Source organism: Clostridium moniliforme, assembly GCF_017873235.1.
Lineage (GTDB): Bacteria > Bacillota > Clostridia > Clostridiales > Clostridiaceae > Clostridium > Clostridium moniliforme.
Window position 1 is genome coordinate 576717 of the sequence record NZ_JAGGJZ010000001.1, and the last position, 57671, is coordinate 634387.

Below are 57671 nucleotides of genomic sequence, written 5' to 3' on the forward strand. Positions count from 1 at the left end.
CTTATTGATTTTCTATCTTTTAAAGCTGATGCCTTTGATACCGCTGGTAATACTATAGTAGTAAGAGCAGTTACAATAATAAGAGGTACTCCTATTAATACTTTATAATTATTTAAAAGTCCATAAAATATCTCTGATTGAGAATTTGTAAAACCTGCATGTATTAATCTACGGCTAACATTCATCATATCAACCATACCGCCAAAATTTTGTATCCCTGCACTTAATGTTATTGGAAAGGCATATCTAACTAATTTTCTAAGTATTGCCTTTGAAGTAATTCTTCTACCTGTTTTTGAAGAATTCAAAGCTTCTTCTTCAAATTTTCTCTTATCATATATGTACACAAGATAAAATATTGCAAATACAGCTCCAACAGAAGTACCTATTGTACCTCCTGCTGCACCCATTGGGGGGCTTATATGATAAAGAAGAAAAGCAAATAACAAACTAACAAAAACATTTAGTAATTGTTCTAATATTTGTGATATTGCTATTCCAGACATTTCATTCTTACCTTGGAAATAACCTCTATAAGCAGATAATATAGCAGTTAATAGTATGCTTGGTGCTAAAAACATTATTGCAAAAGTAGAATTTTGTATTTCACCTATTTTAGCAATTGGGTAAGCAAAAAGTAAAAGTATTATAGTTAATGATCCCCCAATTAATCCATAAACTTTTCTTGAAATTTTTAAAGCTTTAATAGTATCTCTTTCATTTCCTAGAGCCTTAAGTTCAGCTACAACCTTTGCTACTGCTGGTTGACATCCCATACTTGTTATTGCATAAACAAACATGAAGATATCATAGCTTCTAGCATACATTCCTACGCCTTCTACACCAATAATTCTATTTAATAAAGGAACATAAAAGGCTGATAGGACCTTTGCAAATATACCAGCAAAAGATAGTATCATAAACCCTCTAGTAGATGATGACTCTTCCCTCATTTTTAATCCCCTATCCTATAATCTGATTTTAAATATATCTTTCTTAATCTTTTTAAATATAGGTGGTAACGTTACTGTTATAACTTTGTTTTTTAAATAAGCAAGTTTTCCATCTATGTTTTTAAAATTTAATTTATATGCATATAAATATTGAAATTCTAAACCGTATTTATTTACAAAATATGAATTTAATTGTCTATCACCATATTTCTCATCACCTATAATAGGATTACCTAAATGAGATAAATGGGCTCTTATTTGGTGGCTTCTTCCTGTTATTAAATCAATTTCTAAAAATGAAAAAGCACCATCTGTTTGTATAGTTTTAACTTCCATAGAAATTTCTTTTGAGTCTTTAACCTTCTTATCATAAACTTTTGATACATTATTTTCTTCATTTTTTAATATGTAACCTTTATAAAGTCCATCTTTGATTTTTCCTTTAACCAATGTATTATAATATTTTTTAACTTTACCTTCTCTAATTATTTCATTAAGTTCTCTTAATCCTTCAAAGTTTTTTCCAAAAATAACTACTCCTGAAGTATTTCTATCAAGTCTATTACATGGTGCTGGAGTAAAGGTGATTTCCTTTTCTGGAAGATAGTCACCTTTTCCATTTAAGTATGATAATACAAAATCAGTAAGTGAAGGTATTTTTTTATTACTATCTGGATGCACTAAAATCCCTGGCCATTTTTCAACAACTAATAGATTTTCATCTTCATAGGCAACTTTTAATGATCTTGGATCAACCTTTATAAAATTCTCCTTCTTTTCAGTCATTTTTTGACTTTGTATATATCTTATTTCAACTTCATCATTTATTTCTAATGTATATTTTTCTTTTTGCTTTTTACCATTTACTCTAATATCCCCTTTTCTAAGGGCTTTAAATATAGCACTTAGCGGGACATCTTTTAATAATTTTCTTAGAAATTTATCTAGCCTTTGCCCTGCCTCATTAGCTCCTATTTCTATTTTCACTCTATAATCACTCCTAATACTCAAACTTCTTTCGTGAATCTTTTTCTACATTTTTATAGGTTAATATTTATTTACTCCATTGTCAAATAATCAAAAGCTGCTTGACATTGAATTGCAACTCCTAATGGTATTGCATCTTCATCTATATCAAATAAACTACTGTGTGCAGCTTTTCCTGTTCCTTTAGCTGCATTTGAAGTTCCTAAGAAGTAAAAGGCAGCATCTCTTTCCATTGCAAAGTATGCAAAACTTTCAACTCCCATACTTGGTGCTTTTTGTTCTAATACATTTTCTCTTCCAAGTATTTTTATAGCAGATTCTTTAAGTAAATCCACACACTCATCATTATTTATAAGACATGGATAACTTTCTTCAATAGTTACTTCTGCACTTCCCCTTGAAGTAGTTGCAATTCCTTCTGCTATTTCACAAAGTCTTTTGCAAGCATACTTTCTATCATCTGGTGTCATAGTTCTTATTATTCCTGAAATTTCCGCTTCTTCTGGAATTATATTTTGAGCAGTTCCAGCATGAAAACTTCCAACAGTTACAACTGATGGGTTTACAGGTGAGATTTCTCTACTTACTATTGTTTGTAGAGTTGAAACCATATTAGCTCCAATAACGATAGGGTCTATTGTTGTATTTGGTGCTGCACCATGTCCACCACTACCTTTTACCCTTATTGTATAAGGATTAGAAGCTGCATTTACAACGCCCTTCTTAATTTTAATTGTGCCACATTCAGTATCTTCTGATACATGAAGTCCAATTACTCTATCAACTTTTGGATTTTCAAGAACTCCTTCTTCTATCATTAATCTTGCTCCACCAGTTGTTTCCTCTGCTGGTTCAAATAACAATTTTACATTTCCACTAAATAAATGTTTGTTTGCATTTAATATTCTAGATGCACCTAAAAGAATTGTTGTGTGAGCATCATGACCACAAGCATGCATCTTTCCTGGAACCTTTGAACTATATTCACATACTTTTTTATCTTGAATTGGAAGAGCATCCATATCAGCTCTTAAAGCAATAGTTTTATTACTTGTTCCTTCCTTTGTTCCTTTAATTAAAGCACATACACCAGTTCCAGCAACTTCTCTATATTCTATGCCTTCTCTTTTTAAAAACTCTTTTATTAAAGTAGATGTTCTAAACTCTTCAAAACCTACTTCTGGGTGCATATGAATATCTCTTCTTATATCTATTAAATCTTTCTTAAGTTTATTTGCTTCATCTTTAAAATTAATCATCTTATCCCTCCAATAACTATATAATTATATCTATCACGTAATAAACTATATTTCCGCATTAATTTATACCATATATAAGTATACCATTTTTTACTCTATTATCATAAGAAGATTTCTCTCTAAAAGAATCTTTATTGAAAAACTTCTAATTATTCCATCTTTAAATAATATATTAATCCTATCTCCTTTGCAATAATCAACTATTCCTTCTTCTTTTCTTCCATTATGATATACAACTGTGCCTTTTTTTAAATCATGAGATTCTTCCTCTTCATTTTTAAATTCAGTTTCTTTAATAAACCTGGAAGCTTCTTTAAACTTTCCACCCTTTGTTTTAGGTGCTGTTATATAAAGATTATCTATAGCCCTTGTTATTCCAACATAAAATAATCTTCTCTCCTCTTCTATATTTTCATCTCCAGCTGATATATGAGGAATAGTATCTTCATTACAATTTACAAGAAATACATTTTTAAATTCCATTCCTTTTACTCTATGAATAGTACTTAATAACACCCTATCTTCATCAATTTTATTTTTTGACATTTCAATCTCTTCTTTAATGTTTTCAATATGAGTGAAAAATTCTATTATAGTTTTAAATCCACTTGCAGATATTTTAAATTCTTCTAGTATCTCTTCTAAATCATCTAAACTTTGATTGAATTTTTCACAGTAGGTTTTTAAATAATCTAAATATCCTAAGTCACTTATTATAAATTGTATTGCACTGCTTAAAGATAATTTAGATAAATATTGTATATCTTTTCTAAGATCATCTAATTTTTTTATTTGAAAAGGAGGAGTATCTTTCTTTTCCATTAATATTTCAAAAGGATCTTTATACTCATTGAAATTTCTAACATAAGCTAAATTACTTTTACTTACGTATCTAAAAGGCTTATTTATAATCTTTAAAAAAGCTTCTTTATCAAAAGGGTCTAATGACAATTTTAAATAAGTTAATATATCTTTACATATAAAATGTTCAAAGAAGTTATATTCCTTATCTAATAATGTAAAAGGAATCTTTTTTCTAGTAAAAACATCTATAAAATTCATAGCCTCTATATTGGTTCTATACAAAATAATATTATCTTTATAAGTATATTTATTATCTTTAATTAAAGCCTTTATTCTATCGACTATTTCTTCCCCTTGAATTTTTTCATCATATGGAAAAGAAATTTTTATTATTCCATCATCTTCTTTATTTGCTATTATTTCTTTTTTATTTCTTTCTTTATTGTATTCTATTACCTTCTTAGCACCATCTATTATGTTTTTCGAACTTCTATAATTCTTTGATAAATAATACTTTTTTCCACCTTTAAATATATTATTAAAGATTACCATATACTCTGGTTTTGAACCTCTAAATGAATATATACATTGGTCCTCATCTCCTACTGCAAAAAGTGAGTTTTTATCCCCTTCATTCATCATTTTTAAAAATTCTATCTGAAGTTCATCGCAGTCTTGAAATTCATCTACTAATATATATTTAAAAAGTTCTCTATACCCATTTCTAAGTTCTTTATTTTCCTTTAAAAGTTCTAATACCTTTAATGCTAAGTCATCAAAATCCCAAAGATTATTTTTCTTTTTATAACTACTATAAGCTTCATAGCACTCTTGAAAAATTTCTTTTGTTAGTGACGGTTTAAACTCATTTAAATTAGATCTAGAATTTTTGAATAAAGAAATATTATTTATAACCTCTTTAATTTTATCCTCATTTATATCATCAAAGTATTTTTTTAATACTCCTTCTATTAATTTATGTGTCTTATAAGATTCAATTATTTCTATTTTATAATTTTCTCTAATTAACATTTTATAAAATAATCCATGAAATGTTCCAAAAAAAGGAGCTCTTTCAAGGTTAAAGCTCTTAATATATCTGTCCTTCATATTTAAAGCTGCAGATTTAGTAAATGTTATAACTATAATATTTTTATTGTATATTTTTAGTTTATTCACAAGATAATTTATTCTATTTATTATAACTGTAGTTTTGCCAGAACCTGGTGCTGCAACAACTAGTACATTTCTTTCTTTTGCATTAACTGCATCCTGTTGAAATAAATCTAAATTCACTAAAATTCCCTCCTTTACTATTGATTATTGCCACGTTTTATGGGGAATAACTATATTGTAATAATTCTCTTTAAGTTGTACAATAGTTTTAAATACTTTTTTAGAGGAGTTAACTTATGAATAATACTAAAACTTTTAACGTTAAAGATAATAGAAATCTAACGATGTTAGTAGATTTCTATGAATTAACTATGGGAAATGGTTATTTTGAAAAAAATCTTCAAAATAAAATTGCCTACTTTGATATGTATTTCAGGAAAATACCAGACAATGGTGGATACTGTATAATGGCTGGTGTTAAGCAAATAACTGAGTATTTAAGTTCCCTAAAGTTTACAAAAGATGATATAGAATATTTAAAATCTAAAAATATATTCTCAGAAGATTTTTTAGAATACCTTGAAAATTTCAAATTTTCATGTGATGTTTGGGCAATTCCTGAAGGAAATCCTGTATTTCCAAATCAGCCTCTAGTTACTGTTAGAGGACCTGTTATTCAAGCTCAATTTATAGAAACAATGATTCTCCTAACTGTAAATCATCAAACTCTTATAGCTACAAAAGCAAATAGAATATGTAGAGCAGCTGAAGGTAGAACAGTTATGGAGTTCGGTTCAAGACGTGCTCAAGGATATGATGGTGCTATATACGGTGCAAGAGCTTCTATAATTGGTGGATGCCACTCAACAGCATGTACAATAGCTGATCAACGTTTTGATATTCCAGCAGTTGGTACAATGGCTCATAGCTGGATTCAATTATTTGATAATGAATTTACAGCCTTTAAAACTTGGGCAGAAGTTTATCCTGACAATTGCCTACTTCTTATAGATACTTATAACGTTTTAAAATCAGGTCTTCCAAATGCAATAAAAGTATTTGATGAAATTTTAAAACCTCAAGGAAAAAGACCTGTTGGTATAAGAATAGATTCAGGAGACATAACTTATTTAACTAAAAAATGCAGACAAATTCTTGATGAAGCAGGATATGAAGATTGCAAAATTGTTGTTTCTAATTCTCTTGATGAACATATTATTAGAGATGTATTAGATCAAGGTGCTTGTATAGATTCTTTTGGAGTTGGAGAAAGACTTATAACTGCAAAATCTGAACCTGTTTTTGGAGGAGTTTATAAATTAGTTGCCGTTGAAGAAAATGGAGAAATAATTCCTAAAATTAAAATTAGTGAAAATAATGAAAAAATAACTAATCCAGGTTTTAAGAAAACAGTTAGAATTTTTGATAAAACTACCCATAAAGCTATTGCTGATTTAATAATGCTTCATGATGAAAATATAGATGAGAGTTTACCTCTTACAATATTCCATCCAATACATACATGGAAAAAGAAGAAAATTAAAAATTACTATACAAAAGATTTAATGGTAAAAATTTTCGATAAAGGAAATTTAGTATATGATTCTCCTGCCGTTATGGATATTAGAGAATTTTCTTTACTAGAAACTGAAAAACTTTGGCCTGAAGTTTTAAGATTTGAAAATCCTCATACATATTATGTTGATTTATCTGATAAACTTTGGAACCTAAAACAAAACTTATTACACTCAACAATAGAAAATTATTCAGAATAAACTTTTATAAAAATTCACCAAAAAGCAACATTGACATTTTAGTGACAATGTTGCTTTTTATCTTTTTTAAGCTTCAATTTTTTCAAACTTTTCTTCATCAATATCAAGCATGCTATCATAAATTAAATGATTATAATTAAAATCCACATTATCTAAATAAGTTTCAAATATACATTCTTCTCCTTCATTTTCGAAATTATACATAGGACATTCATTGTTGCATGCTACTTTTTTACTAGCTACTGACCAAAACGGACAAATTCTCATAATTACCCCCACCTTGTAAACGAAACCAATATTTAGTTAGATTATATTATATATACAATTAAAAATAAAGAGTTTTTTACATTTTTTTGATTAATTGTAAAAAAAGTAATCATATAATTTAAATTATATGATTACTTTTCTATATATTATATTTATCTTATACAACCTGTATTTTTACCAACTGAAATATCAATTATTTCATTTTGGAAAGCTTTTAATAAAGCTTTTTCAAGAACTTTTTGCTTATCAAAATTTGCAATATCCTTACATACAGCAAAAACTCTATTAGTTTCCCCATTTATATTTCTATATGTAAGTGTAACATTAGGCTTATCATATTCAACATTGATTACTTTAATTCCCCATGAAATTTGTGCAAAATCCTCTTCATCAATAGATAAAGTAGTTAGTTCCTTAAGTTTTTCCTTTTCCTCAGTAGGATCATTTACTATTATTAATTCATCTCCAACCTTATATTTAGACATTACAATTCCTCCTTAACAAATTATGTTTAATAGTAATATAGTAGCACTTTGAAATATTACTTTCAACTAAATGCTTTTTTAGTCATTATAAATTAACCCATTTTAAATAAAATTTTAAATATATTTGAAATTTTATAAAAAAAAAGATAGAATAACATTGGTTACTCTATCAAAATAAAATGAACACGGAATTTGTTAATCAATTAACAACTTTGTTTATATTTTAACATTGTTTTTTTATTTTATCAAGGGAAACTTTTAAAATAATTTAATTTTATAACTAATATCTATTATCTACAAAGTATAATAATTTATTAATAATTATTGACTTAGTTTTTTTTAAAAGTTATAATATTATTATTCCAAGTTAAGGAGGGTAGAATATGAATAATATTTCTTCTGTTTTCAAAGAAAAAAAACTTAAATTAACACCTCAAAGACTTGCTGTTTATAAATATCTTATGAGTACTAAAGAGCATCCGTCAGCTGAAGTTATATACAAATCTATTCAGCCGGATTTTCCTACAATGAGTTTAGCCACTGTTTATAAAGCTTTAAAAACTCTTGTTGAGGTTGGCTTAGTTCAAGAGTTAAATGTGGGTGAAGGAAATTTTAGATATGATGGTAATGTAGTTTCTCATCCACATATACAATGTATAAATTGTGGAAGAGTAGATGATTTAATGAACTTTTCTTTTGATAACCTAAATTCTGAGGTTGAAAAAAATTCAGATTATAAAGTTTTATCAAATCAAACTTATTTTTATGGTCTTTGCAAAGATTGTCAATAAAAGTTTTTATTAAAAGCAAATCTAATATTGATTTGCTTTTATTTTTTTATATTTCTTTATATTTTATTTTCCTAAAACCCTACTCCATTCCTTTCCATCATATTTTCCACTTAATACTTTTTTACATTCTTTATTTATCTTTTCAATATTTTCATTAGATATTACATTAAAGTAAGGCATATTTATGTCATCTGCTCCAACTATAGAGTTTGCCATTTTAATTTGAACTCCTTTTAAATTGCTATCTGCTTTTCTATTTCCAGTAATACAATTTTTTTTGGATAATGATTCAAAAACATCACTATGAATAATGTACCTAAAAAAATTATCTAAATCATCAACATTAGACTTTCCTGATGATGAGCATATAATACAGTCCATTACTACTGCTGAATTTACACTTTTATTATTTATAGGCATTTTATTAATTGTTCCAATACCTCTTTTATCTGTTATACTATCTGATACTAATGTTGTTGTAAGTAATACTGGTATCTTTTCTTCATTAAATTTTTTAATTAATTCCTCTCCACCATCTTGAAACATATCTTCCCTTATTATGTTTTTTATATATAAATCATGTAAAGTATCAAATATTTTTTGACCATTCTCTATATGTTTAATCTTGTCTTCAATAACATTTACATCCTCAACCTTATGTAAATTATAAGCTATAGTATCATTTGCAACTAATGAACTAAATAATACTTCTTTTGTATATTCACTTTTTATGTATGTAGGTATCTTAATATTTTTTTCATTTAATTTCTTTAGTGCTTCTATATAATTATTCTCCTCAATTTCTATTCCTCTATTTTTTAATAATTCCTCATTATAAACAAGTTCTAAATTAAATGGTGTTATGCCAAGACCATAGTATTTTCCCTCATATATACCATACAAATTATTTATATTTGCAAATTTCTCTCTATTTTCTTTTTCCTTAAACAAATAACTTATATCTCTTAAATAATTTTTATTATTAAAATCTATAAATGAATATCCATCTAATAATAATAATGCAGCTTCTTTATCATCTCCTATTTTCTTTTCTATTTCTTCTTCACTATTAACTGGAATAAGACTAATCTTTTTTCCTTCCTCTTCCTCATATTTTTTTATGAGTTCAACAATACAATTTATAGATTTTACTGTATTATTATTGTAATATAATTTTACTACACTATTTTCCTTACTTTTTCCTTTTCCACACCCTATAATAGTTAAAGATAGTAAAATTAAAATTCCATAAAATTTCCAATTAAACTTCATTATAACGCCTCCTAATATAATATTTAAAATAATTATTAGTAAAATAAAAGGCCGCTTAATGCGGCCTAAAAGGGGGATGGGGGGTATTATATTAAAATCCAATAATTTTAATATAACTTGTAGGAGATCTATTCTCCGATACAATTATATTATTAACTTTAATTACATATTTTATTCAAAAAATTTAATCTAAATCTCCTTTTTTATAAATACCTATTATTTTATCAACAAATTCAACTCTATCAGCTGAAACAGAATTTCTTAAAGCTAAAAGCATATCCATATTAGGATCTCCAGTATTATAATTATTTTTCTTTTTTGAATTCATATTATTATTTTTATTACAATTGCCACTATTCATTCTAGCAAGTTGACTTATAATAGAAATTGGATTCATATTATTCATTCCACCCATATTATTAGCCCAATTATTTCCATTATTATTTATATTGTTATTATTCATATTACTATTTCCGCTATTAAGTTCATTTATAGGAGGAAATGAACTTAAATCAATTCCCTCTTTTTCCATGGAAGCCATTATGTTATTTAATTTATTCTGATCTACATTTCCTAACATACTCATTAATTGATTTGGATCTATCCCAAAAGGATTATTTGCTAAATTATTGTTAAATAAAGCTTTTGCATCTTCTCTTGAATTACTCTTGCTTTTATGTTTCTTCTTTGACATTTAAACTCCTCCCAAAATAACTATTTTATTTACATTCTATGTATGTTAATCTATTTTTGTTATTATTTTTAAGCATTTTTTTGGAGGGTCTTAAAAACCCTCCAACAATTATCAATTATATTTAATTGATTAATTTATTAAAATCTGTTATATCCGCATCCACCACAGCAGAATAGTAATATTATTATTATCCACCAACAATTTCCGAATCCATTAAAATTATCATTGCAGCCATCATTACAACCACAATTATTATTTCCAGATCCACAACAGAATATTAGTAATATTATTATCCACCACCAGCAACCATAACCTCCACCATGTCCACCATATGGTACTTGACCTTGAGGTGAAACTATAACTGTTTTATCGCAACAACATTTTTTGTGTGACATTATACGCGCCTCCTATATCTTAAACTTTATTTAGCAGTTATTACATCCGCAATTTCCAAATCCATTATTTCCACAACAACAAATTAATAGTATTATTATTATCCACCAGCAGCTATCTCCGCCAAAACCGAAACCATCATTTCCACTACCATATCCAGGATAATTATTATATCCGCCCATTAATCCACAATTATTTTCTGGTACATAAACTGTTTGTTTACATTTTTTAAATTTAGGTTTTTCACAACAACAACAGCAACAACAACAATCATTAAATCCATATCCCATATTACCATATCCCCCATATCCGCCACTGTATCCATTATTTCTACTACAGCAAGCTAATAATAAAATTAATAAAAGCCAGGAGTTGTTTCCGCATCCATCGAATCCATTACAGCCACAATTATTGTTAGAGAATCCACAAAGGTTATCTTCACAATCACAGTTGTTATCATCTGAACAATCATTAAAGCCATTTAGGATATCATTAATTTCCATAAACTATACAAACCTCCTTAATTCTTATTTCTATTTAACTTTTATACTATATACTATTCCCTATAAAATAAATTGACACTAATTTTTAGAAATATTATATTTTTCTACAAATAAAAAAAAGGTTCTAGAAAAAGTTTATATAACTTTTTCTAGAACCTTATATTAATATGATTTTATTCAGTATCTTCTGCTAAATCTTCAAAAAGATTGTCAATTAACTGTTCAGTTCCTTTTTTATTAAGTGATGAATAAAAATATAATTTATCATCTTTTGTTAATTTTAATGTTTCTCTTATTATTTTTTCACTCTTTTTTAAACTATTATTTGATAACTTATCACTTTTGGTAGCAACTACTGTTACATCATAACCATAGTGCATTATCCATTCATGCATCATTATATCATCTGCAGTTGGCTTATGTCTTGAATCAACTAATAGAACAACCCTCTTTAATTCTTCTCTACCATTTAGGTATCTTTCTATAGTTTGTCCCCAGCTAGCTTTTTCACTCTTAGATACTTTTGCATATCCATATCCAGGTAAATCAACAAGATAAAAATCATTATTAATTAAAAAGAAATTTATAAGTCTTGTCTTTCCAGGAGTTTGACTAACCTTAGCTAATTTTTTTCTATTTGTTAATGCGTTTATTATTGAACTCTTTCCAACATTAGATCTTCCAACAAAGGCAATTTCTACTCTATTATCCTTTGGATATTGCTCTTTTTTTACTGCTGATATAATAAACTCTGCTTGTTTTATCCTCATAGGTATCATCTCCAATTATTGCATTATTGCATTATCTATCACTGTGTCAATTTGCTCTGCTGTCACTATTTTTAAACCTTTTTTTATTGAAGCTGGTATCTTTTCTGTATCTTTTTCATTTTCTTTAGGAATTATAATTGTATCAATTCCAGCTCTAACTGCTGCAAGAGATTTTTCTTTTAAACCTCCTATAGGAAGAACTCTTCCTGTTAAAGTAATTTCTCCAGTCATAGCCACATTATGTCTTACTTTTTTATTTGATAAAGCTGAAACTAATGCTGTAACCATAGTTACTCCTGCTGAAGGTCCATCTTTTGGCACTGCCCCCTCTGGAACATGTATATGAACATCTTTATTTTTATAAAAATCCATATCTATTCCATACTTAGATGCATTAGCTCTTACATATGTAAAAGCAGCCTTAGCAGATTCTTGCATTACATCTCCTAATTGTCCTGTTAATTGAAGTTTTCCTGAACCTTCCATAACCATAGCTTCTACTGGTAGTGTATCTCCACCATAAGCTGTCCATGCCATACCAGTAACAACTCCAATTTTATCATCCTTATCTATTCTCTCATAATTAAATACTTTTTTACCTAATAGACTTTCCACTTTTTTAGAATTTATACTTACTTTTTCTTTATTCTTTTTAAGCATCTCTGTAATTGCTTTTCTAATTATTGAAGCTATTACTCTATTTAAGCTTCTTACTCCTGATTCTAAAGTATATCCTTCTATAATTTCTTTAATTGCAGAATCGCTTATTTTTATACTTTCCTCTGAAACATTATGTTCCTTTAAAGCCTTAGGAACTAAATATCTTTTTGCTATTTGAAATTTTTCTTCGTAAGTATATCCTGAAACCTCAATTACTTCCATTCTATCAAGTAAAGCCCTTGGAATTGTATCTAAACTATTTGCTGTTGCTATAAAGAATACATTTGACAAATCTAAAGGTAACTCTAAATAATTATCTCTAAAATTAAAATTTTGCTCACTATCCAAAACTTCTAATAAAGCATCAGATGGATCACCTTTATAGTTTGAACTAATTTTATCAATTTCATCAAATAATATAAGGGGATTATTTGTTTGAGTTTCTTTTAATGCATAAGCTATTCTTCCTGGTATAGCTCCAACATAAGTTTTTCTATGCCCTCTAATTTCAGATTCATCTTTCATTCCACCTAATGCAATTCTTGAATATTTTCTATTCATAGCTTCTGCTATTGATTTTGCAATTGATGTTTTACCAACTCCAGGTGGACCTACTAAACAAAGAATTGATCCCTTCATACTGTTACTCATTTGCTTTACAGCAAGATATTCTACAATTCTTTCCTTAACATCATTTAAACCATAATGATCTCTTTGTAATACTTTCTCAGCATTTTTTATATTTATAGTATCCTTACTACTCTTATTCCAAGGCATGTCCAGTATCCAATCTAAATATGTCTTTATAACAGCTTCTTCTGAACTTGAAGCAGAAGAACCTTTTAATCTATTAAGTTCATATTCTGCTTTTTCTAAAACTTCCTTAGGAAGTTTTAGTTCTTTAATCTTTTCTTCATATTTATTTATTTCTTTTTTAGCATCATCATCTTCTCCAAGTTCTTCTTGAATTGCTTTAAGCTGCTCTCTTAGAAAATATTCTTTTTGATTCTTATCTGTTTTTTCTTTTACTTTATTAGCGATCTTTTTTTGAATTTTAATAATTTGAATTTCTTCTTCAATCATTACTAAAAGTCTTTGAATTCTTTTTTTAAAATTAACAATTTCTAATAATTCTTGTCTATAATCTTCTCTTGTAATAGCTACAGCACTTACCATATCTACAAATTCATAAACTTTATCATCAAATTCAACAGCTTTTACAACCTCTTTTGAATTTTCTCCAGTAAGTTTCATAAATTTTATAAACATTTCTTTTAAGGATTTTATGTAAGCACTTATCTCAATATTATCTATTTCTTCTTCTTTAATTCTCTCTAATTCAACTTCTAAATAAGATTTTTTAGCCTGATATTTTTTTATTTTAGCTCTCTCTTTACCTTCAACTAAAACTCTTATTATATTATCAGGTAATTTAATTATTTGCTTTATATCACAGATTGTTCCAATCTTACTTATATCACTTTTTTTTGGATCATCTATTTCTACATTTTTTTGTGGTGCAAGAAAAATCTTTTCTCCATTTTTCATTGCAGTTTCTACTGCTATCTTTGACTTTTCTCTTCCAACATCGAAGTGAGTAACCATATTTGGGAAAATGGTTATTCCTCTTAGAGGAATTAAAGGAAGAATATTTTCATTTGTCATACCTATCTTCCCCCAATCTTTATAATTATTTTTATTAGACTTAATAAGTATACCATAACCATAAGTTTTTTCAATAATTGTAATATATAAATAAAAAACACTCTTTTAAAGAGTGTTTTTTATAGTATTTTATCTAAGCTGTTTCTGTATCTTCTTTAGTTTTTGATGATTTATCAATAAGCATTGGCCTTACTTCACCTTCTGGTAATCTTTCTACCTCTGGTTTAGCTCCATTTTTTATTGTATCTTCTGTTATTACTACCTTAGTTATTCTCTCATCTGATGGTATTTCAAACATAATATCCATCATCATTTCTTCTATTATTGCTCTTAACCCTCTAGCTCCTGTACTTCTACTAATAGCTTCTTCAGCTATTGTTTCTAGAGATTTTTCCGTAAATTCAAGATCTACATTATCAAGTTCAAACAATTTTTTATATTGTTTAATTAAAGCATTTTTAGGTTCACATAATATTTTAACTAAAGCATTTTTATCAAGTGATTCTAAAGTAACCAATATAGGAAGTCTTCCTACAAATTCTGGAATTAATCCAAATTTCAAAAGATCACCAGGCATTATTTCTTTAAATAATGTTCCTAAATCTTTTTCTTTCTTTGATTGAATATCTGCTCCAAAACCAATTGAACTCTTTCTTGTTCTTTTTTCAATTATTTTGTCTATTCCATCAAAAGCTCCTCCACAAATAAATAATATGTTTGAAGTATTTATTTGAAGTAGTTCTTGATGAGGATGTTTTCTACCTCCTTGTGGTGGAACTGAAGCTGTTGTTCCTTCTAATATTTTTAGAAGTGCTTGTTGAACTCCTTCTCCAGAAACATCCCTTGTAATTGATGGATTTTCTGATTTTCTTGCAATCTTATCTATTTCATCTATATAAATAATACCTTTTTCTGCTCTTTCTATGTCATAATCAGCATTTTGTATTAATTTTAATAGAATGTTCTCTACATCTTCTCCAACATATCCAGCCTCTGTTAATGTTGTTGCATCTGCAATTGCAAATGGAACATTTAAAACTTTCGCTAATGTTTGAGCAAGTAAAGTCTTCCCTGAACCTGTTGGTCCTAGTAATAATATATTACTCTTTTGTAATTCTATATCATCATTTGAGACTTTCTTACTATTTATTCTCTTATAATGATTATAAACTGCAACAGCTAATGATTTTTTAGCTCCTTCTTGACCTATTACATATGAATCAAGATATTCTTTTATTTCTTGTGGTTTAGGCAAATCTGTTGAAACGACTTCTTTTGTTTCTTCAAATTCGTCTTCTATAATTTCTGAACATAATTCAATACATTCATCACATATATACACTCCAGGTCCAGCTATTAATCTTTTAACCTGATCTTGATTCTTTCCACAAAAAGAACATTTTAACTGTTTTTTATCTTCATATTTAGCCATATTTTTCACCTCACTAAGGACAAGCCCTAAATTTATTATGCCTTTTCTATTTCGTTCTTAGTAATTACTTTATCAATTAAGCCATATTCCATAGCTTCATCTGCATCCATAAAATTATCTCTTTCTACATCTGCTTTAAGCTTTTCTAAAGGCATACCTGTATTTTTACTTAGTATTTGATTTAATCTATCTTTTATTCTTAAAATTCTCTTTGCATGAATGTCAAAATCAGTTGCCTGACCTTGGAAACCACCTAAAGGTTGATGTATCATTATCTCTGCATTTGGAAGAGCATATCTCTTTCCTTTTTCACCTGATGAAAGTAAGAAAGAACCCATTGAAGCTGCTAATCCAATACATATAGTACAAACATCTGGTTTTATATATTGCATAGTGTCATATATAGCCATACCAGCTGTAATTGATCCTCCTGGACTATTTATATAAACATATATATCTTTATCTGGATCTTCACTTTCTAAGAATAAAAGCTGAGCAACTACTAGATTTGAAGTATCATCATTTATTTCACCATTAAGCATTATTATTCTATCTTTTAATAGTCTTGAAAAAATATCATAACTTCTTTCTCCTCTATTTGTTTGTTCAACAACCATTGGAACTAAACTCATAACTGTTCCCTCCTTTATTAATGTAACTTAAATAAAATTATACATCAATATAATTATTTTGTTAATTGTTTTATTTGAAATAATTGCCAGAAAAATATTTTCTGGCAATTATCTAATGATTATATATATTTAGTTTTATTATATCAATTATTTGCAGTTATCTTCTAATAACTTTATTGTCTTTGTTACAACTATATCTTTTTCAATCATAGCTCTTTGAGTTTGCATTAACATTTCAGCCATCTTTTCAGCTTCATCTCCTGCATACATCTTAGCTACTTCATTAGCTTTTTCTTTTACTTCTTCGTCAGTTGCTTCGATTTTTTCAGCTTCAGCTATAGCTTCTAATACTAAATCAGATTTAACTTTCTTTTCAGCATTTTCTCTCATGTATGATCTCATTTTTTCTTCATTGTTTCCAGTGAATTGCATATATTGTTCTAATGATAATCCTTGGTATTTTAATCTATTTTCAAGATCTCTAACCATAGCATCAATTTCTTTTTCGATCATTACATTTGGAACATCCATATTTGAATTTTCTATAACTGCTGTTACTAATTCATCTTCAAATTCTCTTTCTATTGAAGTTTTCTTAGTTTCTTCTAACTTTCCTTTAATATCAGCCTTTAATTCATCTAATGTATTAAATTCTGATACTTCTTTAGCAAATTCATCATCTAATTGAGGAAGTTCTTTGAATTTAATTTGTTTAATCTTTACTTCAAAAGTAGCTTCTTTTCCATTTAATTCTTCTTTTCCATAATTTTCTGGGAAAGTAACTTTAACTTCTTTTTCTTCATCAGTAGTTAAACCAATTAATTGATCTTCAAAGTTATCTATAAATGAACCAGAACCTATTTCTAATGGATATTCATGTCCTTCTCCACCTTCAAAAGCAACTCCATCAATGAATCCTTTGAAATCTATAACAGCTATATCGCCTTTTTCAATTTTTCCATCATTTTTAGTTTCTACTCTAGCATTTTGTTGTTGCATATTTTTTAGTTGTCCTTCAACTTCTTCATCAGAAACTACAACTTCTTTTTTCTTTACTGATAATCCTTTATATTCTCCAAGTTCAACTTCTGGATATAAAGTAACTTCTGCTGTGTAAACTAATTCTTTTCCTTCACCAACTTCTAAAACATCTATCTTTGGATAGTCTACTGGTTTTAATTTATTTTCTTGTATTAATGTTGGATAAGTTTCATTTATTACAGTATTTATAGCATCTTCAAATAATACTTCTACTCCATAATGTTTCTTTACCATTGCCATTGGCACTTTACCTTTTCTAAATCCAGGTATATTAAAATTTTTCTTATTTTTGTTGTAAGCTTTATTTAAAGCAGCAGTAAACTTCTCTGCTTCCACTCTCACTTCAAATTTAACAACATTAGCTTCTATTTTTTCCATTTTAGCTTCCATCTGCTTTTCCTCCTAAAATAGTTCTTTATTCTCATATATTAACTACGTTATTATAACATAAATTTCTACATATTATCAAATGCTTTATTATATATAGAGTTTTTTACTATTACTTTAAAATACTTCCCTTATCATTAAGTACATATTCATTTTTGTCTATTTTTATTTCTATTCCTTTTTTTGGAACAACTTTCCCGAATTCTATGTTTTTAGCTTTTGTATTTCTTGCAAAAATGTTTGTATTATTTTTTATATTATATATCCATGCATATTGATTCTTAGCCGCTGTCCCAAAATAAGGTAGGTTGCTTATATATACAATGCAGTCATCATCTAAAAACTTTGCATCAGAAGTCCATAAATATTTTTTTTCTCTTTTTAAGATAGATTCTTTATGAAACTTTTGTCCTTTAGTTGAAACATATTCTTTTCTTGTAATATCTTTGACTTTTCCATCTATATCTATAAGTTGCATATTCTGATTTTCATCTAATGTTAGTATCATTTGTTTATTAGGAGATATATCGTAATTTAGTCCCTTAACATCTTCTACAGAAACAAATTCTTTTTTATCATCAACAGTTTTATACTCACATTTTAGAACTAAATTTTTCCCAAGCTTCACATCCATATAAGTTTTTTTAGGTGGTTCTGGTTTAGTCTCAGCTTCATTAACTTTAGATTCTTCTTTTGGTTTTTGTTCTATCTGATTATCACTATCTGCCCAAGCTTGCAGTTTTGCTCTTACATTAGAAAAATCTATTTTTTCTATTTTAAACTTATATATAAAAACTCCAGCTATTGTTGCAACTATACTAATCAAGACTATAATTTTAGCCTTTCTTTTTTTCATTTTCTTTTCATAATCTCTACTAAAAATACTTGGTTTAGCCAAAATATTTACCTCCTAAACTTGCTAATACTAAATTCATTATACAATATTTATTTTAAAAAAGAATATCTAACTTATTATATTTTACTTACTTTTTCTTTTTTTGCATTTGCAACTACATTCTCTTATTCCTAAAGATTTTTTTTCTTCTTTAGTAAGCTTAGCTACATTATTTGAATATTCTTCATATTCTGGAGTATCCTTTAAATGAGTTTTCTTCTCTATTATTAACATAACAATCCTCCTTTACAATATCATATTTTAACAAAATTTAATAACATTCTAAAGTATATTATTATAAATTTACAAATAAAATCTCTTTATTCATTTATTAAATATATTTTTATTCATATTTCTACATTTTTAAACATATTCTTAACTATTTATTAATAAAAAGTAAATTTATTTCTTCTCTCTTGGAATACCTTTTCATTTCTAGTATAATTATATTAACAAATAAATTATAAATAAAGCCCATACCACTCTATTAGCAAACGCTATAGAGTTTAAATAAACCCCACAAAATGTTCATTTATTCCCTTTCTTAAATGAACATAACCCTTTAACCTGTACTATTATAGTGCAGGTTTTTATTTATTTTATTTAAAAAATTAGCCAATGAAATTATTCACTAGCTAATTTTTCAAGTTTCTTTACAAAGAAAAGTTTTCTACACTATTAATAACCCATTCTCCATTTTTATATACTACTCTAGTTAAAAATTTCTTTGTATTTTCTTCTTTTCCAAGTCCAAATAAAAATTTGCTTATATTATATTTCACATTACAAACTACAGTTCCTGTATACTCACCATCTTTATATTCAAATTTACTTTTATCCTTATCTATGTTTAAAGAACTAATATTATATTTATTTTTTAATATAATATAATTTTTTTCTAATACAGAGTATATTTTATTTTTTGCCTCTTCAGTAGACATTGTTATAACATTTTTATCTTCTTCATTAAGAGCTTCAAATACACTTTTATAAAACTCACTTATTGAATTATTAACATCATTCCAAAGTTTTTCATTAGAAATATTTAAATTTAAATTAATATCTGAAATTTCTCTAACTTCTTCTTCTGTTCCAGTTATCACTCCCCATGGGAATTCTTTTTTAAGAGATAGTTTTATACTTCCATCTGAAGGCATTGGCCCTACATCTTTAAAATTTTCAACTTTAATTCCACTATCTTCTCCATTAACTAAAACATCAGCATCTTTAAAACTACTATCTATAGTTACTAATACACCATCTAATTTTAAGTTTACAGTTTGATTGTTCATTAAAGTTATATTTTCTTCTTTTTTTATTTTTCCATATTTATTATCTACAACCCCAACTAATTTATAATTTCCAGGTATTAGTTTTTTTAACGTTTCTCCTGATTTAATTTTTTCTTTATTATTTAATGTTATATCAGCTTCATCAAAATTGCTTATAACACTAAGATTAAAAGTTTTAAGCTCCACATAGTATTTATCAAAAAATAATCCTTTTTCTGATTCTAACTTAAAAATTGACTTAGAATTATTTTCTTTTAAATCATCAATTACATTATTTACTTCAGAATTTTTTCCTTTATAATACTGTACCAATGGCTTTAAATCATTTTTTGGTACCTTTTTATCATTTACTCTTATTATACTATCAAGTTTATATAAGCTTCCTTTTTGAAGTCCGATTTCAAGATTTTTTAAAACCTGATCTTTAGTAGTTCTAGTATTTCCAACCATATAACCTAAAAATAAAAATACAGCAATAAATATTACTACTAAAATTTTAGTATTTTTCTTAAAAAATTCTTTATGATTTTCTTTATTTATATTCTTAACTTCATTATATTTCCTAAGAAATATACGTTTAATATTATTTATATATTTTTTTAAATCCATCCCAATCACCCCTGTATAAATTTCTAATTAAAATAACATACAAATAATTCCCCAATATTTGCATATTTTTTATTCTAATATATCAATTATCCACTTACCACAATCAACACATTTATAAACTCTTATAACAAATAAATCTAAAGATTTATCATTTAATACATTCTCAAACTTTTCTTTTTCTTCCTTTGTAATAAATTCATCTTCTCCATTTATATATCCATGAATCTCAACATAATAATTATCTTTACTAACCTTACAACATTCATTAATTTCAACACAACTTATTTTTTCATAAGTTAATTGATCTTCTAATTCTTTTATTATAGGAATTATATCCTCATATTCTTTTATATCATCTAAAAAGTCTTCTTCATAAAAAGACATACCTTTTATTTTAAATAGTTCTTTCATTTTATCTTCCTCCTAATATATACTCTTAATACAGTTCATATTCTTCACCATTTATAATACTATGCTATAATATAAAAAAGCAATTCATATATTTTAATGGAGGGGTTTTAATGTTTTTTGATAGTCATATGCATACAAAATTTTCATCAGATAGTAAGATGCAAATTGAAGATGTAATAAAACAAGGACAAACTTTGAATATAGGAACTATTTTAACAGAACATATGGATTATAATTATCCTAAAGAAGATTTATTTAAATTTGACCCTAATAAATTTTTTAATGAATACTCAAAATATAGAGGAGATAATCTTCTTCTTGGAGTAGAAATTGGATTATCTTCCTCTTCTCTAAGTAAAAATAATGATTTATCAACTTCTTATCCCTTTGATTTCATTTTAGGTTCAATCCATTCAGTTAACGATGTAGATATATTTACTGATGAAAGTAAAAATAATCTTACAAAAACAGAATATCTTACTTTATATTTTAAAGAAATGATAAAAGATATTAAAGAATTTGATAATTTTGATTCATTATCACACATTGACTATCCTTGCAGGTACTTAAAAGGAAAAGATAAATCAATAACCCTATCAGAACTTGGAGAATATGTTGATGAAATATTTAAAATATTAATAGAAAAAGAAAAATGTTTAGAAATAAACACTAAGAAATTTGATGATAAAAATTTCATTTATTCTATTTTTAATCTTTGTAAAAGATATAAAGACCTTGGTGGTAAATATGTAACAGTAGGTTCAGATGCTCATAACAAAAATAGAATAGGAAAAGATTTTAATATTGCAAGAGATATAATACTTGAAGCAAATTTAACACCTGTATACTTTAGTGAAAGAAAAATAGAAATAATTCATTTATAAAATAAAGCTATGACCTTATAAGCCATAGCTTTATTTTATATTTCTATGCATTCTTTTAAATTCTTTTTTGATTAAAAGAAAATCTTCTAAATCATTTAAGAACTGAAAAAGCATAGCTCTATTTTCAAATTCTTCTCTAGTTTTTGGTAATTCCATGCATTTATATTCAGCTCTTAATCTATTCAATTTATATAAAAGTTCCACACAATCATTATCTGAATATATGTTATTCCCTACATTTTCAGTAAATGTAGACATTATAAGTGTTTGATCATAAGTTATTGAAAATCTTGAAAAATGCGAATTCATTCTTTTTATTGTATCAAATTGTTTTATACGCATTTCTATATAATCAATAAAATAAAACTCATTTTTAAATAAATAATTATTATTTATTTTATAAGCTAAAATCCTAGTTTCTTCAAGAATACTTTTAACCTTTTTAAATCTTTTTCTTTCATTTATTGGTACAGATTTTGTTACAAGACTTTTTGCCATATCATATATTATATCTTTATATTGATCTTCAATAAATTCTTTATTTTTATTAAATTTAGATTCTAATGATGGCATATATAAATTAAATATAGATGCAATACCAATTCCTATTAAAGTTAAAGCTTCTTCATTAAATATCCAGCTTAAATTTATATTGCTTCCTGTTAGAAGGTGAGTTGATAAAACAGCACCAACTACCATACCTTCTTCCATTTTAAATTTTTTTGTTATAGGAATAAATGTAAGCAAGAACAACCCAAATATTAATGGATTATTGCCTAACAGTATATATAATACAAAAGATAATACTACTGCTATAGTTGCTGCTATAATTCTTTTTCCTCCAACTAATAAAGCTTCTTTTTTTGTATCTTGAATGCTAAGTATTGATATTATTCCTGCTGTAACTCCAAACTTAACTCCAAGTAAATTTGCTATAATTATTGAAATTGTTGCAGAAGCTGCCATCTTAAATGTATTTTTTCTTAAAAACTCCATATTTATTCCTTCCCTTAAACCAAACTCTCTTTTACCTTCTTGAATGAGTAATCTAAAAGTGACTGTAAATTGTTATTATTCTTTCCTCCACCTTGAGCTAAATTTTCACTTCCTCCACCTCTTCCATCAATTAGAGTAATTGAGTCTTTAAGAAGATTATTCATATTAACTTCTTTTACATCTTTAGATGATGCAAATATCAAATTAGCTTTATCTTTATTTTTAACAGCTATTAACACTACAACTTTTGGATTTTCTGTAATGCTTGCAGCTAACTTACTTACATACTTAATATCTTTTCCATCATATATTTCTTTTATAATTGAAACATCAGAAACTTTAGTTGCATTTTCTATAAGTTCTTTTATCTTATAACTTGATAATTCTATATTAAGAATTTTATTTTCATTGTTTGATTTTTTTAGTTCTTCACTTAAATTATTTATACTATTTATAGCTTCATTTTCATTACAGTTTAAAAATTTGCATATTTTCTTTGAAAAATCACTTTTTTCAAAATAATCATTAATTGCTCTTCTTCCGCCTAAATATTCTATTCTTGTATTCCCTTTATGTCTTTCATGTCTTAAAAGCTTTATACATTGAAGTTCTATTGTATTACTTGGATGAATTCCACAGCAAGCATTTATGTCTAAACCTTCAATTTCTACAACTCTTATTTTTTCATTTGTATTTGGAAGAGCTCTTCTAAGTCCCATCTTTTTAAGTTCTCTCTTTTCTGGAAATAAAAAATTAACTTTTAGATTATTAAATATATTTTCATTTGCATATATTTCAGCTTCTCTTATTTGTTCTTCTGTTACATCTCCAACTATATCAATTGTACTTTTTTCTTTTCCAAGATGAATACCTGCTGTATTATGATTAAAAAGTTTAAAGAAACATCCTGAAAGTACATGTTGGGATAAATGTTGCTGCATATAATCAAATCTTCTATCCCAGTCAATTTTACACTTAACTTTATGTATTTTTATAGGTTTCTTAGAAACTACATGATACACTATGCCATCTTTTTCATATACTTCTTTAACTTTATGTTCACCTATCATTCCTAAGTCTGATGGCTGCCCACCTCCCCCTGGAAAGAAAGCTGTTTTATTTAAGGCTACATGAAAACCATCATTCTTTTCTAATATTTCTTCAATTTCTGCTGTAAACTCTTTTATATATTGATCTATATAATATAACTTTTCCAAATTCTAATCCTCCTCTTTAAACTACAAAAAATGCAGCTGCAATAATTATATAAACAGCTAATAATTGAACACCTTCAAGCCAATTTGACTCACCATCACTTGCTACTTTATTAGCAATTAAAACAGATACTATAAGTGATACAAGTTCAAATAAATTAAACACAATACTCATAGGAGTAAATAAAAGACTTAAAAATATTAAAACTGGTGCAACAAATAAAATTATTTGAAGACTTGAACCAATTGCTATTTCAACTGCTACATCCATTTTATTTTTAAGAGCCATAACAACAGCAGTACTATGTTCAGCTGCATTCCCTATTATAGGAATTAAAATTATCCCAACAAAAAATTGACTTAATCCAATAGATTCAGTCATAGGCTCAACGGCTCCAACTAAAAATTCACTTTCAATTGCAATTAAAACTGTAGAAACTGCTAATACTCCTATAGATTTTTTTAAAGACCACTTTGCTTCTTCACCTTCTTCTACACTACTTTCATATAAGTCTTTATGAGTAAAAAATGAAAAAACTAAACTTAATATATATATTAAAAACATAATTATAGCTACTATAATGCTTAATCCTTCATATTTAGTATTTAATAATTCTGGTTTAACTGTGTGAGTAAATATTGCAGGAACACTTAGCCCAATAACGGCAAATAAAAGCATACTAGAACTTACATCAATAACTTTTTTATTAAAGCTTTGAGTCTTAAATTTAAGTCCTCCAATAAACATGCTAGCACCTAAAACTAATAATGTATTTCCAATTACTGAACCTGCTATTGATGCCTTAACCACATCAAAAAGACCACTTTTTAAAGCAAAAAAGGAAATTATAAGTTCAGTTGCATTTCCAAATGTAGCATTTAAAAACCCTCCTATCTTTGGACCTGTATAAAACGAAATTTCTTCTGTTGCCTGCCCCATAATTCCTGCAAGGGGAACTATTGCAAGAGCAGATAATAAAAATAAAATTGTAGAAGATAAATTTAAAAATTCTCCAATTATACTTATAGGTATAAATATTAGTAAGTATTTTAAAAATTTCATAATGATACCTCTCTTCTTCATTTGTCTAATTATTTTTATATAATTATACAACATATTTATTAATTATGTAGCAATTACTATGACACTGAATATTACTAAGTTTTCATTTACTTTTTGTTCAATTAATTCATTTAAAGTACTTATATTTTACTCACATTTAATGCAAATATTTCAAAAATACTGTTGACTATAATATTTTATGGCGTTATAATAAGCACATGCACTACAAAAGTTGCTAAATAAATTAATAAAAAAAGACAGTGAAGAGAACAAGTAAAAGTATCTAAGTCTTTACAGAAAGTTACCGGATGATGAGAGGAACAAAGACATTTATTTTGAATACATCTTGGAGTCGTACATTGAACTCTACTTTATAGATATTAGATGTTATCGGTTAAGTGCCGTTAAAAACTTTTAATGAGGTTATATATTTAAAATATATAATAAATTAAGGTGGTACCACGTGAGCAATCTCGTCCTTTATTATGGATGAGGTTTTTTTTGTTATATAAAAATAAATTAATGCTCATAAAAAATAAAAAACTATATAAAGTAATTATTTATAACATAAGTTGCAAAGAGTTATAAATAAAAATTTATATAGCAAATAAAAGAGTCAAAAATTTGCACAATTATTGCTCTTCTACAATATTATTATTTCACACATATTATTATATTGTTTTATTTAAAGAAGGTCAATAATTAATGCAAAATTTATGAAAATACATTAGTTATTGGAGGTTGTAATGATGGAAAGAAATGTTTTAGACATCCTAAAAGAACGTGGATACATTAAACAATTCACACATGAAGAAGAAACAAGAGAATTATTAGGAAAAGAGAAAGTTACTTTCTACATAGGATTCGATCCAACTGCTGACAGTTTACATGTTGGTCATTTTATTGCATTAATGTTTATGGCACATATGCAACAAGCTGGCCACAGACCAATTGTATTAATTGGTGGAGGTACTGTAACTATTGGTGATCCAAGTGGAAAAACTGACATGAGAAAAATGTTAACTGATGAACAAATTCATCATAATGTTGAATCAATAAAGAAACAAATGTCAAGATTTATTGATTTTGAAGATGGAAAAGCTATCTTAGTTAACAATGCTGATTGGTTAAGAGGATTAAACTACATTGATTTCTTAAGAGAAGTTGGTGGACACTTTACAGTAAATAAAATGTTAGCCGCTGAATGTTTCAAGAAAAGATTTGCTTTAGATAGAGGTTTATCATTCTTAGAATTTAACTACATGTTAATGCAAGCATATGATTTTGTAGTATTAAACGAAAAATATGGTTGTAAAATGGAACTAGGTGGAGACGACCAATGGTCAAATATGATTGCTGGTGTTGACTTAGTAAGAAAGAAAAAAGGTAATAGCGTATATGCTATGACTTGTAGTTTACTTACTAATAGCGAAGGTGAAAAAATGGGTAAAACTGTTGGAGGAGCTTTATGGCTTGATCCTGAAAAAGTTTCACCATTTGAATTTTTCCAATACTGGAGAAACATCGATGATGCTGATGTTGAAAAGTGCTTAAAACTATTAACATTTGTATCAATGGATGAAATTAAAGAATTATGCTCAGTTGAAGGAGCTGAAATTAATGAAGCTAAGAAGAGATTAGCTTTTGAAGTAACTAAATTAGTTCATGGCGAAGAAGAAGCAAACAAAGCTTTAGCTGCTTCACAAGCTTTATTTGAAGGTGGCGTAGATTTAGAACACGTTCCTACTATAGAAATAACTGAAAATCACTTAGGAAACAATCTATTAGATGTATTAGTTGAATTTGATGTATTCCCATCAAAATCAGAAGCTAAAAGATTTGTTAATCAAGGTGGATTAACTATAAACGAAGAAAAAGTTTTAGATATTGCAAAAACTCTAGAAAAAGAACATTTTAAAGAAGGTTTTGCAATGATTAAAAAAGGTAAAAAAGGTTTCACAAAAATAATAATAAAATAAATTACTTAAATAAATTTTTATACTGTACATGTAAAAAATAATGCTTTAATAAAAAAGATTCGGAAAAAATAAATAATGCTAATTTAAATAATTATAATGCTAAAAATTTAAATAAAAACACACTGTTCATAAAAGTTAAAAATAGATAAAAATAAAAATGCTAATAACTTAAAATTATAAGTTTAAATAAGTCAATCATTTTATAATGCAAAAGGAAAAGGATATCGATGTTTAATGCTTTGTCGATATCCTTTTTCTTTTTTTAATTATCTTTATTAACTTATTAAAATCTTTTTTATTTAAGTTTTTAATAATTACCTTTCCTATTTCATTTTATAAATTATATGAGAATTTTAATAGTTTTATTAAAATTCTCATATAAAAAAGTGACAAGTAAAACTTGCCACTTATAATTTTTATTTTTTATTATTTTACACCATAAATTTTATTTAATTTATGTTGAATTGCTTCATGAATTTTACCCATATATTCATCAAATACTTTTTGATCATTTATATATGGTGTAAGTACACAAGCTCTTAAGATAGTAACCTTTTGTTCCTTATCCCATTGATCTTTAGTTATTCCACATTCTTTAACAAAAGATAATGGACTTTGTCCATAATCAGGTACTGCAAAATCAGTATGTGATGTTATAAAGTCGTTAGAATATAATCCGCCATCAACATATGATGCTTCATCAAAGAAATCATGATTTAACTTATTCATCTTAGCTAAATCAGTATTTCCTTTTTCATTAAACACAAAATCAACCATATTAAAATCTGGTCTTGTTAAATTATGCATTTCAATTATTTTATCTCCTACTTTAAATTCTTTTCCTTCAAAATAATTGTATAAATTATATGCACCTTCTATACCTGCTCCAATAAGTTTTCCATATCCAGTAATATTTAATGGTAATATTCTATGTGCAACCCAAACTGATGCAGCTGTAGCTCCTGCCTTTGATCCTTCAAGCATAAATGCTCCAAGAAGTGCTGGTATATCCATTCCTTTTTCAAATACATAAGTTGCAAAATATGAAATTGAATCTCTCATTCTCTTATCTTTTATTACAATACCACCTGCTGCATAAGGTACATATCCCATCTTATGAGGATCTATTGTAATTGAATCACCTTCACTCATTGCCTTAAATGCTTCATAAGTTTCATCTGAAGGCCAATCAGTTGCTTCATTTAAGAATACTCCATTTTCTAAATATTTTTTCTTTAATTCATTTTTAGGTATGAAATTATAATTTTCATCTAAGAATATTGATCTTGCATATCCACCATAAGCTGCATCTACGTGTACATAGAAATTAATTCCTTCTTTAGATAATTTATTTCTAACTTCTATAATTTTGTGAATATCATCAACAGCTCCTTCTTCTGTTGAACCAACAACTCCAACAACTCCTAAAGTTGGAATTCCCTTTGATGCGAATTCTCTTATTTTTCTTTCAAGTACTTCTGTATTCATTCTATATTGTTCATTAACTTCAATAGCTTCAACATTATCTAATCCAAGACCTATAATATCAGCAGCTTTAAGCCATGAATAGTGTTTTGTTTGAGGTACTAACCATTTTCCTAGTTTATTAATATTTTTTCCACTTCTTGCTGAATAATTTTTTAATTCATCTAACTTATCTGGGACTTTAGCTACTAAATCTAAAATTTCTTCTGTTGACATATTTAATAATTCCCATTCAGTTTTTCCTTCAACTAATTCTGGTGCAACTTCTTTCATTGCAAGTGGTAATGATTTAATATTTCTAGCATACCAGATACCTTCTAAGTTAGCGATTGATCCATCTGCACAAATATGGCCCCAACCTTTTTTACATCCCATAAGCTTTGCAAAATCTCCACCTACTTCTTCTTCCATTTCTGAAGTTCCTGGTGATGATTCATAAGCAACATTGTTTCCATTGTATAACATTGCTCCAAAGTATCCAAGTAATGCTGGCATTAAAGTTTCTGAATTCATATGTCCTAAAAATCTTGGTGAATGCCATGGTAATGATTGTGATCTTAGCTTTCTTGATAATTCTGTTAAAACTTCCTCCATTTTATCTGAGGTAAAAATAAAATCATCTTTATTCATATCACTTCTTTTTATTATTGGCATATCTTCTGGATGATAATTTTTTCTCCATTCACTATGATCTTCGAATAACATTTTTAAATATTTTTCGAAAGTTTCCTTATTCTCTGATTTTGGTCCTAAAAATAATGCTTTTAAGTTTAAATCTTGTCCCTTCATTTCAATCTTCTCCTTTGTAAAAAATTCTTAAATGCTTTAAATATTTTATAATATAGCATTTAAAATAATGCTAATGAATTTTAAATGCTATATTAATATCAAAATTCAATTTTTATTTTTGTTTTTTCCATTCTGGTTTTTTGAATTTAAATATAATTAATGGTATTACTATACTTACCACTGTTCCAATAATTTGGAATATAATATAACCAGCATGTTGACTTGGTTCTAATATTGATGGTGGTATTAAACTTACTATTATAGTGATTGCAACACCAAACAATGCAAGTAATGATATAACCCACATTAATCCGTTTCCATGTGAACCTAATCTAAATGGTCTATCAATATCAGGTCTCTTATATCTTAATACTATTGCTGATATGGCGATTAAAATATAAACTATACAATATACTATAGTTGTAGTTATAGTTATCATAAAGAATGCACTATTTACATTTGGAACAATTACATATACGAATGAAACTAATGAAATAACAGTAGCTTGTATTAAAACAAATGTTATAGGCACTCCTTTATCAGTTCTTTTTTGGAAAACTGGAGGTAAATTTCCTTCTTCAGCAACCTTTATCATTGCCTTTGATGGTCCAAGTACCCAAGCACTTAATTGCGCTAATACACCAATTGCTATCATAGCTGATATTATATTATTAAATATTGATGGTATTCCAAGACCTTTACAATAAATAACAAATGGTTGAGTTATATTTGCTAATTCTAATTTTCCATAAGGAACTGCATTTGATACTGTTAATCCTGCTATTAAATTGAAAATTACCAAAAGAATTACTGAAGCTATAACAGCTATAGGATAATTTTTCTTTGGATTTTCAATATTATTAGCATGAACTGATGAAATTTCAACACCTGTAAATATAAACATAATTCCAGAAAAATAAGTTAAACTTCCAAAATCCTTGAAATTAGGCAAAACATTACTATGAGTTAAATAACTATCAGGTTGAAATCCAAATTTAAATGCATATGCAAGTCCTAAAACTACAAGTGCTATAAATGGAATATAAACACCTATTAAAGCTCCCCAATTACCAACTATTTTAACCATATCGAATTTAAGATTTAATAAAGTAACTCCCCAATAAGAAATAAGTATAACTACAAATACGAATATGTGATTTTGTGCAAGTTCTGCATCACCAACAACATATCCAAGTAAAACCCCAACTGTTGAAGCAACCATTACCATACCAAAGAACATTTGCACCCATAAAAGCCATGATGTTACAAATCCCCATTTTTCTCCAAGTGCTTCTTTGGCCCAAACTTGTGGTCCCCCTTCTTCTGGCCATCCTGTAGCAAGCTCTGCTGCTATTAATGATATAGGAATAGCAAAAACTATAACTGCTCCTATAAGATAAAAAATTTGTGTCCATCCAGTAATAGCTAACGTAGGAACACTTCTTACTGTACCAAAGAATGCCATTGTTATTCCTATCAGTTGGACTAGAGTAAGTTTTTTAACACTGCTCATAAAACTACTTCCTTTCCGAAAAATATTTAGTTTTAATAAAGCCTCTAATAACCATTCTTTTATTACAAAAATTATTTCGCCAATTTTATAACAAAAGAATATTAATTAAAGGACGTAGCTGAACTACACTTCCATATTATACCTAATAAATTCATTGTCAAATTTCCCAGATTTTAATAATTTTTATATGTACATATTTTTTTCTTTTTATATAATTTATTTATTTTAATTTTACTTTTTATTAATATTTTTAATACATTTAATTAACTATATATTTATTTTTTTTAAAATATAGTTATATTTAACAATCAATTTTATTTTTTTATAAAATAAATATTCTTTTTTTATGTTTTTTTTGTAAACTTATATTAAGTTTAGGTTATAAACTATTAATAACAAATACTTAAATTAAAATATTACATATATTCTATATTATTATTATATTTTTATAGCTAATCTTTAATAAATTATACTCTATTTTTTGATTAAAGCCCTTTATACTTTCTTATAAATAAAAAGAGGAACTCATATAATATGAGTTCCTCTTTTTATTTATATTATCTTACATCATAGATGTTTTCTAATTTCTTTTGAATTGCAGCATCTACTTTTTCCATGTATTCATCAAATGTTGACATATCATTTATATATGGTGAAAGTACGCAAGCTCTTAATACTGTAACTTTTTCAACTTTATCCCACTCTTCTCTTGAGAATCCAAGTGATTTAACAAATGGATATGGGCTGTTTCCATAGTCTGGTACTGCGAAATCAGTGTGTGAAGTTATGAAGTCATTATCATATAATCCACCCTTTGCATATGAAGCTTCTTCATAGAAATCATGATTTAATTCGTTCATCTTAGTTAAATCAGTGTTTCCTTCTTCATTGAATGCAAAGTCAACCATGTTAAAGTCTGGTCTTATTAATGTGTTAAGGATAACCTTCTTATCTCCAACCATAAATTCTTTTCCATTGAAGTGGTTATAAAGGTTAAATGCTCCTTCAATTCCAGCTCCAATAAGTTTTCCGTATCCAGTGATGTTTAATGGTAATACTCTGTGAGCTGTCCAAACTGATGCAGCTGTAGCTCCTGCCTTTGATCCTTCAAGCATGAATGCTCCAAGAAGTGCTGGTATATCCATTCCTTTTTCAAATACGTAAGTTGCAAAGTATGAAATTGATTCTCTCATTCTCTTATCTTTTACAACTATACCACCTGCTGAATAAGGGATATATCCCATTTTGTGTGGGTCAATTGTTACTGTATCACATTCGCTTATAGCTTTGAATGCTTCATAAGTATCATCTGAAGGCCATTCAGTTGCTTCATTTAAGAATACTCCATGCTCTAAGTATTTCTTCTTTAATTCATCTTTAGCTATGAAACTATAATCTTCATCTAAGAATATTGATCTAGCATATCCACCATATGCAGCATCAACGTGTAAATAGAAGTTAATTCCTTCTTTAGCTAACTTATCTCTTACAGCTACGATCTTATGGATATCGTCAACTGCTCCTTCTTCTGTTGAACCAACAACTCCAACAACTCCTAATGTAGGAATTCCTTGAGCTGCATATTCTCTTATTTTCTTTTCAAGAACTTCTGTATTCATTCTGTATTGTTCATTAACTTCTACAGCTTCAACTTGTTCTAAACCAATTCCGATTATATCAGCAGCTTTAAGCCATGAATAGTGCTTAGTTTGAGGAACAAACCATTTTCCTAACTTACCTAAGTTCTTACCACTTCTAGCTGATTTAGCTTTTAAATCATCTAACTTTTCTGGTACTCTATCAACTAAATCTAAGATTTCTTTTGTTGACATGTTTAATAATTCCCATTCAGTTTTTCCTTCAACTAATTCTGGTGCAACTTCTTTCATTGCAAGTGGTAATGATTTGATATTTCTAGCATACCAAATACCTTCTAAGTTAGCGATTGATCCGTCTGCACAGATGTGTCCCCAACCAATTCCTTCTTCATATCCCATAAGTCTTGCAAAATCTGCTCCAACTTCTTCTTCCATTTCTGAAGTTCCTGGTGATGATTCATAAGCAACATTGTTTCCATTGTATAACATTGCTGCAAAATATCCAAGTAATGCTGGCATTAAAGTTTCTGAATTCATGTGTCCTAAGAATCTTGGTGAATGCCATGGTAATGATTGTGATCTTAACTTTCTTGATAATTCAGTTAAAACATCTTCCATTTTTTCAGCAGTCATAAGATAATCTTCTTCATGCTTGTCAGCATTTTTTATTATACAATTATCTTCTGGATGATAGTTTTTTCTCCATTGGCTATGATCTTCAAATAACATTTTTAAATGTTTTTCAAATGTGTCTTTGTTTTCTGACTTTGGTCCTAAAAATAATGCTTTTAAGTTTAAATCTTGTCCACTCATTTTTAAATGCTCCTTTTCATATGTTTTGTCAGTTTACAAATCATATGAACATTTAAAATGAAAGATTAACTTCATTTTAAATGACCATACGGTTTTTAACTTTAAATTTTATAATGCTTTTTTTAAATTTTATAATGCTTTTTTAAATACTATTTATATAAACTAAATATTATTTATCAATTTTCTTCCATTCAGGTTTCTTAAACTTGAATATAATTAATGGTATTATTACACTTACTAATGTTCCAATGATTTGGAATGATATATAGAAAGTATGTTGACTTGTTGGTAATATTGATGGTGGTATTAAACTTACTATTACAGTAATTGATACTCCAAATATAGCAAGTAATGCTACAATCCACATTAATCCATTACCTTTAGCTCCAAGTCTAAATGGTCTGTCAACTTCTGGCATTTTATATCTTAATACGATAGCTGCTATTGCTATTAGAATGTAAACTACACAGTAAAGTATAGTTGTTGTTACAGTTATCATAAAGAATGCACTATTAACGTCTGATGTTACAACATAAGTTATTGATATTATTGAAATAACTATAGCTTGTATTAAAACAAATGTTATTGGTACTCCATTTGAAGTTCTCTTTTGGAAAACTGGAGGTAAGTTTCCTTCTTCAGCAACCTTTATCATTGCCTTTGATGGTCCAAGTACCCATGCACTTAATTGAACTAGAACACCAATTGCTATCATAGCTGATATTATATTATTAAATATTGATGGTATTCCAAGGTTTTGACAGTATATAACAAATGGTTGAGTTATATTTGCTAATTCCATTTTTCCAGCTGGAACTGCATTTGATACTGTTAATCCTGCAATTAAGTTAAATATAACTAATAGAATAACTGATGATATAACAGCTATTGGATAGTTTTTCTTTGGGTTTTCAATATTATTAGCATGAACTGATGATATTTCAACACCTGCAAATATAAATATAATTCCTGAGAAGTAAGTTAAACTTCCGAAATCATGGAAATTTGGTATAAGTTTGCTTGAATCGAATGCTCCTAAACAACTATTAGGTTGTATTCCGTTTTTAAATAAATAAATTAATCCTAATACTACAAGTGCTATAAATGGAATATAAACACCAATTATTGCTCCCCAGTTACCAACTATCTTAACCATATCAAATTTAAGATTCAATAAAGTAACTCCCCAATAAGAAATAAGTATAACTACAAATATAAAGATGTTATTTTTTGATAAGCTTTCGTTACCTACAACATATCCAAGTAAAACTCCAACTGTTGAAGCAACCATTACCATACCGAAGAACATTTGAACCCATAAAAGCCATGATGTTACAAATCCCCATTTTTCTCCAAGTGCGGCTTTAACCCAAACATGAGGGCCTCCTTCTTCAGGCCATCCTGTAGCAAGCTCTGCTGCTATTAATGATATAGGAATAGCAAATACAACGACTGCTCCTACAAGATAAAAAATTTGTGTCCAACCATTGATAGCTAACGTAGGAACACTTCTTACTGTACCAAAGAATGCCATTGTTATCCCTATAAGTTGGAATAGTGTAAGTTTCTTAACACTGCTCATAAGACTACTTCCTTTCTTGAAAATATTTAATTTTCATAAAAATCTATTATACTAATTAAATTTAAATATAATAAACTTTTATTTATACTATTCATTGAAAAATATTTTCTTTGTAAATTGAAAAATATTTTCTTAGAACAAGTACACTTTTATATATTATTCACTTTTATCTTTTTGTCAAATTAACATATCATTTAAATAATACAATTTGTATACAATATTCACATTAAATTAATTTTATTTTCAATTTATTCATTAGATATTCTATTATACTTATTTTTTTATTCTCTTAATCTAGCATAATAAAATATTTTTTTTATTATTTATTCATAATTAAAGTATCAGAACCATTAATCTAACTTTTTTATTAACTAAAAATATATAAATAAATTAAGTAATTAATTCCTTTTTTATTCTATTTATTAAGTAATTAAATATAACTTTTCATAATATAATTTACTATTAATGTATTTTTCTAAACAAATTACTTACATAAAATTTTATAAATTATATTAAAGGAGAATTTATATGAGTAATAAATCAAACGCCAATTCTATTAAACATGCTTTAGGAATACTTATTATTTTTTTAATTCTAGTTATATTTGCTATTTTTTATAAAAATATTTTTTTATAAGTTAAAATACTAAATTTTAACTTATAAAATAAAAAATTGAATCTATATAATAGATAATAAAATCTCTATTTATATAGATTCAATTTTTATTATTTAAATTATTATGTTATTTTTTAGTTATCTCTTTTTTCTTATTAGTTAAACATAAAGCTAATATAAATCCTATTGCTGCAATTACAGCTGAAGCAATAAATAAATTTGTAAATCCATTATTCATTGTTTGTTGGAATGTATTTTCTATAGCTACTCTAGATCCATCCACTTGAGTTAAGTAATTTGCTTTCATTGAGGCAAATGCTTCATTCATAGTAGTATGTGGTGGAAGATGTCCTGCCATTCCTCTTTCAATTGCAGGTTTTGCTTTATCAAACATAAAGCTTGAAAATTCTTTCATTACTCCTGTAATACTTGTAACATCTGCATTTTGAAATGAATCAATTATATGCTTTGGAACTTCTGAATTTATAATTGAACCAGCCATACTTCCAGCTGTTCCAGGAACTTTAGGCATAACTTTCATAAGTTCTGTTGGCATTTTATCACCAGCTTCAGCAATAAAGTTTATTAATATATTTGGTGATATAGCAATTCCAATGCTCTTTATAAGAGATAGAGTTGACTGTGCTGATGCTGCATTTTCTTTTGGTACGTAAGTTTGCATTAAGTAATTAAGTGGTGTTCCCATTGTAAGTCCCATACCAGCACCCATTATTGCAAGAGCTATAAGTAGTACAATCATACTATTATTTTTTGCAACAATTAATGACAACATTAATGTACCTATAATTGTACAAGAAAATCCTACTAACAATACTGCTTTTGCTGAATACTTATCTATAAACTTACCACCTATAGGTGATGCTATACCTGTAAACACAGCCATTATAGTAATTAAATATCCACCTGAACCTTGTGCTAATCTTAATGAATTTTCACCAAATTGTGGAATAAATACAACACTCATCATTCCACATCCAACAGATAAACTCATAAGTAAAGTAAGACAAATATTTCTATTTCTAAAGTAATTTAAATCTATTATTGGATCTTCTGCCTTATTTTCACGATATATGAATAAAGGTAATAATACTACAAAAATAATTAGGAATGGATATACATCAGTTGATCTTAATGATTCACTAAATTTATGGAAGTTTAAATTTGTAACTGCATACATAATTGATGAAATCATAATCGCTGCAAGTATACTTCCAAATGTATCCATTTTTTTATCTATATGTTTTTGTTCAACTATTCTAATTCTAGCTGCCATTATAACAACTATTAAACATATTGGAACATTAATAAAAAATAATAATCCCCAATTATCTGCCCCAAATAAATTTATTATTCCAGATCCTACTGTAGGTCCAAGAACTGTTGCTATACCATAAGTTGCACCTACTAATCCTAGTGCTGAACCTCTTTTTGCAATTGGGAAGCTCTCTCCTATAAAAGCTGTTGCAACTGGCATAATTCCTCCACCACCAATAGCTTGTATTACTCTTGCTATTAGTAATGCATCATATCCACCTATGTAATCTGAAAATCCACATAAGGCTGAACCTATACCAAAAACTGCAACTGAAAATACGAACATTTTTTTCTTTCCATATCTATCTGACAACTTTCCTGAAATAGGCATTATAACTGCATAGGCTAATGTATAAATTGTAATCATCCAAACAGATGTATCTGCCCCTACTCCTAAAGCATCTGCTATTACAGTTCTAGCGGGAGATACTATACCTGAATCCATACCTCCTATAAATATTCCAAGCAAAAACATTATCATAAGTGCTTTTTGTACTTTTGGAGCATATCCATTTTCATTTTCCATTTTAATTCCTCCTTTATAAAAATGGTTCATTTAATTCATAAAAATAATATATAATCAAATTATTTATTAGTTAAAATACATATTAAATCATCAACAGAAAAAATTTTAGTTTTAATTATAGTAAGTATATTAGTTATTAAAAATTTACTAAGAGTTCTTTCATCTAATGAACTATTTATTGTTTTATTTCTTTTATAAAATAAAATCATATCATCAGTTATTAAATATAATGGTCTAAATATATTTTCGTGCTTAAATATAATGTCTCTTTCCTCATTACTAAACTCAATAAAAATATCAATATACTTAAGCATATAACAATTTAATTTATCATATATAAACTTTATTTTTTCATCAAAACCTATATTTAATAAATTAACCTCCTTTAATTCATCAATAACATAATCCCAGTCCTCTCTAATAATACATTTCAAAATTTCATTCTTATTTTTAAAATAATTATATAATGTTCCAAGTCCTATATTGCAAGTTTTAGCAAGCTCTCTCATACTCAATTTTTTATATCCATTTTTTTCAAGTTCAATTTTTGCTTCCTTTAAAATTTTTTCTCTAGGACTTTCTAATATTTTTGGCATTCACATTTCACCTCTTTATGAACCATGTTCAAATTATAGTTTTATTTCCAAGCTAAATCAATAAATAAACTGTAAGCATTTTGTTAAATAATAATTATTATTAAGAAAAAATTTTATTCTTTAATTTTAAATAAAAATTTTAACAATATTATTACCTTTTATCTCTTTTATTATTTTAAAGTTGTTGTATAGTTTTTTTATGGCTAGAGTTTATATATAAATTTTAGGAGGATTAAATATGAATGACACTATTAAACTTAAAGAAATTGAAGAGATTTATGATAAAATAAGTCCCTTTGAATTTAAAAATGAATTATTAAAAGTAGCAAAAAAAGATATTGATGGAAGTAAGCGACCACTTCTTGATGCTGGAAGAGGAAATCCAAACTGGACAGCTGCAACTCCTCGTCAAGCCTTTTTTACTTTTGGACAATTTGCAGTTTCTGAAACTCAAAGGGTTTGGAGCGAAGGAGATCTTGCTGGTATGCCTCATGCAAATGGTATATATAATAGATTTAAAGAATTTGCAAATAAAAATAAAACTGCCCCTGGAATGGAGCTTTTAGTAAATATAATTGAATATGGAATAAATAAAAAAGGTTTTAATCCAGATGAATGGGTTTATGAACTTGCAGATGGCATAATTGGAGATAACTATCCTTTTCCAGATAGAATGTTATCCTATATAGAAAAAATAGTTCACGACTATTTGGTAAAAGAACTTTGCTCTAATGACTTTAAATGTGGCGATTTTAATTTATTTGCTGTAGAAGGTGCTACTGCTGCTATGTGTTATATTTTTGATTCTTTAAAAGCTAATGAAATTTTATGTAAAGGAGATAAAATTGCTATAATTACACCTATATTTACTCCTTACTTAGAAATTCCTCATATTCCAAGATATAGTTTAGATATAGTTCAAGTTAAAGCCTTGGAACATTCAAAAGATGGAAGTAATTGCTGGCAAGTATCTCAAAATGAATTAGATAAACTTAAAGATACTTCAATAAAAGCTTTATTTATTGTTAATCCTGGAAATCCTTCCTCTGTAGCTTTAACAAAAGAAAGTAAAGAAAATTTAATAAATATTGTTGAAAAATACAATAAAAATTTAATAATAATTTCTGATGATGTATATGGTACATTTGTTCCTAATTTCCGTTCTTTAATGGCTGACCTTCCTTATAATACAATTGGCGTTTACTCTTTTTCAAAATATTTTGGAGTAACTGGCTATCGTTTAGGAACAATTGCTATTCATAAAAATAATGTATTAGATGATTTAATAAAAAATCTATCTGATGATAAAAAAGAACTTATTAGAAGAAGATATAAAGAACTTCGTACTGATTGTGAAAATCTACCTTTTATAGATAGAATTGTTGCAGATAGTAGACAGGTAGCTTTAAACCATACTGCTGGTCTTTCAACTCCTCAACAAGTACAAATGGCTTTTTTCTGTGCCTTCTCTTTATTAGATTCTGATGATAGTTATAAACATTTAACAATGGAAATATGTCGTCGTCGTGAAAAATTATTATTCGAAGGTTTAGGCTTGGAATTAAAAGATAATCCTTATAGTGCATATTATTATACAGAATTAAATTTACTTGAATGGGCTAAGACTAGCTTTGGAAATGACTTTGCAAATTACCTTCAAACCAATTATAAATTAGTATATATACTTTATGAATTAGCTAAAGAATGTTCTATAATCTTATTATCTGGAAGTGGATTTGATGATTCTGAATGGTCCCTTAGAGTATCCCTTGCAAATCTTGATGATTATGAATACTACAAAATTGGTAAAGTTATGCGTAAACTAATGATAAGTTTAATTGCTAAATGGGAAAATCCTAAAAATAGATTAAAAGAAACTTTATGATAGAATTTCTATCATAAAGTTTCTTTTTTATCATTAATAATTTTTTTAAGTATTACAAATCTTATTTTGTCATAAGATATTTCACTTGGAAGATTTTCTTTAATAGGCTTTATTCTATAATAACCATATTTCTCTATTGCTTCTAAAATTAAATTTTCTTCCTCTTTACTAAATAAAGTAGAAAAATCTATATTAAAATCTATTTCATTTCCTTCTTTCATAAATTGCTGCACATGAGATATTATAGTTGTTATTGCTAAAGATCTTTCATCTGAAATTTCTTTAAAGTCTTTTCCAGACCTTAACATCTCTATTGTTACTTCATAGGATTTTTGTTTTGAAGAATTACTTTTTGTTCTTTTATGAGATTTTTCATAATCTAATTTTTCATCATATGTAAAATTAGATTGTATATTATTTTCCTTCATATAATTTTTTATATAATCTAAAAATACTTCTCCATATTTCTCTATTTTCTTTTCTCCAACACCACTAATTTCTATTAATTGAGTATTATTTATAGGCATTCTTATACTCATTTCCTTAATAGTATTATCTCCAAAAACTACATATGGTGGTACTCCTTCCTTAGCTGCAATATTTCTTCTAAGATCTTTAAGTATAATAAATAATTCATTATTATCATTAAGTTTTTTAATCCTTCTCTTTTCTTTAAATAATACTTTTTCATTTCCTTTTATTATATTTAATGACTTAGAATTAGGTTTAACAACAGGATATTCTCCACCATAATTAATATATCCATGAGAAATCAAAGTATTTATAAAATCTTTTAAATCCTCTTTAGAATAATCTGCCATTATATTGTATGTAGTTAATTTATTTAATCCTAAATCAATTAGTTTTTGATTTTTAGATCCTCTTAAAACATCTACTATCATACCTATACCATAAGGTCTTTTCATCCTATAAATACAAGATATAACTTTTTGTGCATCAATAGTTTTATCAACAACCTCTCCAGAAGATTCGCAATTACTACAGTTATTACAATTTTCTTTAAGTTCTTCACCAAAATAACTTAATATAAACTTTCTATAACAATCATTAGAATAAACTAAATCTGTCATAGTTTGAAGCTTTGACAACTCATTTATCTTTCTCTCTGGATTTAATGTTCCTGTTTCTATAATATATTTTTGTGTTTGAACATCTCCTGGTGAAAATAAAAGTATACATTCTGACTTTTCAAAGTCTCTTCCTGCTCTTCCTATCTCTTGATAATATCCTTCTATATTTTTAGGCATATTATAATGTATTACATATCTAATATTAGGTTTATCTATTCCCATACCAAAGGCATTTGTTGCAATAATTAAATTTATTTTATCATATACAAAATCCTCTTGAGTTCTTTTTCTTTCTTCATCAGTAAGCCCTGCATGGTATCTCCCACAAAGTATTCCCTTTGAGTTTGATAAATCATATAACATATCTACTTCTTTTCTTGTAGCACAATAAATTATACCTGAAACATCCTTATTTTCTTTAACATAATCTAATATGTATTGCTTTTTATTAACGCCCTTTTCTATTATGATCTTTAAATTTTCCCTATCAAATCCAGCAACAAAAACCTTTGGATTTTTTAAATCTAAAAGTTTTACTATATCTTCTCTAACTTCCTTGGTTGCTGTTGCTGTAAAAGCTGATACTACAGGTCTATTCTTTAATAATTGTATAAATTTACTTATATATTTATAGCTACTTCTAAAATCATGACCCCATGCTGATACACAGTGCGCTTCATCAACAGCTACTTGTGAAATATTAATATTTGATATAACATTTAAAAATTCCATTGATTCTAATCTTTCAGGTGCAACATATAAAATCTTTATATTTTTATCTTCTATATTTTTAAAAATATCTTGTATTTCTAAATTAGAAAGGGAAGAATTTATATAAGCAGATTGAACGCCTGTACCATTTAATGTATCTACCTGATCCTTCATAAGAGAAATAAGTGGTGATATAACAATTGTTATTCCATCCATAAGTAATGCTGGTACTTGATAACATATAGATTTACCTCCACCTGTTGGCATTATTGAAACTACATCATTACCATTAATTATTTCATTAATTATTTTCTCTTGTCCTTTTCTAAAACTACTATATCCAAAATAATTTTTTAAAACTTCTATCGACTTTTTCAAAATTATCCTCCTAAAATTTACTATTACTATAATTATAACCTTATTTTCTTAATTATAAAAAGGAATTACAATTAAGTAATTCCTTTTCCATAACTTTTATGTACTATTCAATTAGTTTCATAACTTCTTCTACTATTTCCTCTGTTGCCATTTCACTTGTATCAATTTTTTCTGTATCCATATCTTCATATAAATCAAAATATTTAAGACTTCTCTCTAAACATTCTATGTCCCTTTTTCCCTTTGCTATATCACTTGATATCCTTCTTTTTAAAACTTTTCTAGAACATATTAATGTTATCTTCTTTAATTGAAAATCCTTATTTGATATCATTTCTAAAATATCATCTAATATTTGTTCATCATGTATTACCCAATTAAAAATAATATTTTCTAAATTTGAATTATTTAAAAAATTGTTTAGAAGAAAGGCTATATTTTCTTTTACCATTTTTTTATTTTCTTCATTAACTATAAATGGATTCATCTTCCAGCACCAATCTCCATCTAACCATACTGAATTTTTAAGCCTTTTATTTAGTTCTTTACAAGTTTTAGTTTTCCCAACCCCCATTGTTCCATTAACAACAATTAATTTTTTCATATCAATTAACCCTTCTTTCAATTACATTTAGATTTTAATATTTATCCTATTTAAAATTTTTTCATATACCCTTTGCATAAAAGGTTCTTTTTTTGTGTATTCTCTAAGTTCTTTTAAAGGTATCCAGCTAACTCCACTATTTTCATCTTCTTTTATTCTAATATTTCCATCCTCTTCTCCTTCAAAAAGATATGCTACTGATAAATGAAGGTGAGGTGATACAAAATCTCCCCTTTTTATGTGACCATTTACAGGAAGGACATCTAATGATGCTATTCCATTATATAAAAGTTTTGCGTTTTTTAATCCTGTTTCTTCTTCAAGTTCTTTAAATGCAACTTTTAAAAAATCTTTATCTCCATCCATGTGACCGCCTGTCCACGCCCATGACTTATATATATTGTGATAAACCATAAGAGCTTTATCTTTATTTTTATTAAGTACAAAAGCTGAACTTGTTAAATGACAAACTACATTTTTTCTAGTAAACACATCCTCAAAATTATTTATACACATAAGAATATTCTCTTTATCCTTTATTTCTTGATCATTTACTGGTACATATTCTTCTATTTCCTTTTTCCAATCCATAAATTTCCTCCAAAATTTATATAAATATTATTATTTATATAATTTAAAGTCAAAACCTTTATATAGTTTTTTCCATCATTATTATTTCTTCTATTGTTTCATATCCATTTTTTATATAAAATTTTTCTGTCATATTAGATTTTAAAGTATACAAATATATTTTTTTAATCCCCTTATCTTTTAACCTAATGGTAAACTCATTTAATATTTTCTTTCCTATTCCCATTCCCTTCTTACTATTATCTACACAAAGTTCCTTAATATTAAAATGCATACAATCATAATAATACTCATGATTTCCAAGTATCATACCTACTGGCTTATTCTCATAATAACAAACTAATCCATAAGAACCTTCACAGTTTATCATTTGTATTAATCTATTTTTTGCAGTAGTTCTTGTCCACTTATCATTCCAAGGTGGTGAATTAAAGGATTCAATATAAAAACTTACTATTTGGTCTAAATGTTCTAGAGTAATTTCTTCAAATCTCATAATACTCTCTCCTAAAATTTAATTTATCTAAATCTATTAAAAAATTAAGCGTAATAACTTATTTAATTGTTAAAACGCTTAATTTACTATTTATAATGGATTTCCATTAAAATCTTTGTATTGCGGTGGATTCTTATCATTTCCAACATTATTTTGTTTTTCATGTAGTCTTTGTCTTCTTTCACCTTTTTGCATAGGTGTTCCAAGATTATCTTTTTTAGGCATAACTTAAACACTCCCTTCATGTATTATCTTTCTCTTTATAAGAATTAAAAATACACTTATATTAAATTTTTACATGAAAGAATTTTAAATTTAATTAAGTTTTGTATATCTAAAAAAGCATCCTTTATAATTTATTATTAAAACCTTTCCATTTGTATAAAAAATTGGACAACTATTCTGTTCTACACTATCTTTATTTTCTTCTATTATTGTTATCTTATAATATTGTCCACTCATATAAGATTCATTAAAATTTTCTTTAATAATATGAGTTCCCTTTAAATTTTTATTAATATTCTCCTCATTAACTTTATTTATTTTATAATAAGGATCTCTAAATTCCTTATTATAACTAAATTTATCGAACCCGCTAAAATATCTATGATCAGATATTATAACATTCTTTTTAGCTAACATTGAATACTTATTTAAAACTTCATCTGTATGTTTTGAATCATTCATATAACTATATATAATTCCATTGCCCCAAATACCTTCAATCTCATCTAAAATCTTTTTATCATTTGTATTTTTAGCATGTTTTACTATTTTTTTTGTAACTTGTTGTCCATTAGGATTTTCATTATAATTTTGTAATGCTTGTACTACTTGCTTATCATTACCATTTTTAATACAATATACTCCTCCACTAATTATTACAATTAAAGCTGATAAAAATATTAAAGTCCTTCTCATCTTCTTTCTCCGTTAATATTATTATTTCTTAATTACAATTAAATATTACTATTTTTAAATATATACTGCAACAAAAATATTTATTGTTTATTTATATAATTTAATTAAAAAATGCTCTGAAAAGTAAATTATTCAGAGCATTTTTATTAATTTTCTAAACTTATTGAATTATATATTTCTTTCTTTAATTCATTAAGTATTTTACTAGCATCATTGTACTTTTTATTTTTAATTAAAGTATCTACTAGATTTATTTGTTCCTTTATCTTTCCTCTTTTATCTTTTTCTATTTTATTTAAATCAATAATTTTTATACCATTTAATTGATTTATTAAAATATTTTCATTCTCCTTTTGTGCTTTATCAATTAGGTCATTAAGTTCTTTTTCTAATTGTGGCATAGCCTGAACATTTCTGTATGAAATAGCATCTTTTGATTTTTTTATTAATTTTTTATATTCTTTTTCTTCTTTTCCTATCATATATTGAGAAAATTCAGCTTTATGACCATTTAAATAAACTTTAAACTCATTTATCTTTTTAGTTTCTCTTTGCGTATTAAATATTAACAAGGCCAATACTATAGCTGCTATTATAATTCCAATTACTTTTTTCTTTTTGTTTTTCATCTTTTTCACCTTCAATAAATTAAATTATCTATAACACATTTTATCATAGTATATTAAAATTATAGATAGAATATTTTTTTATTATAAAATATTTATTAATTTTTACTTATAATTTATAATATCACTTCAAATTCTTCAAAAAACTTATTTAAATATTCTTCCATATAATTTATTCTTTTTCTAGCTATAGTTCTTCCTATATCAGTTTCCATATCTTCTTCTAATTTCATTAATTTTTCATAAATATAATGAATTGTTGATGAACTTTTTTCTATTTCTCTATCTTTATAACTTTCTAGCTCTATATTTGGATTATATAAACTTTCTTCTTTATAAGCTCCCATAATAAATGCTCTTCCTATTCCAATTGCACCTAATTTATCTAAATTAACTGCATCCTTTAAGACTTTTGATTCAACTGATAAATTTTTAATATCTTTATATTCTATACACTCTTTAACTTTATTTATTATATTATCATTTAAATTTAATTTATCAAAAATTTTATTAATATACTCATTTTTATCATTAATATTTTTAAAAAATAAATTTAATCTATACATATAACAAGATAAACATAATATATTCTCATCTATTTCCAATGATTCTTTATAATTTATATATCTAGCCATTTTATATACTCTATCTAAATGATATATATCATAAATATTTTCTTTATATTTATTATCATATAGTAAATTAATTTCTTCTCTTATTGAATTAAAATATTTACTCATCTCAATAAATTCCTCTCAATTCCATATATTCTCTATTTTTTATTTATAATATTTTTAATATTATCCTCATTTAATCTATATACTGTCCATCCATCCATTGGAACTGCACCTAAACTTTTATAAAATTTTATTGATGGTGTATTCCAATTTAGGCAACTCCATTCCATTCTTTTACATCCGTTTTCATGCGCTATTTTAGATATGACTTTAAATATTTCTTTTCCAATTCCCATGCCTCTATATTCTTTTCTAATATATATATCCTCTAAATAAAATCCTGCTCTTCCTACAAATGTTGAATAATTAAAAAAATATAATACATAACCTATTGGGTTTCCATTAAATTCTGCTATCATTACCTCTGCTTGTTTTTTTTCAAATATTGATTCTTTTATACTCTCTTTTGTTGCAATAACTTCATCTAACATATTTTCATAATCAGCAATTTCTTTTATTAAACTTAATATTAAATCAACATCTTCTTTAAAAGTTTTTCTGAGTTTAAATCCTTTTATTTTAGTATCTATATATTTCATAATACCCCACCTTTATTTTATGTTATATTATACCATATATAGTATATAGTTATAATATTATTTTATTAAAAGCAATAGAATATTATTTCCATTGCTTTTAACCATAATTATTTATACTAATATTTCTATGTGGGTAATAATTATTTATTCATTTTATTAAATTTATGATTAATATTTTCTTACTTTTTTTCCTTTGGAAAAATCATATTTGGATATATCTTTTTCAAATATGAATTTGGATAATGTGTATCTAAAAACCTATCAATAAAACTATTTGCTTTAATATGATTTATTCTAGCTACTTCCCTTCTTACAGCTAATGCTGATAATACTATATTAGGCACCATAATTATTATAAATATATATGTCCAAATTCTTATAGATTTATCAGAGAAATGTGAAATAATCTTCTCAAAAAATGGATATACTTCCTTTAAGAAAAATAAACCTAATATTCCCCAAAATACACAGTACTCAACACTAGTTCTTCCATTTATACTAAGTGCTTTACTTGTATAATCCCAAGATATTGTTCCTGTCATTTTTTGTTGAATCCATGAACATGCATATTCAAAAAATCCTCCAAAAATAGCACTTACAAAAAATATTAATAATCCATCTTTTTTACTAAACCTATATAACAATATAGTCAATAAAACACTTCCTATACCATATACAGGACTAAATGGTCCATATAACAAACCTTGTCTACTTTGAAAATAACCATTTCTAATATAGCACCAAAGCATTTCTACTGCATATCCTAAAACAGATCCTAACATAAAAATCCAAATTAACTTATAAATATTTATTCCTTTTTTTAAATTAACCATAAAACTACCTCTTATCCCTTATATATTTTAATTTATAGTATATAACTGAAATTAAATATTAATTTAAAAGAATTCTAATATTTAATATAGTATCATTATATTAAATATTAATAAGAAAAATCTTTTTAAAATTTTTTTAATTTTTATTAGTGTTTTAAAAATTATTATCAAAAAAAAAGCTTGATAAATTAATGAAACATATTTTTATTAGACTTTAAGTTTTCTAAAAACATATTACACTTTTATTTATCAAGCTTATATAAGATTTTATTTTACTCCATTGCTATAAAATCTACCTTTTCAATGTTTGGCATATCACCAAGTCCCCCTAGTAAACCTGTTAAGTCGCATTCTAAAGATGACATATCTATTGTTATACTTAAGTTAGCAGAACCGTTTATAGGTATTCCCTGATCTATTGTCAATACATTTCCACCCTTATCAGATATATAATTTAAAATATCTGATAATACACCTTTTTTATGTTCTATTATCATACTGAAAGTCATTTTTCGCCCCTGTACACTTTCTGCAAAATCAAAAACATGATCTTTATACTTATAATATACACTTCTGCTAATTCCTATTTTTTTTGTGGCTTCTGTTATTTCTTTTATTTTTCCTTCTTTTAATATTTTTTTAACCTCTATTACCTTTTCATATACTTCCGGCAAAACCTTTTTGTCAATAACTAAATAATTACCTTTCATTTGTTACCACCTTCTATAACAATTACCCCTATTTTATTTACAAATAAGTATTTAGCCTAAAGCCCCGACTACTAACACTTTTTTTCTTATTGCTAAAGTTTATTTAATAATTAATATTGTTTAATTTACGCCTAATATTTTGACGCCACATTATTATATGATTCTTTTTTAATAATATCAATTATTTTTTATTAATTATTAAATCTATTTATTACATAAAATTTTATATAATAAATACCTGACCCCAATTTTTTCGATATAATTAATTATTCATAAATAATTTATTTATATAAATTTTATTCCCCTTAATTTATTTCATTAAATACAAATAATTAATTTATACTATAATAATATCATGTACTTAATTGAAATACAAGTGTATTTATATTATGTACGAATATTAATTCTTAATTATATTCCATTACCTATAAGATTTAATATTATTCCTCCTTTTATTGAAACATTATGACTATGTGCAAATTCCTTTGCATCTTTTATTTTTAATTTTATAACTTCAATTTCTTCATTTTCTTCTAAGTTTTTTGTACTTATTTCTCCATAAACATCCATTTTTACTATAGCAGTTGTTTCATCAGTCATACCAACTGAAGTATAACTTGCATCTAAAAACACTTCATAACTTGATGCCTTTAAGCCAGTTTCTTCAAATAGTTCCCTTTTAGCTGCCTCCTCCATAGTTTCACCTGGATCTATAAGTCCTGCTGGTAACTCATATATATAATCATTAATTGCTGGTCTAAATTGTTTTAATAATATAATTTCATTATCCTTAGTTATTGGAATTATCATAACTCCATCTGCTCTATTATGATCTTTTGTTTTACAAGCAAGATCTTTTTCATCCCTTCTACTTGCTACAAAGTATCTTTTTAAATTTCCCTTTTTATTTTCAAGTTTTAGTTCATACATGTTTAAATACTTATTATCTGTTTGCTTTTTAATTTCTAATAATTTCATTTAAATCTCCTCTTTCCATTTCACATAATTTTTTGTATTTGCATTTTTTACATTTATATTCTTCTTCACACATAACAAACATTTCCTTTGGTTTTGGTTTGTTAAGTTCTTTATCTTCAAGCATTGCATCTATAACATTAATTTCTTGCTTAACCTTTAACTTCATTTCTTCTAAATCACTATTTGAAAATTTATATTCTTTATTTTCTCCAGTAAATAAATATTCAATTCTTCCTATAATCTTTTCTAAAGGCATTTTATATTTATCCATTACATAAAGGGTATATACTATAAGCTGATTTTTATCATCTTCACTTTCTTTTCCAGTTTTCCAATCTACTATTATACAATTTCCATTTCCATCAATATATAACATATCTATAATTGCAAATACTTTAATATTATTTATAAATATATAATCAAATTTTTTCTCATCAATTTCAAGAACATCCCAAAAATTTCTTATTCTAATATCATTAAAACTCTTACTCTCAAAAAAGTTTTCCACACATTGCTCTATTCTCTCTTTAATTTCATTTATATCATCTTTTTCAAGCTTTCCATTATAATAATACTCCTGAAGCATTTTCCCTGTAGGATAATTGTTCCATTCCAATATTCTATCATTTCTATTACTTTGTTTAACTAATGTATTTAATTTCATTCTTATAAAATTCTTAAATCTATCTATATTAACTTCTAATTCCTTATTATTAATTTTATATTTTATAATATCTTTAATTCCCTCATGAATTATATCTCCAAAATATATCCATATATTAGTTAACTTCTTTAATCTCCAAGTTACCTTCCTTTCATAATCTGCTTCGTATTCCCATCCTCTATATGAACCATAATATGTATAGTAATACTCCCTTAAACAAGACTTTATTGTTTTTATTTTAGATATACTCCAAGATTTTTCTGGATAATCCTTTACAAAGAATTTATCTTTTTTCATACTCTCCTCCAAGACTTAAATATATTAATTATTATACTATTTGAAAAATCTTATTAAAACTATAAAACTTAATTTAATAAATTACATATAAATAACTTATTTTTTCAAATTTTCAGAATAAATTTATTTTTTATCTTCTAGGCTAGTAATTCTCTCATTTTACATATTTTGTAGCTAAATATAGACAAATCTTTAACAATATCTATTGAAACTAGTTTTACTTAATTGTAAAATATATGATGTCGGTATTCTTTTATAAGAAACTGAACGCAAAATTCAAAAATTTTTAAATTGTTTTTTGCCGAATTATATCCTAAATGGGGGAATAAGAACGGAGGTTACAAAATGGAAAGAAGTACACAAAAAAAAGTTTTAGGACTTCGCCAGATGGTAATTATAGGTATGCTTTCAGGTATATCAATTTTTATGGGATTAACTGGACTTGGATTTATTCCACTTCCATTTATGAAAGCTACTATAATGCACATACCTGTAATTATAGGTGCAATAATTGAAGGTCCTATAGTTGGAGCATTAGTAGGAGGAGTTTTTGGTTTATTTTCAATGTATCAAGCTTTTACAACTCCAACACCAACATCATTTATATTTTATAATCCAATAATTGCTATTATTCCAAGAGTATTAATAGGAATAGTTGCCTACTACGTTTATAAATTTCTAAAAAACAAATTTAAGAAAGATTCTACTTCAATTGGTATTGCTGCAGTTATTGGAACAATGACTAATACTGTAGGTGTTTTAGGTCTTACTTATCTTATTTATTTAGAAAAATATTCACATGCTTTAGGTATAGCACCATCTGCAACTGGCGCAGCAATTGCTACTGTAGGAGTTACAAATGGTATTCCAGAAGCAATTTTATCAGCACTTATTACAATACCAGTAGTACTTACACTTAAGAAAATTAAAAAATAAGAAATATTATGCTCCTATAAAATTTTATAGGAGCTTTTTTATAATATGAAAATGGGGGGTTTTATTTATGAAGGAAATCAAATTTACTGATATAGAAGGTATTAAACTTGGTCATGCCCAAAATGAAGTGGGATGTACAGGTTGCTCTGTTATAATATGTGAAAAAGGTGCAACAGGTGGTGTTGATGTTCGTGGTGGTTCACCTGGCACAAGGGAAACTGATCTTTTAGATCCATCAGAAATGGTTGAAAAAATAAATGCAGTTGTTTTATCTGGTGGAAGTGCCTTTGGTCTTGATGCTTCTTCTGGTGTTATGGAATATCTTGAGGAAAGAAATATAGGTTTTGATGTAAAGGTTACTAAAGTTCCGATTGTTTGCTCTGCTGTACTTTTTGATTTAGCTCTTGGTAATCCCAAAATAAGACCTGATAAAAGAATGGGATACGAAGCTTGTATAAATAGCGAAAAATATAATGATGACACAAATGGAAATATTGGAGCAGGTTATGGTGCAACTGTTGGTAAAATTTTAGGAGAATCTACTGCTATGAAAGGTGGATTAGGAACCTACGCTGTTGAAGTTGGTCCTCTTAAAGTTGGTGCTATAGTTGCTGTTAATTGTTTAGGTGATGTTGTTAATCCAGAAAACTTAGAAATTATTGCAGGTGCTTTAGATAAAAAAACTAATACTTTCTTAAATAGTGAAGAACTATTGTTAAAAAATTTAGAAAATCCTAAAAATCCATTTAAAGGTAATACAACTATCGGTGTAATTGTAACTAATGGAGATTTCACAAAAGCTCAAGCAAAAAAAATTGCTTCTATGGCTCATAATGGTTTTGGAAGAACTATGAGACCAGCTCATACAATGTTTGATGGAGATACAATTTTCACAATGTCAACTAATGAAGTACCTTCCGATGTATCAACTGTTGGAATGATTGCTGCTAAAGTTATGGAAAAAGCTATTATTAGGGCTGTAAAAGAGGCATCATCTATTAATGGAGTTCCATCTTTTAATGATTTGAAAAATTAGTATATTTCAAAATTAAAATGGGTAAAACATAAAAGCCTTTTGCTTCTATAAATAACTTAATTAAGATATTTTTTCCTTATATATATTTAGATTCCAAAAATGGCTATAATAATATAGTTTATAAAACTTAAAAGGAAGCAAACTATGAGTGTAAAGTAAATCAAACAAACTTTACAAAATAATTTATTTACTTAAGGAGGAATTTAAAATGGCAACAAAATTAGTACCAGAAGCAAAAGACGGATTATCAAAATTCAAGAATGAAGTGGCTAACGAAATGGGAGTTCCATTTACTGACTACAATGGAGATCTTTCTTCAAAACAATGCGGTAGCGTTGGTGGAGAAATGGTTAAGAGAATGGTTCAAGAATACGAAAATAAAATTAAATAATAATTAAATTAAATAAAAAATGGTAGAATTAACTTTCTACCATTTTTTATTTAATTTAATTTATGAATTTATCCATTTTTAGTTGTTATAAATTGGATATCATTATATAATGTTTTTTATATAAAAAATCATAGTTATTAATTTTATTTAAGGAGGATATAATTTGAAATATATAAAAAACAATCTTAAACCTTATATGCTAATTGCTACATACATAATAGTATTAGCTTATATAGTTTTAAACCTATCAACAGTTTGGACATTTTTAGGTAAAATTTTAGGTATACTAAGTCCATTTTTACTTGCAATAGCTATTGCTTTTGTTTTGAATATACCAATGAAGTTAATAGAAAATAAAATATTAAAATTTATGGATAACTCTAAAAAATTCCCATTTTTAAAATATTTTAAAAGAGCCCTTTCCATTGTTATAACTATTTTACTTGTAGTTAGTTTATTAACTACTTTAATAATATTTGTTATACCACAACTTGTAGATAGTTTTTCAAAATTAATTGATAGTGTTCCAAGTTATGTACAATCATTTGAACATTTAGTTACTTCAAATCTTGGAAATTTTCAAGGCTTTGACAAAGTATGGAATGATATTTTAAATGCTTGGAAAGATGTTTTAAGCTTTGCAGGACAATTTTTAGGAGTTACATTAAATCGTTTAGTTAATATAACTGTTAGTCTCACATCTGGAGTAGTTAATTTCTTCTTAGCTGTAATATTTGCAATTTATATGCTTGCAAGTAAAGAAGTTCTTATTTTTCAATGTAAGAAACTTTTATATGCTCACTTAAAAGAAAAAACTGCAAATTATATTCTTAAAGTAGGCAGGCTATCAAATGAAACTTTTCAAAAATTCATTGCAGGTCAATGTACAGAAGCTGTTATAATAGGAACTCTTTGCTTTATTGGAATGCTTATATTAAAACTTCCTTATGCTCTTTTAATTGGATTTATAGTTGGAGTAACAAGTTTAATTCCTATATTTGGAGCTTTCCTTGGAACTATACCTTCAGCATTTTTAATATTTATAATAAATCCTATAAAGGCACTTGTCTTTATAATATTTATAATTGTCCTTCAACAATTTGAAGGTCACTTAATTTATCCAAAAGTTGTTGGAAATTATATTGGACTATCTGCTATTTGGGTTATGTTTGCAATGTTAGTTGGTGGAAGTCTTCTTGGTTTTGTTGGACTGCTTATAGGAATACCTCTATTTGGAGTAATTTATAAATTACTTAAAGAAAATACAAATAATAAATTAATATCAAAAGAGTTGTCAAATAAAGATATATTAAACAAGTAAATTATTATAAAAATTACACGTAATAAAAAAGTTTTTCAAAGAAAACTAATAAAAATCTTTTTGTAAAATAAAAGTGGTAGATTTTTAATCTACCACTTTTATTTTACAATCCTGCTTCTTTGAATTTATGTTCCATAAATATTGTTACTTTATAAATATGCTTCTTTAAAGCTCCAAGTATAAAGAATATTGCTCCAAATAAACAAAGCATTTCTACATTATGAATTGTACTTGACCAAATAGGTCCTGCAATACCTTCTCTAAATCCATCAATTGCATAGGTAAATGGCCATAATGGTTGTAACACTTCAAATATTTTAGGGTTTGTTTGTATTGGATAAATTCCTCCTGCACCTGCAATTTGAAATACCATAATTACAACTGCAATAGCTTTACCTACATTTCCAAATAACGAAACAAGAGTAAATATTATAAATGTGAATACAACGCAACTTAATAATCCCATTCCAAAGAATACCATTGTATTTTTAGGTTTAACACCTAGTATATAAATATCTCCAAGTAAAACTATTATAGTTTGTATTATTCCTATTGTAAGGAATAATAACATTTTCCCAAAATGCTTTTGCATAACAGAAATTTTTTCTCCATCTTCAAAATCTTCACACTCTGTTGTAAGTAATGCTGACATAAGAAGTATTCCAACCCATATACCTAAAACTGTGTAAAAAGGTGTTAATGCAACTCCAAAAATTCCTGCATCATATACTTCTACATTTTTAACATTTATAGGAGATGACATAAATGATGCCATAGTTTCTGGATTTTTCTCCATCATATTAATAGCGTCATTTAAGCTATTTTCAGTTATATCTTTTGTATCATTTTCAATTCCTGTTAATTTACCTTTAAATTCGTTAATCTTTAAGTTTACATTTGATATTTGGGAAGATGCTACATCTCCACTAGCTATTCCAAAATTGGCTAATGCATTTAATTGAGGTATTATAACCTTACTTCCCTCTAATACATTATTAGTGCTATTGATTCCTTGTACTAAGCTACTTCCTATTGAATTTAAGGCTGGAAGTGTACTGTTATAAAAACTACTACTTGAAGCTGATAAACTACTTGATATATTTGAACTTAAACTCATTAATTTATCAATTACTTTATTTATAGCAGCCTTATCCTTACCTGAATTAACAACATTTTTAAGTTCATTTAATGTTGCCTTATTTTTAAATAATATTGCTTGAAGTTCACTTAAATTAGCTATTTCTTTTTCAATAGAATCTTTTTCAAATAGTCTATTTATTTTTTTAAGAGAATTTTTATCAGCTTCAATTATATTATTTAATACATCTATAGAAGATTGCATTTTATCTATGATATTATTTAAATCTTTATTACTATCTGGATTATTGTTAATATCTCTTAATTTATTTAAAAATTCATTATATTTATCATTAATCATTTGAACTTGTAGTAAATCATTTTTCATTGAATTACTTAAATCTTGAACGCTCATCTGAGTATTCGTTATAAGATCTCTATTTCCTTGTACCATGCCTTGAAGAGAATTTATAGAGTTAGTTACTGTTGGTAGTTCTCCTTTAGCTTCATTTAAATATTTTTGAATATTATTTATATTTCCACTTGAAGCATTTAATTGATTCTCTATTTTATTTAAATTATCTTGAGTTTGATCTAAAGTTGATTTAAGTTCTAATATTTGTGGTTTATTCTTCTTAACATCTCCACCAAATTGATTTAAATACTTAAAAGCTTCTTTATTAACTGCATTAATAAAATTACTCCTTATTTCTTGAGTTAATTTATTTTTAGCTACTTCAGTTATTTTAGTTGCTATTGCATTCACCTTTTCATTTGCTTTATATATTATATCTGGCTTATTAGGATTTTTAGTTAATAAACTTGCTAAATCACTTGAAAATGTTGGTGGGATTTCTATTAAAGCATAATAATCTCCTTCATTTAACCCATAATTACCTTGCCAATTCCCAACAAACTTCCAACCTATACTTTTATTTTTCTTTAATTGTTCAACTATTTCATTTCCAACATTAATACTTTGACCTTTAATGCTTGCTCCTGTATCATCATTTACTACTGCAACAGGAATTTCTCCTGTATTGACATAAGGATTCCAACATGCCTTTATATTGACCCAGGCATAAAGTGAAGGAATACAGAATAGTCCTAGAACTATTATTATGGCAGCAGGATTTCTAATGATATTTTTTAAATCTCTCTTAAAAACCTTAAATATTTTTCTCATTTTTTCCTCCTAAAAGAATAATTCTTTATTCTGATATTCCTGATTCCTCAAATTTATCCTCAAACTTTCTTATATGTTTGCAAAGTTTTTCTTTAAAAAATATTCCCATTATTAATGCTATAGCTGAAAATACAAACAACATAGTAAAATCTAATACTACACTACTAACAAGTGGTCCTGCTATAGCTTCTCTAACTCCACCTAATGCATAAGTAAATGGGAAAAATGGTTGTAGTATTCTAAATATTTTAGGATCAACTTGAATTGGATATGTTCCACCTGAACCTGCAATTTGTATTACTAAAAGTATTATATTCATAGCTTTTCCTATATTTCCAAACAATGATACTAAGGTATATGTTATCATACTAAAACAAAGTGAAGCTACCATTCCAAAAATAATAAAAAGTACAGGGTTTACGGTATAAACTCCAAGTATTAATTTATCTCCTAATGTAATTATAAGACCTTGTATTACTCCCAAAAGTGAAAATGTTAAAAGTTTTCCTAAATATTTTTCTTTAACTGTAAGATTTTCACTTCCTTCAAAAGGAGCTACATCTGTTGTAAGAAGCGAAGTTAATATAAGGCCTCCAACCCACATAGCTAATACTGAATATATAGGTGCCATCCCTGATCCATAGTTTGGAACTTTATAAATTGACTCATCTTTTACATTAAATGGATCTGATATATAAGATCCCATAACTTCAGGTTTACTTTGAAGTATAGTTACAATTTCACTTAAATCATCATCACTTATATCACTAAGTTTTTTACTTAAAAAGTCAATTGAACTTTTAAAATAATTAAACTTTTCTTCTAAATCATTTGATGTATCATATGTTAAACTTGTTCCTTTAAGTGCTGAATCTATAAGTCCATTCATATTTTTAACCATTGTTTTTGAACTTCCAAGTAATTTATTTGCATCTTCAGTTGCTTTTATGTAGTTATTACATATTTTTTCAATTGATTTTTTAGCATTTATATTGTATTCTTTTGTAATTTTATTTACATTACCACTCATTGAAGAATTTAATGAATTAATATCACTTAAAATACCATTACTCAATTTTCCTGTTGATTGCAATGAATTATTTAAATCATCTAATTTTGGATTTTCTGAATTCAAAGACTCTTTTAATTTATTTAAAGAAGCAATCATTTTTGAAATATCAGCATTTGATGATTTTTTATTTAGTTCATTTAAATAATTAGTAATATTATCAATACTCTTATTCATAAAACTTATTTCTTGTTTCATAAAACTTATTGTTGTACTAGCACCTTCTGCCCCGCCATTAGATGCTAATTCATTTAAACTTGCTAAAAGTGCTTTCATTCTATCACTTGAAGACTCTATTTGGTTTAAATTAATAGATAAACTACTAAAAGAAGTATTTACAATATTTTTTGTGTAATTAGTTAATTCCTTAGACTGCTTTGTACTATCTTGCATAGCATCGATTCCACTTGTAACTTGAGGAAGAGTAGACTTTATACTAGTAAGATATGTATTTAGATTTTTAGCATTATTTTTAGTATCATCTAATGATGCTATTATTAAATTTAAATTTTT

General features: G+C 26.4%; 52 protein-coding genes and 1 other annotated feature (2 of these 53 cut by a window edge). Of the genes, 9 read left to right on the plus strand and 43 right to left on the minus strand.

What is annotated here, in order from left to right; genetic code table 11:
• From J2Z53_RS02740 to J2Z53_RS02755, 4 genes are all read right to left on the minus strand, one after another.
• On the minus strand, nt 1-953 hold the 5' portion of the coding sequence (locus tag J2Z53_RS02740; protein ID WP_209795687.1) for a putative polysaccharide biosynthesis protein. It extends 670 nt beyond the left edge of the window; 953 of the gene's 1623 nt are visible here — the first part of the coding sequence; it begins with the start codon at nt 951-953; its stop codon lies off the left edge, out of view.
• A gap of 15 nt (nt 954-968) precedes the next feature.
• A complete protein-coding gene (locus J2Z53_RS02745) occupies nt 969-1940 on the minus strand; it encodes an RluA family pseudouridine synthase (RefSeq protein ID WP_209795688.1) in 972 nt (323 codons plus the stop codon).
• 71 nt (nt 1941-2011) lie between these two features.
• Entirely contained in the window at nt 2012-3199 is a 1188-nt protein-coding gene (locus J2Z53_RS02750) for a M20 metallopeptidase family protein (RefSeq protein ID WP_209795689.1), read from the minus strand.
• 90 nt (nt 3200-3289) lie between these two features.
• Complete coding sequence (locus J2Z53_RS02755; protein ID WP_209795828.1) at nt 3290-5305, minus strand: ATP-dependent helicase; 2016 nt, start codon at nt 5303-5305, stop codon at nt 3290-3292.
• A 110-nt stretch (nt 5306-5415) separates the two neighbouring features.
• Between J2Z53_RS02755 and J2Z53_RS02760 the strand changes: the two genes are divergently transcribed.
• Nucleotides 5416-6894: a nicotinate phosphoribosyltransferase gene (locus tag J2Z53_RS02760; RefSeq protein ID WP_209795690.1), complete on the plus strand. Its 1479-nt coding sequence runs from the start codon at nt 5416-5418 to the stop codon at nt 6892-6894.
• 66 nt (nt 6895-6960) lie between these two features.
• On the opposite strand, the gene J2Z53_RS02765 is transcribed toward J2Z53_RS02760, so the two are convergent.
• Together J2Z53_RS02765 and J2Z53_RS02770 are read right to left on the minus strand one after the other, a co-directional pair.
• A complete protein-coding gene (locus J2Z53_RS02765) occupies nt 6961-7161 on the minus strand; it encodes a hypothetical protein (protein WP_209795691.1) in 201 nt (66 codons plus the stop codon).
• Nucleotides 7162-7313: 152 nt separating this feature from the next.
• Nucleotides 7314-7646, minus strand: coding sequence for a hypothetical protein (locus tag J2Z53_RS02770; protein WP_209795692.1), 333 nt, complete (start codon nt 7644-7646; stop codon nt 7314-7316).
• Between the two features lie 383 nt (nt 7647-8029).
• Here J2Z53_RS02770 and J2Z53_RS02775 point away from each other — a divergent pair, with 383 nt between their 5' ends.
• The gene (locus J2Z53_RS02775; RefSeq protein ID WP_209795693.1) at nt 8030-8437 is read left to right on the plus strand and encodes a transcriptional regulator PerR; all 408 of its coding nucleotides are present in this window, start codon (nt 8030-8032) and stop codon (nt 8435-8437) included.
• 63 nt (nt 8438-8500) lie between these two features.
• Here the strand turns inward: J2Z53_RS02775 and J2Z53_RS02780 are convergent, their stop codons facing one another.
• The 13 genes from J2Z53_RS02780 to J2Z53_RS02840 all read right to left on the minus strand — a co-directional run bounded on the left by J2Z53_RS02780 (nt 8501) and on the right by J2Z53_RS02840 (nt 21093).
• Nucleotides 8501-9709 (minus strand): hypothetical protein, encoded by a 1209-nt coding sequence (locus J2Z53_RS02780; RefSeq protein ID WP_209795694.1) that lies wholly within the window; start codon nt 9707-9709, stop codon nt 8501-8503.
• A 184-nt stretch (nt 9710-9893) separates the two neighbouring features.
• Nucleotides 9894-10403 carry a hypothetical protein gene (locus J2Z53_RS02785; RefSeq protein ID WP_209795695.1) on the minus strand — a complete coding sequence of 170 codons (510 nt, stop codon included), beginning with the start codon at nt 10401-10403 and terminating at the stop codon, nt 9894-9896.
• Nucleotides 10404-10540: 137 nt separating this feature from the next.
• On the minus strand, nt 10541-10798 hold the full coding sequence (locus tag J2Z53_RS02790) for a hypothetical protein (protein ID WP_209795696.1): 258 nt from the start codon (nt 10796-10798) through the stop codon (nt 10541-10543).
• A gap of 30 nt (nt 10799-10828) precedes the next feature.
• The gene (locus tag J2Z53_RS02795) at nt 10829-11299 is read right to left on the minus strand and encodes a hypothetical protein (protein WP_209795697.1); all 471 of its coding nucleotides are present in this window, start codon (nt 11297-11299) and stop codon (nt 10829-10831) included.
• 173 nt (nt 11300-11472) lie between these two features.
• Nucleotides 11473-12069, minus strand: a complete 597-nt coding sequence (yihA, locus tag J2Z53_RS02800; protein ID WP_209795698.1) for a ribosome biogenesis GTP-binding protein YihA/YsxC — start codon at nt 12067-12069, stop codon at nt 11473-11475.
• Nucleotides 12070-12084: 15 nt separating this feature from the next.
• The gene (gene lon, locus J2Z53_RS02805) at nt 12085-14394 is read right to left on the minus strand and encodes an endopeptidase La (RefSeq protein WP_209795699.1); all 2310 of its coding nucleotides are present in this window, start codon (nt 14392-14394) and stop codon (nt 12085-12087) included.
• Between the two features lie 133 nt (nt 14395-14527).
• Nucleotides 14528-15826, minus strand: a complete 1299-nt coding sequence (clpX, locus tag J2Z53_RS02810) for an ATP-dependent Clp protease ATP-binding subunit ClpX (RefSeq protein ID WP_209795700.1) — start codon at nt 15824-15826, stop codon at nt 14528-14530.
• Nucleotides 15827-15861: 35 nt separating this feature from the next.
• A complete protein-coding gene (clpP, locus tag J2Z53_RS02815) occupies nt 15862-16458 on the minus strand; it encodes an ATP-dependent Clp endopeptidase proteolytic subunit ClpP (protein WP_209795701.1) in 597 nt (198 codons plus the stop codon).
• 147 nt (nt 16459-16605) lie between these two features.
• Nucleotides 16606-17889, minus strand: a complete 1284-nt coding sequence (gene tig, locus J2Z53_RS02820; RefSeq protein WP_209795702.1) for a trigger factor — start codon at nt 17887-17889, stop codon at nt 16606-16608.
• Nucleotides 17890-17998: 109 nt separating this feature from the next.
• Nucleotides 17999-18784 carry a hypothetical protein gene (locus J2Z53_RS02825; protein WP_209795703.1) on the minus strand — a complete coding sequence of 262 codons (786 nt, stop codon included), beginning with the start codon at nt 18782-18784 and terminating at the stop codon, nt 17999-18001.
• An 81-nt stretch (nt 18785-18865) separates the two neighbouring features.
• Complete coding sequence (locus J2Z53_RS02830; protein ID WP_209795704.1) at nt 18866-19015, minus strand: hypothetical protein; 150 nt, start codon at nt 19013-19015, stop codon at nt 18866-18868.
• 419 nt (nt 19016-19434) lie between these two features.
• Nucleotides 19435-20682, minus strand: a complete 1248-nt coding sequence (locus tag J2Z53_RS02835) for a TcaA 3rd/4th domain-containing protein (RefSeq protein ID WP_209795705.1) — start codon at nt 20680-20682, stop codon at nt 19435-19437.
• 69 nt (nt 20683-20751) lie between these two features.
• The gene (locus J2Z53_RS02840; protein WP_209795706.1) at nt 20752-21093 is read right to left on the minus strand and encodes a hypothetical protein; all 342 of its coding nucleotides are present in this window, start codon (nt 21091-21093) and stop codon (nt 20752-20754) included.
• Between the two features lie 110 nt (nt 21094-21203).
• On the opposite strand from J2Z53_RS02840, the gene J2Z53_RS02845 reads away from it, so the two are divergent.
• On the plus strand, nt 21204-21977 hold the full coding sequence (locus J2Z53_RS02845; RefSeq protein ID WP_209795707.1) for a histidinol phosphate phosphatase: 774 nt from the start codon (nt 21204-21206) through the stop codon (nt 21975-21977).
• A gap of 30 nt (nt 21978-22007) precedes the next feature.
• On the opposite strand, the gene J2Z53_RS02850 is transcribed toward J2Z53_RS02845, so the two are convergent.
• Genes J2Z53_RS02850 through cax form a run of 3 tightly spaced genes read right to left on the minus strand, consistent with a single transcriptional unit; the run spans nt 22008 to nt 25250 of the window.
• Complete coding sequence (locus J2Z53_RS02850) at nt 22008-22973, minus strand: aromatic acid exporter family protein (RefSeq protein ID WP_209795708.1); 966 nt, start codon at nt 22971-22973, stop codon at nt 22008-22010.
• 14 nt (nt 22974-22987) lie between these two features.
• Nucleotides 22988-24190, minus strand: coding sequence for an alanyl-tRNA editing protein (locus J2Z53_RS02855; RefSeq protein ID WP_209795709.1), 1203 nt, complete (start codon nt 24188-24190; stop codon nt 22988-22990).
• 16 nt (nt 24191-24206) lie between these two features.
• Complete coding sequence (cax, locus tag J2Z53_RS02860; RefSeq protein ID WP_209795710.1) at nt 24207-25250, minus strand: calcium/proton exchanger; 1044 nt, start codon at nt 25248-25250, stop codon at nt 24207-24209.
• Nucleotides 25251-25501: 251 nt separating this feature from the next.
• Nucleotides 25502-25734: a binding site (T-box leader), on the plus strand.
• 265 nt (nt 25735-25999) lie between these two features.
• On the opposite strand from cax, the gene tyrS reads away from it, so the two are divergent.
• On the plus strand, nt 26000-27229 hold the full coding sequence (tyrS, locus tag J2Z53_RS02865; protein WP_209795829.1) for a tyrosine--tRNA ligase: 1230 nt from the start codon (nt 26000-26002) through the stop codon (nt 27227-27229).
• Nucleotides 27230-27655: 426 nt separating this feature from the next.
• Here the strand turns inward: tyrS and tdc (J2Z53_RS02870) are convergent, their stop codons facing one another.
• The 6 genes from tdc (J2Z53_RS02870) to J2Z53_RS02895 form a co-directional block, all read right to left on the minus strand.
• Entirely contained in the window at nt 27656-29503 is a 1848-nt protein-coding gene (gene tdc, locus J2Z53_RS02870) for a tyrosine decarboxylase (RefSeq protein WP_209795711.1), read from the minus strand.
• 112 nt (nt 29504-29615) lie between these two features.
• Nucleotides 29616-31016 (minus strand): tyrosine-tyramine antiporter, encoded by a 1401-nt coding sequence (tyrP, locus tag J2Z53_RS02875; RefSeq protein ID WP_209795712.1) that lies wholly within the window; start codon nt 31014-31016, stop codon nt 29616-29618.
• Between the two features lie 557 nt (nt 31017-31573).
• A complete protein-coding gene (tdc, locus tag J2Z53_RS02880) occupies nt 31574-33427 on the minus strand; it encodes a tyrosine decarboxylase (protein WP_209795713.1) in 1854 nt (617 codons plus the stop codon).
• Between the two features lie 169 nt (nt 33428-33596).
• Nucleotides 33597-35009: a tyrosine-tyramine antiporter gene (gene tyrP, locus J2Z53_RS02885; protein WP_209795714.1), complete on the minus strand. Its 1413-nt coding sequence runs from the start codon at nt 35007-35009 to the stop codon at nt 33597-33599.
• 742 nt (nt 35010-35751) lie between these two features.
• The gene (locus J2Z53_RS02890; protein ID WP_209795715.1) at nt 35752-37485 is read right to left on the minus strand and encodes an MFS transporter; all 1734 of its coding nucleotides are present in this window, start codon (nt 37483-37485) and stop codon (nt 35752-35754) included.
• A 59-nt stretch (nt 37486-37544) separates the two neighbouring features.
• Nucleotides 37545-38081 carry a TetR/AcrR family transcriptional regulator gene (locus tag J2Z53_RS02895; protein ID WP_209795716.1) on the minus strand — a complete coding sequence of 179 codons (537 nt, stop codon included), beginning with the start codon at nt 38079-38081 and terminating at the stop codon, nt 37545-37547.
• Between the two features lie 238 nt (nt 38082-38319).
• Between J2Z53_RS02895 and aspD the strand changes: the two genes are divergently transcribed.
• The gene (gene aspD / locus J2Z53_RS02900) at nt 38320-39966 is read left to right on the plus strand and encodes an aspartate 4-decarboxylase (protein WP_209795717.1); all 1647 of its coding nucleotides are present in this window, start codon (nt 38320-38322) and stop codon (nt 39964-39966) included.
• Nucleotides 39967-39977: 11 nt separating this feature from the next.
• On the opposite strand, the gene recQ is transcribed toward aspD, so the two are convergent.
• From recQ to J2Z53_RS02960, 13 genes are all read right to left on the minus strand, one after another.
• A complete protein-coding gene (recQ, locus tag J2Z53_RS02905; protein ID WP_209795718.1) occupies nt 39978-42146 on the minus strand; it encodes a DNA helicase RecQ in 2169 nt (722 codons plus the stop codon).
• 103 nt (nt 42147-42249) lie between these two features.
• Complete coding sequence (locus J2Z53_RS02910; protein ID WP_209795719.1) at nt 42250-42750, minus strand: AAA family ATPase; 501 nt, start codon at nt 42748-42750, stop codon at nt 42250-42252.
• A 27-nt stretch (nt 42751-42777) separates the two neighbouring features.
• Entirely contained in the window at nt 42778-43341 is a 564-nt protein-coding gene (locus tag J2Z53_RS02915; protein ID WP_209795720.1) for an NUDIX hydrolase, read from the minus strand.
• Between the two features lie 58 nt (nt 43342-43399).
• Nucleotides 43400-43837 carry a GNAT family N-acetyltransferase gene (locus J2Z53_RS02920; protein ID WP_209795721.1) on the minus strand — a complete coding sequence of 146 codons (438 nt, stop codon included), beginning with the start codon at nt 43835-43837 and terminating at the stop codon, nt 43400-43402.
• Nucleotides 43838-43927: 90 nt separating this feature from the next.
• Complete coding sequence (locus J2Z53_RS12905) at nt 43928-44062, minus strand: clostri-philic family protein (RefSeq protein WP_268835767.1); 135 nt, start codon at nt 44060-44062, stop codon at nt 43928-43930.
• A 90-nt stretch (nt 44063-44152) separates the two neighbouring features.
• Nucleotides 44153-44758: a hypothetical protein gene (locus J2Z53_RS02925; RefSeq protein WP_209795722.1), complete on the minus strand. Its 606-nt coding sequence runs from the start codon at nt 44756-44758 to the stop codon at nt 44153-44155.
• A 146-nt stretch (nt 44759-44904) separates the two neighbouring features.
• Complete coding sequence (locus tag J2Z53_RS02930) at nt 44905-45387, minus strand: hypothetical protein (protein WP_209795723.1); 483 nt, start codon at nt 45385-45387, stop codon at nt 44905-44907.
• A 113-nt stretch (nt 45388-45500) separates the two neighbouring features.
• Nucleotides 45501-46124: an HD domain-containing protein gene (locus J2Z53_RS02935; RefSeq protein WP_209795724.1), complete on the minus strand. Its 624-nt coding sequence runs from the start codon at nt 46122-46124 to the stop codon at nt 45501-45503.
• Nucleotides 46125-46156: 32 nt separating this feature from the next.
• Nucleotides 46157-46660: a GNAT family N-acetyltransferase gene (locus tag J2Z53_RS02940; protein ID WP_209795725.1), complete on the minus strand. Its 504-nt coding sequence runs from the start codon at nt 46658-46660 to the stop codon at nt 46157-46159.
• Between the two features lie 179 nt (nt 46661-46839).
• A complete protein-coding gene (locus J2Z53_RS02945; protein WP_209795726.1) occupies nt 46840-47493 on the minus strand; it encodes a putative ABC transporter permease in 654 nt (217 codons plus the stop codon).
• Nucleotides 47494-47765: 272 nt separating this feature from the next.
• Nucleotides 47766-48203 (minus strand): ACT domain-containing protein, encoded by a 438-nt coding sequence (locus J2Z53_RS02950; RefSeq protein WP_209795727.1) that lies wholly within the window; start codon nt 48201-48203, stop codon nt 47766-47768.
• Between the two features lie 411 nt (nt 48204-48614).
• On the minus strand, nt 48615-49181 hold the full coding sequence (locus J2Z53_RS02955; protein WP_209795728.1) for an NUDIX hydrolase: 567 nt from the start codon (nt 49179-49181) through the stop codon (nt 48615-48617).
• Complete coding sequence (locus J2Z53_RS02960; RefSeq protein WP_209795729.1) at nt 49162-50142, minus strand: PD-(D/E)XK nuclease family protein; 981 nt, start codon at nt 50140-50142, stop codon at nt 49162-49164. Before J2Z53_RS02960 ends, J2Z53_RS02955 begins: the two co-directional genes overlap by 20 nt.
• Nucleotides 50143-50487: 345 nt before the next feature.
• On the opposite strand from J2Z53_RS02960, the gene J2Z53_RS02965 reads away from it, so the two are divergent.
• From J2Z53_RS02965 to J2Z53_RS02980, 4 genes are all read left to right on the plus strand, one after another.
• On the plus strand, nt 50488-51078 hold the full coding sequence (locus J2Z53_RS02965) for an ECF transporter S component (protein ID WP_209795730.1): 591 nt from the start codon (nt 50488-50490) through the stop codon (nt 51076-51078).
• Between the two features lie 67 nt (nt 51079-51145).
• A complete protein-coding gene (locus J2Z53_RS02970; RefSeq protein WP_209795731.1) occupies nt 51146-52114 on the plus strand; it encodes a P1 family peptidase in 969 nt (322 codons plus the stop codon).
• A gap of 208 nt (nt 52115-52322) precedes the next feature.
• Nucleotides 52323-52505, plus strand: a complete 183-nt coding sequence (locus tag J2Z53_RS02975) for an alpha/beta-type small acid-soluble spore protein (RefSeq protein ID WP_209795732.1) — start codon at nt 52323-52325, stop codon at nt 52503-52505.
• Between the two features lie 163 nt (nt 52506-52668).
• Entirely contained in the window at nt 52669-53826 is a 1158-nt protein-coding gene (locus J2Z53_RS02980) for an AI-2E family transporter (protein ID WP_209795733.1), read from the plus strand.
• A 103-nt stretch (nt 53827-53929) separates the two neighbouring features.
• On the opposite strand, the gene J2Z53_RS02985 is transcribed toward J2Z53_RS02980, so the two are convergent.
• Together J2Z53_RS02985 and J2Z53_RS02990 are read right to left on the minus strand one after the other, a co-directional pair.
• Nucleotides 53930-56089, minus strand: a complete 2160-nt coding sequence (locus J2Z53_RS02985; RefSeq protein WP_209795734.1) for a YhgE/Pip domain-containing protein — start codon at nt 56087-56089, stop codon at nt 53930-53932.
• Between the two features lie 25 nt (nt 56090-56114).
• Nucleotides 56115-57671, minus strand: partial view of a YhgE/Pip domain-containing protein gene (locus tag J2Z53_RS02990; protein WP_209795735.1) — the 3' portion only. It continues 603 nt past the right edge of the window; the window shows 1557 of its 2160 coding nt (coding positions 604-2160); its start codon lies off the right edge, out of view; its stop codon occupies nt 56115-56117.

Excerpts from the sequence above, each read along its gene's own strand:
- J2Z53_RS02785 (WP_209795695.1), bottom strand. The coding sequence starts at position 10,403 with ATGTCAAAGAAGAAACATAAAAGCAAGAGTAATTCAAGAGAAGATGCA.
- J2Z53_RS02750 (WP_209795689.1), bottom strand. The coding sequence starts at position 3,199 with ATGATTAATTTTAAAGATGAAGCAAATAAACTTAAGAAAGATTTAATA.
- J2Z53_RS02935 (WP_209795724.1), bottom strand. The coding sequence starts at position 46,124 with ATGAGTAAATATTTTAATTCAATAAGAGAAGAAATTAATTTACTATAT.
- J2Z53_RS02920 (WP_209795721.1), bottom strand. The coding sequence starts at position 43,837 with ATGAGATTTGAAGAAATTACTCTAGAACATTTAGACCAAATAGTAAGT.
- tyrP (WP_209795712.1), bottom strand. The coding sequence starts at position 31,016 with ATGAGCAGTGTTAAAAAACTTACTCTAGTCCAACTGATAGGAATAACA.
- J2Z53_RS02770 (WP_209795692.1), bottom strand. The coding sequence starts at position 7,646 with ATGTCTAAATATAAGGTTGGAGATGAATTAATAATAGTAAATGATCCT.
- J2Z53_RS02775 (WP_209795693.1), top strand. The coding sequence starts at position 8,030 with ATGAATAATATTTCTTCTGTTTTCAAAGAAAAAAAACTTAAATTAACA.
- J2Z53_RS02835 (WP_209795705.1), bottom strand. The coding sequence starts at position 20,682 with ATGGATTTAAAAAAATATATAAATAATATTAAACGTATATTTCTTAGG.
- J2Z53_RS02985 (WP_209795734.1), bottom strand. The coding sequence starts at position 56,089 with ATGAGAAAAATATTTAAGGTTTTTAAGAGAGATTTAAAAAATATCATT.
- clpX (WP_209795700.1), bottom strand. The coding sequence starts at position 15,826 with ATGGCTAAATATGAAGATAAAAAACAGTTAAAATGTTCTTTTTGTGGA.
- J2Z53_RS02890 (WP_209795715.1), bottom strand. The coding sequence starts at position 37,485 with ATGGAAAATGAAAATGGATATGCTCCAAAAGTACAAAAAGCACTTATG.
- J2Z53_RS12905 (WP_268835767.1), bottom strand. The coding sequence starts at position 44,062 with ATGCCTAAAAAAGATAATCTTGGAACACCTATGCAAAAAGGTGAAAGA.
- J2Z53_RS02895 (WP_209795716.1), bottom strand. The coding sequence starts at position 38,081 with ATGCCAAAAATATTAGAAAGTCCTAGAGAAAAAATTTTAAAGGAAGCA.
- tyrS (WP_209795829.1), top strand. The coding sequence starts at position 26,000 with ATGGAAAGAAATGTTTTAGACATCCTAAAAGAACGTGGATACATTAAA.
- J2Z53_RS02975 (WP_209795732.1), top strand. The coding sequence starts at position 52,323 with ATGGCAACAAAATTAGTACCAGAAGCAAAAGACGGATTATCAAAATTC.
- J2Z53_RS02955 (WP_209795728.1), bottom strand. The coding sequence starts at position 49,181 with ATGAAATTATTAGAAATTAAAAAGCAAACAGATAATAAGTATTTAAAC.
- J2Z53_RS02930 (WP_209795723.1), bottom strand. The coding sequence starts at position 45,387 with ATGAAAAACAAAAAGAAAAAAGTAATTGGAATTATAATAGCAGCTATA.
- tdc (WP_209795713.1), bottom strand. The coding sequence starts at position 33,427 with ATGAGTGGACAAGATTTAAACTTAAAAGCATTATTTTTAGGACCAAAG.
- J2Z53_RS02765 (WP_209795691.1), bottom strand. The coding sequence starts at position 7,161 with ATGAGAATTTGTCCGTTTTGGTCAGTAGCTAGTAAAAAAGTAGCATGC.
- clpP (WP_209795701.1), bottom strand. The coding sequence starts at position 16,458 with ATGAGTTTAGTTCCAATGGTTGTTGAACAAACAAATAGAGGAGAAAGA.
- J2Z53_RS02960 (WP_209795729.1), bottom strand. The coding sequence starts at position 50,142 with ATGAAAAAAGATAAATTCTTTGTAAAGGATTATCCAGAAAAATCTTGG.
- aspD (WP_209795717.1), top strand. The coding sequence starts at position 38,320 with ATGAATGACACTATTAAACTTAAAGAAATTGAAGAGATTTATGATAAA.
- J2Z53_RS02970 (WP_209795731.1), top strand. The coding sequence starts at position 51,146 with ATGAAGGAAATCAAATTTACTGATATAGAAGGTATTAAACTTGGTCAT.
- J2Z53_RS02950 (WP_209795727.1), bottom strand. The coding sequence starts at position 48,203 with ATGAAAGGTAATTATTTAGTTATTGACAAAAAGGTTTTGCCGGAAGTA.
- J2Z53_RS02795 (WP_209795697.1), bottom strand. The coding sequence starts at position 11,299 with ATGGAAATTAATGATATCCTAAATGGCTTTAATGATTGTTCAGATGAT.
- J2Z53_RS02925 (WP_209795722.1), bottom strand. The coding sequence starts at position 44,758 with ATGAGAAGGACTTTAATATTTTTATCAGCTTTAATTGTAATAATTAGT.
- cax (WP_209795710.1), bottom strand. The coding sequence starts at position 25,250 with ATGAAATTTTTAAAATACTTACTAATATTTATACCTATAAGTATAATT.
- J2Z53_RS02830 (WP_209795704.1), bottom strand. The coding sequence starts at position 19,015 with ATGTTAATAATAGAGAAGAAAACTCATTTAAAGGATACTCCAGAATAT.
- J2Z53_RS02780 (WP_209795694.1), bottom strand. The coding sequence starts at position 9,709 with ATGAAGTTTAATTGGAAATTTTATGGAATTTTAATTTTACTATCTTTA.
- J2Z53_RS02910 (WP_209795719.1), bottom strand. The coding sequence starts at position 42,750 with ATGAAAAAATTAATTGTTGTTAATGGAACAATGGGGGTTGGGAAAACT.
- J2Z53_RS02845 (WP_209795707.1), top strand. The coding sequence starts at position 21,204 with ATGTTTTTTGATAGTCATATGCATACAAAATTTTCATCAGATAGTAAG.
- tyrP (WP_209795714.1), bottom strand. The coding sequence starts at position 35,009 with ATGAGCAGTGTTAAGAAACTTACACTATTCCAACTTATAGGGATAACA.
- tig (WP_209795702.1), bottom strand. The coding sequence starts at position 17,889 with ATGGAAGCTAAAATGGAAAAAATAGAAGCTAATGTTGTTAAATTTGAA.
- J2Z53_RS02790 (WP_209795696.1), bottom strand. The coding sequence starts at position 10,798 with ATGTCACACAAAAAATGTTGTTGCGATAAAACAGTTATAGTTTCACCT.
- J2Z53_RS02940 (WP_209795725.1), bottom strand. The coding sequence starts at position 46,660 with ATGAAATATATAGATACTAAAATAAAAGGATTTAAACTCAGAAAAACT.
- lon (WP_209795699.1), bottom strand. The coding sequence starts at position 14,394 with ATGACAAATGAAAATATTCTTCCTTTAATTCCTCTAAGAGGAATAACC.
- J2Z53_RS02840 (WP_209795706.1), bottom strand. The coding sequence starts at position 21,093 with ATGAAAGAACTATTTAAAATAAAAGGTATGTCTTTTTATGAAGAAGAC.
- J2Z53_RS02760 (WP_209795690.1), top strand. The coding sequence starts at position 5,416 with ATGAATAATACTAAAACTTTTAACGTTAAAGATAATAGAAATCTAACG.
- tdc (WP_209795711.1), bottom strand. The coding sequence starts at position 29,503 with ATGAAGGGACAAGATTTAAACTTAAAAGCATTATTTTTAGGACCAAAA.
- J2Z53_RS02850 (WP_209795708.1), bottom strand. The coding sequence starts at position 22,973 with ATGGAGTTTTTAAGAAAAAATACATTTAAGATGGCAGCTTCTGCAACA.
- J2Z53_RS02915 (WP_209795720.1), bottom strand. The coding sequence starts at position 43,341 with ATGGATTGGAAAAAGGAAATAGAAGAATATGTACCAGTAAATGATCAA.
- yihA (WP_209795698.1), bottom strand. The coding sequence starts at position 12,069 with ATGAGGATAAAACAAGCAGAGTTTATTATATCAGCAGTAAAAAAAGAG.
- J2Z53_RS02965 (WP_209795730.1), top strand. The coding sequence starts at position 50,488 with ATGGAAAGAAGTACACAAAAAAAAGTTTTAGGACTTCGCCAGATGGTA.
- J2Z53_RS02945 (WP_209795726.1), bottom strand. The coding sequence starts at position 47,493 with ATGGTTAATTTAAAAAAAGGAATAAATATTTATAAGTTAATTTGGATT.